The following is a 55784-nucleotide window of genomic DNA, read 5'->3' on the forward strand; positions in this document are numbered from 1 at the left end:
CAGGTGGAGGGGCGCGGCTTCGCCCGGCGCGAGGGCATGCAGTTGGTGCTCACCGAGAAGGGCGCGGAGGCCGTGGTCAAGCTCTCGCACGCCCGCGAGGAGTCCCTGGCCGAGCTCCTGGGCGACTGGTGGGGCCCCGAGCGGCCCACCGACCTGATCCGGCTGGTGACCGAGCTGTCGTCCGAGGTGAGCGGGTCGAGCAAGGAGCGGCCACACATGCCCGAACCGCGCCGCGACCACTCGGTGGGCTGACGGACGGAGGGACTCAGAGCTCCTTGGCGAGCCAGTGCTCCGCGTAGGGGCCCTGGTTGAACGCCGGGATCTCCGCGTAACCGTGCTTCGCGTACAGCCCGCGCGCCTCCACCAGGTCGTTACGGGTGTCGAGACGGATCCGCCGCACCCCGTACGCCCGCGCGGCGCTCTCGATGCCCGCGAGCAGCAGGCCGCCACCGCCCGTCGAGCGGAAGGCGGGCCGGACGTACACCCGGGTCAGCTCCGCCGTCGCGGCGTCGACCAGCCGCAGGCCCGCGCAGCTCCCCGGTTTGCCGTCGTACCTGCCCACCAGGAACTCCCCGGTGGGCGGGGCGAGCCGGTCGACGCCGTCGTCCCTCAGCCCGTCGTCGATCTCCGCCGTGGTCGCCGGACGGCCCCAGTAACGGCTCGCCACCTCGTCGTAGTAGTCCCGCCGCAGCAGGCTCGCCTCGGGGCTGCCGAAGTGTTCGGGGGTCACGGTCCATGTCATTCGTACATTCTGTCCAGGGTGTGACGGGATGACGAACCATTAATAGGTGCAGGGGGCAGTGAACATGCGGGACACGGCCAGGACGGCAGCCGTCCAGCGGCTCGGGGAGCAGTGGACACAGGAGTTGGCGCGGCCCGGCGGGGGCGGCTTCCTGTGCTCGCCCGCCGGCCTGTGGCTGGCCCTGACGGCCCTCGCCGCGGGCGCCCGTACGGAGACGGCCGCCGAGCTGCGCACCCTGCTCGGTGTGGCGGGCCCGGAGGCCGCGGCCGTGGTCACGGAGGCGGCGCGGGACTGGGAGCGCACCGAGGCGCTGAATGCGGCGACCCGGGTATGGAACGGCGTGCCGCTCCACCCGGAGTACGAACAGTCGCTGCCCGACGTCGCGTTCGGCCCGGTCGACGCCGCGGAGATCGACGCATGGGTCCGCGAACGGACGGGCGGCCTGATCGCGCGGCTGCCGCTGGACGTCGGCGGCGAAGCCGCGCTGGTCCTGGTCAACGTGCTGGCCCTGAAGGCGTTCTGGGAGACGCCGTTCGACAGGTCCCGCACCCGTGACGTCGCCTTCACCGACGCGGCGGGTACGAGCAGGCCCGTGCCGACGATGCACGCGCCGGTCCTGCGCGGGGACGCGTGGACGACGTCGGGCGCGTACGTCGTCGAGCTGCGCTGCTCCTCGGAGCCGGGCGGTGCGGCACCGGCGCGGGTCAGGTTCGTCCTCGGGGCACCGGGCGAGGGCGCCGCCCGGGTGCTGCCCCTGGCGTGGGCACCCGAGGAATCGCGGCACCCGGTGCACGCGGACGCGGACGCGGTGACCTGGGCCCTGCCGCGCTTCACCCTGCGGACAAGGATCGGAATCACCGCTCAGCTGCCGGCGCTCGGCGTGCGCCTCGCGACCGACGCCGCCGCGGCGGACTTCTCCGGCCTGTCACCCGTGCGCCTCCACATCTCCGAGGCGGTCCAGGAAGCGGTGGTGAAGATCGCCGAGAAGGGCGTGGAGGCCGCGGCGGTCACGGTCGTGGCAACGCGGGCCGCCGCCCCGAGGCCGCGGGTGGTGCGGCACATCGCCTTCGACCGGCCCTTCGGGATCGTCGTCCTGGACGGCTCCTCGGACGTCCCCCTCTTCGCGGGCTGGCAGGCGGACATCCCCGCGTACGAGGCCTGACCCCGACCCAGGACGGGCGTCGCCCGAGGGGCGCCCAGTCGTATTCGGGCATTCTTTCGGCAAATCAGTGGTGACGGTCAGGCTAAGTGGGGGTTGATGGTGTCTACCTCATAGGGCAATGCGAGGCTTCATCCGCACATACCCGGGCCGAGGGGACAGTGCATGAAAACGGGAGGGTCGGCGCAGCGTGACAGATGTGGAGCGCAGTGTGCGGGGGGACGCGGCGGCGGATCCGGGGGCGAGAGCCGCTACGGCGAGAGCCGTCCTCTGGCTGCTCGTCGGTGTCCTGGCGATACGGCAGGTGGCGGTGGTGCTCCGGCGGCCGCCCGGTGAACGCCTCACCGATCTGGAGACCTGGACCGGCGCGACCGGGGTCCTGCACATCGCGGGGTCCCTGTACGACCCGGGCCGGTTCACCGGGACGCCGTTCGCCGGACTGGTGCTGAAGCCGCTGACGGTCTCCGCCCAGCAGGCCCTCGGTGTCGTGTGGACCTTCGGTTCGCTGCTGCTCGTCGTGGGACTGGGCTTCGTCGCCGTCCGCGCCCTGCCAGCGCCGGTGAGCAGGCGTACCGCGTTCCTGGCGGCGCCCGTCGCGATCACCCTGCTGATGGTGTCGCTGCCCGTCCGCACCACCCTGCATCTGGGCCAGACCAGCATCCTGCCGGTCCTGCTGGTGCTCCTCGCCTGTTTCGCCGTACGCGGTGAGCGCCTCCCCGGCGTGCTGACCGGTGTCGCCGCGGCCCTCCAGCCCGCCGTCCTGCTCTTCGCCGTGCTGTTCTGGCTCACCGGCAGACGCAGGGCCGCCGCGACCGGCGGTGCCACCTTCGCCGTCTGCACCGCGCTGGCCTGGGCGGTGATGCCGCGTGACTCATGGGCGTACTGGGTGCACCATCTCGCGGGGGCCGGACTCGGGGACCGCCCCGACAGCCTGGCGAACCAGTCCCTGCACGGCGCGCTGCTGCGGTTCGGGCTCCAGGGCCCGCTCGAGATCGCCCTGTTCCTCGTCCTCGCCGCCGCCGTCATCTTCCTCGGACTGCGCCGCGCGGCGCACTACGCCCGGGACGGGCAGCTGCTCCTGGCCGTCGCGATCACCGGATGCGTGGCCGTCGCCGTCTCTCCCACCGCCTGGCAGCACCAGCTTCTCTGGGTGCTGCTCGCCGTCGTCGGCCGGGCCGGCACCCGGGCCTCGGACCGGCTGGTGTGGCCGGCGGTCGTGGTGCTCGTCCTCACCCTGCCGGGGAAGATGCTGCTGCCCAACGTCGGCGTGGTCCTCCCCGTGCGCGACAACGTGCTGCTCGTCGCCGCGCTCGGCGCGGCCTGCGCCGTGCCGTTCCTGTCCCGCACCTCGCCCTACTGGCAGCACCCGATCCCCACGGACTACGCGAAGCCGGTCCCGGCGCGTCACGCGTGGGTGCCGCTGCTGCCGTTCTGGCGGCGCGTGCTCAGCCGCCCCAACCTGCTGCTGGAACTCCTGCTCATCAGGGTCGTCTACTCCGCCTACGCGAAGGTCCGGCTGGCGGCCACCGCCGGGCGCTCGACCGCCGAGGAGCACGGGCGGCAGATCCACTCGGCGGAGCAGTGGCTGCACATCGACATCGAGCACTGGGCCAATCACACCGTCGTCGGCATCCCCTGGCTGCGGGACTTCTTCGACTACTACTACTCGACGTTCCACTTCATCGTGCCGCTCGCGATCCTCGGGGTGCTGTACGTCCGGCGGCCCACGGACTACCGCTGGGCACGCAGCACCATCGGCTTCGCCACGGTCCTCGCCCTCGTCGGCTTCTGGCTCTACCCCCTGGCACCGCCGCGTCTGATGCCGGGGCTCGGCTTCATCGACACGGTCCACGGTGTGCAGGACCTCGACAGCCCCGATTTCGGGGCGCTGACCGCGATGACCAACCAGTACGCGGCGATGCCGTCCCTGCACTTCGGCTGGTCGCTGTGGTGCGGTGTGGTCATCGCCCTGCTCGCGCCGAAGGCGTGGATGAAGGTCCTGGGGCTGCTGCATCCGCTGTTCACGGTCTCCGCGATCATCGCGACGGGCAATCACTGGGTGCTGGACGCGGCCGGCGGTGCGGCGGTGGTGGCCGCGGGCTTCGGGCTGACGTACGCCCTGTCGGGGCCGCGCAGGCTCCAGGCCGCCCCCGGTGCGGACGGGCGGCCGGACCGCGCGGCCGGATCCGCGGCCGGGGAGCCGGCCCCCGAACCGGCGGGCAGCAAGGCATAGGGCGGACGCAGGCCGAAGGGGTGCGGGGCGGCCCTCCCGAGCCGGCCCCGCACCCCTTCGCCATGGATCGTCGCGTCCACCCAGGGTCCGCCCGCGGCGGCGGGTCCGCCACTCGAAAGGGCCGGCGGCGGGGCGGTGCCGTGCGGGGGATCAGGCCTTGACCGACACTCCGGGCTCCGTGGCGACGGTGCCGCCGCGCTCCCCGAGCTGTTCCGTGTCCACGTGGGCCGTCTCGCGGGCGGAGAACGCCGCGACGACCGGCGGCAGGCAGAGCGCGGCGGCGAAGACGGCGACCCCGGCCCAGTTGTCGCCGTCGGGTCCGGCGATCTGCGAGGCGAAGGCCACGGCGAAGCCGGCGATGGCGAAACCGGTCTGGGTGCCGATCGCCATGCCCGAGAGCCTGACCCGGGTGGGGAACATCTCGGCGTAGAAGGCGGGCCAGATGCCGTTGGCCGCGCTGTAGACGACGCCGAAGACCAGCACCCCCAGGATCAGCACCAGCGGATAGCTGCCCGTGGAGATCGCCCACAGGTACAGGGGCATCACCACCGCGCTGCCCACGGCGCCGACGAGGAAGACCGGCCGGCGTCCGATGCGGTCGGAGAGCCGTGCCCAGAGCGGGATGGTGAACAGGGCGACCACGTTGGCCAGCGCGCCCACCCACAGCATGCCGGTGCGGCCCAGGCCGACGGCGTCGCTGGTGGCGTACGACAGCGCCCAGACGGTGAAGACCGTGCTGACCGTGGCGATGACGGAGGCCGCGACGACCCGCAGCACGTCGGCCCAGTGGTCGCGCAGCAGCACGGCCAGCGGCATCTTCGCCACGCCCTCGGTCGCCGCCTGCTTGGTGAAGACCGGGGTCTCCTCCAGGGTGCGCCGGATGACGTAACCGGTGACCGCGACGGCGACGCTCAGCCAGAACGGGATGCGCCAGCCCCAGGAGAGGAGCTGCTCCTCGGGCAGGGCGGCGACCGGGATGAACGCCAGGGTCGCGATCAGCTGCCCGGCCTGCGTCCCGTTGATGGTGAAGCTGGTGAAGTAGCCGCGCCGGTGCTGGGGCGCGTGTTCCAGGCTCATCGAGTTGGCGCTGGCCTGTTCACCCGCCGCGGAGATGCCCTGAAGGATCCGCAGGAGGACGAGCAGGACGGGTGCCGCCCCGCCGATCTGGTCCCGGGTGGGGAGACAGCCGATGAGGAACGTCGAGAGGCCCATCAGCATCAGCGTGAAGACCATGATCTTCTTGCGGCCGAGCCGGTCCCCGATGTGCCCGAGGAAGAGCGCGCCGACCGGACGGGCCGCGTAGGCGACACCGAAGGTGGCCAGGGACATCAGGGTCGCGTTCGCCGGATCGGACTCGTCGAAGAAGACCTCGGGGAAGATCAGCGCCGCCGCGCTCCCGTAGATGAAGAAGTCGTAGTACTCCAGCGCGCTGCCGATCCAGGCGGCGAGCGCTGCTTTACGGGGCTGGGCCTGCGACTGGGGCGGGGGACCGGCGGAAGGGTCGTGAGCGGTCACGTCGGGCTCCTTCGGGGGACGTTCCGTGCGGGGGAGAGGCGAGCGGACCCGGCTAATTAACGCACTAGGTAGTTAGTTGCGGATGGCTACGGATGTTGCGAGCAGTTGTCGCCGCTGTCAAGAGTTCGCACGGAATCCAGGTCCCGGTTCGCGCGAAATCCGGCCCTTCCTCCCTGAAAGGTCCGGGTCCTACTCCGCCCGGTCTGCCGTGAGGTACGCGATGATCATGTCGCCCAGCATGGTCCGGTAGTGCTCGCGCCGGCCGGTGTCCACGAGGTCGCGGCCGAAGAGCGCGCCGAAGGTGTGTCTGTTCGCGATCCTGAAGAAGCAGAACGAGCTGATCATCGCGTGCAGATCCACGGCGTCGACATCCGCCGTGAACAGCCCCGACGCGCGCCCCGTGTCGAGGATGCGCCGCAGGACCTCGATCGCCGGGGAGCTGATACGGCTCAACTCGGCCGAGGCCGCGATGTGTTCGGCCTCGTGGATGTTCTCGATGCTGACCAGCCGGATGAAGTCCGGGTGGTCCTCGTGGTGGTCGAAGGTCACCTCGGCCAGCCGGCGCACCGCCGCCACGGGGTCGAGGTGCTCGACGTCGAGCAGCTGTTCCGCCTCCCGGATCCTGGTGTACGCCCGCTCCAGGACCGCGGTGAACAGCTGCTCCTTGCCGCCGAAGTAGTAATAGATCATCCGCTTCGTGGTGCGGGTGCGGGCGGCGATCTCGTCGACCCGGGCGCCCGCGTAGCCGATGCGGGCGAACTCCCGCGTCGCCACGGTGAGGATCTCGTCCTTGGTGCGCGCCGCGTCACGGGTCCGCACGACGGGCTGGGCGGGTCCTTCGGTGCTTGTCATCCGGATCCTTCGCGGCAGGTGGTGCGTGCTCGCGATTCTAGAGCGGGTGCCCGGGGAGGCTGATTCGGCCCGGGGTCTTCCCTGGGCGGCCATCTTTCGGTATGACTAACTAACCAGTCCGTACATTACGTCGACACAGCCACAGGAAGTGAACGATGCCGAACACCCCGGCCCCGCCCCCTGGCGTCCCGGTCCTCGTGCTGAACGGCCCCAATCTCAATCTGCTGGGCCTGCGCGAGCCGGAGGTCTACGGCAAGGACACCCTGGCCGGCATCGACGAGCTCTGCCGGAACACGGCGGCGGCCCTCGGTCTGCGCGCCGACTGCCGGCAGAGCAACCACGAGGGGGTGCTCATCGACGCCATCCACGAAGCCCGCACCGCGTACCGGGGCATCGTGATCAACCCCGCCGGGTACAGCCACACCTCGGTGGCCGTCCGTGACGCGCTCGCCGCCGTGGAGCTGCCGGTCGTGGAGGTCCACCTCTCGAACGTCCACCGGCGGGAGGCCTTCCGCCACCACAGTCACGTCTCGGCCGTCGCCGACACCGTCATCTGCGGGGCGGGTGCCCACGGATACGCCCTGGCGCTCACCCACCTCGCCCAGCTACTGGAGGAGAACCGGTGAGCCCGGACTCGTATCTCGTCGGCCTCATCGGCTCCGGCATCGGCCCCTCGCTCAGCCCCGCGCTCCACGAACGCGAAGCGGACCGGCAGGGGCTGCGCTATCTCTACCGCCTGATTGACATCGGCACCCTCGGTGTACCGCCGGAGAGGACCGGTGAACTCGTCCGCTCCGCACGCGACATGGGCTACGACGGCCTCAACGTCACCCATCCCTGCAAGCAGCAGGTGCTCGCCCACCTCGACGCGCTCTCGCCGCAGGCCGAGGCGCTCGGCGCGGTCAACACCGTGGTCTTCGACGGTGACCTCGCGATCGGTCACAACACCGACGCGACCGGCTTCGCCGCCTCCTTCGCGCGCGGTCTGCCCGACGCGCCGCTGGAGCGGGTCGTGCAGCTCGGAGCGGGCGGGGCCGGAGCCGCTGTCGCCCACGCCCTCCTCGCCCTCGGCGCCGGCCGGCTCACCGTCCTGGACGCCCTGCCCGACCGTGCCGCCGCGCTCGCGGCCTCCCTGAACCGCCACTTCGGCCCCGGCCGGGCAGCGGCGGCGGACCTCCTGGACATCGCGGCACGGACGGCAGGCGCCGACGGCCTGGTCAACGCCACACCCATCGGCATGGCCGCCCACCCCGGGCTCCCGCTCCCCGAGGAACTGCTGCACCCCGGCCTGTGGGTCGCCGAGGTCGTCTACCGGCCGCTGGAGACCACGCTCGTACGCACGGCCCGCGCGATCGGCTGCCCGACCCTCGACGGCGGGGGCATGGCCGCCTACCAGGCCGCCGACGCCTTCCGGCTCTTCACCGGCCGCGAACCCGACACCGCCCGCATGCTCGCGGACATCGCCGACCTCACGTCCACCCACTGAACTCGCAGGAAGCCCGCAGGAGGACCGACATGCGCACGTCCATCGCCACCGTCTCGCTCAGCGGCACGCTCACCGAGAAGCTCACCGCGGCGGCACGCGCCGGCTTCGACGGCGTGGAGATCTTCGAGAACGACCTGATCGGGAGCCCGCTGAGCCCCGAGGAGATCAGGGACCGGGCGGCCGACCTCGGTCTGACGATCGACCTCTTCCAGCCGATGCGCGACATCGAGGCCGTCCCCGCCGACGAGTTCGCCCGCAACCTGCGGCGCGCCGAGCACAAGTTCCGGCTCATGCGGCGGCTCGGCGCCGACACCGTCCTGGTCTGCTCCAGCGTGTCGCCCCACGCCGTGGACGACGACGCCCTCGCCGCCGAGCAGCTACGCCGGCTGGCGGACCTCGCGCAGGAGTCGGGCATCCGCGTCGCGTACGAGGCGCTGGCGTGGGGCCGTCATGTCAGCACGTACGAGCACGCCTGGCGCATCGTCGAGGCCGCGGACCACCCCGCCCTCGGGGTCTGCCTGGACAGCTTCCACATCCTGGCCCGGGGCTCCGACGTCGCGGGGATCGAGGCCATCCCCGGCGACAAGATCTTCTTTCTGCAGCTCGCCGACGCCCCGCAGATGTCGCTCGACGTGCTGCAGTGGAGCCGCCACCACCGCTGCTTCCCGGGCCAGGGCGACCTCGACGTCACCGGTCTGGTGCGGGCCGCCGTCCGCGCCGGATACGACGGGCCCCTCTCCCTGGAGGTGTTCAACGACGTCTTCCGCCAGGCGGACGCGGGCCGCACCGCGGTGGACGCCCTGCGCTCGCTGACACTGCTCCAGGAGTCGGCCGGACTGACCGCGCCTCCGGCGCCGGTCGTCCCCACCGGGTTCGCCTTCGTCGAGATCGCCACGGCCGACACGGCCAGGATCGCGCCCCTGCTGACGGCGCTGGGCTTCTCCCGTACGGCCAGGCACTCCGGGAAGCCGGTGGACCTCTGGGAACAGGGCGAGGCCCGCATCCTGCTCAACACCGACACCGGCAGCCACCGGCCGGAGCCCTCGCTCACCGCGGTGGGCCTGGAGAGCCCCGACCCGTCGGGTGCCTCAGCGCGGGCCGAGTCGCTGCTCGCCCCCGTCCTGCCCCGGCGCCGCGCCCCCGGTGACGCCCCGCTGGACGCGGTGGCCGCGCCCGACGGCACCGAGTTCTTCTTCTGCGTCACCGACCGTCCACAGGACACGGAAGAGGGCACCGCCCGAGCCGGCTGGACCGGTGACTTCGCGCCCACCCCGCACACCCCCGGCCCGGTCGGGATCACCCGCGTCGACCATGTGGCGCTGACCCAGCCCTGGCACCACTTCGACGAGGCGACCCTCTTCCACCGCGGGGTGCTCGGTCTCCAGCCGCACGCGAGCGTCGACCTCGCCGACCCGTACGGCCTGCTCCGCAGCCGCGCCGTCAGCAACGAGGACGGCACCGTGCGCATCGCCCTCGGCGTGGGGGCGTCCCCCACCCAGGACCCGGCCCGGGGAGGACGCCCCCAGCACGTGGCCCTGGCCACCGACGACCTCGTCACCGCCGTCCGCCGCGCCCTCGCGGCCGGCGCCCGGATGCTGCCCGTGCCCGCCAACTACTACGACGACCTGGCGGCGCACTACGACTTCGCCCCGGGCGAGCTGGAGACCTACCGCGAACTCGGCATCCTCTACGACCGGGACGGGAAGGGGGAGTTCCGGCACTGCTACACCGTGACGACCGGCCGCGTCTTCTTCGAACTCGTCGAACGCGTCGGCGGATACGACGGGTACGGCGCCAGGAACGCCCCCGTCAGGCTCGCCGCGCAGCACGCACTGGCCGACTGATCAGTCCGGGAGCGCCTCGAAGTCCGCCCGCGCGTCGAAGTCCGCCCGCGCGTCGAACGCGGCGCGGCGGGTGGCCCGGCGCAGGGCTCTCAGCAGCGTGGGGCCGATGGCCACCGTCAGGGCGACCGTGAGGACGGCGCGGCCCAGGTCCCAGCCGATCGAGGTGGCGGTGCAGTAGGCGAGGAAGCGGACCAGGTTCTCGGTGAGCGGGTCGCCCGGGACGAAGGAGATGCCCGAGCCGAGCCCCGGCACGATCGTCCAGCCGTACAGATTCATCACGGTGCCGTACGCGAACGCCGCCGCGAAGCCGTACCCCGCCAGCATCAGCAGCTCGCCCCGGCCGCGCAGCCGGTCCGGGCCCGGCAGCAGGCCCGCGCCCATGGTGAACCAGCCCATCGACAGCATCTGGAACGGCATCCACGGCCCGACCCCGCCCGTGAGCAGCGCCGAGGCGAACATCGTGACCGAGCCGAGCACGAAGCCGAAGCCCGGGCCCAGCACCCGGCCGCTCAGCACCATCAGGAAGAACATGGGCTCCAGGCCGGCCGTTCCCGCGCCCAGCGGACGCAGTGCCGCACCCACCGCGGCGAGGACGCCCAGCATCGCGACGGCCTTCGCGTCCAGACCGGAGTCCGCGATCGTCGCGAGGACCACCCCGACGAGCAGCACCAGCAGGACGGCGAAGAGCCACGGCGCGTCCTGCGCGTGGGCGAGACCGGAGTCCGCCCCCGCCAGCAGCGGCCAGCCGAAGGCGACCAGCCCGACGGCGCTGATCAGGACGAGGGCGGCGACGGCGTGCGGACCGAGCCTGACCGGGCGAGTGGACCGGGCCGTCACGCGAGAGCCTCCAGAGCCCTGCGCACCTGCGACACGGTCAGCCACTCCCGTGGCGCCAGGATCTTCGAGATCTGCGGGGCGAACGCGGGCGAGGAGACCACGACCTGCCGGGTCGGGCCGTCGGCGACGGCCTCACCGTCCGCCAGGATCACGACCCGGTCGGCCAGCTCCGCCGCCAGCTCCACATCGTGCGTGGCCAGGATGATCGCGTGGCCCTCGGCGGCCAGCCGGCGCAGTACGCCGACGAGCCGCCCCTTCGCCGCGTAGTCCAGCCCCCGCGTCGGCTCGTCCAGGAGGAGGAGCGGGGGCCGGGCGGTGAGCACCAGGGCGAGGGCCAGCGCGAGCCGCTGGCCCTCCGAGAGATCACGGGGGTGGATGTCGTCGGGCACCCCGGGCAGCAGCTCGGAGACCAGGGCCCGGCAGCTGCCCCCGGGCGCGCCCGCGTCGGAGTCGGCGGCCGCGCACTCGGCGGCGACCGTGTCCGCGTACAGCAGGTCGCGCGGCTCCTGCGGCACGAGCCCGACCCGGCGCACCATGTCGCGCGGCGGCGTACGGGACGGGTGCAGGCCGCCGACCAGGACGGATCCCGTGGTCGGCTCGGTCATCCCGACGAGGGTCGTCAGCAGCGTCGACTTCCCCGCGCCGTTACGGCCCATCAGGGCCACGGTCTCGCCCGGCGCGACGGACAGCGTCACCCCGCGCAGCGCCTGGACCCGCCCGTGCCGGACCCCGAGCCCCTCGACCCGGGTGACCGCGTCGAGGACCGGGGGGATCGCGGGCGCCGCGGCCGGGCGGCGGCCGAGCAGCCGGCCCAGCAGGCCGGGGCGGACGGAGGGGGGAGCGGGGAGCGGAGCCACCGCGGCGGCCGCCGGGGTCTCGCGCGCCGGCGGTTCCACATCCGCGAGACGCTCCCGCAGGTCCACCGCACGGCGCCGGGCGTCGCGCACCGACAGCGGCAGCGGGTCCCAGCCCACGAGCCGGCCCAGCGCCACCACCGGCGGCCGGACGGGCGAGAGGGCCATGATGTCGGCGGGCGCGCCCATCACCGGGGCGGCGCCGGGCGCGGGCAGCAGGAGGACCTGGTCGGCGTACTGCACCACACGCTCCAGGCGGTGCTCGGCCATCAGCACCGTCGTGCCCAGGTCGTGCACCAGCCGCTGGAGGACCGCCAGGACGTCCTCGGCCGCCGCCGGGTCCAGGGCGGACGTCGGCTCGTCGAGAACGAGGACCCTGGGGTGCGGGGTGAGGACCGAGCCGATCGCGACCCGCTGCCGCTGGCCCCCGGAGAGCGTGGCGATCGGCCGGTCGCGGAGCTCCGCCAGCCCCAGCAGATCCAGCGTCTCCTCGACACGGCGGCGCATCACGTCCGGGGCGAGGCCCAGCGACTCCATGCCGTACGCCAGCTCGTCCTCCACGGTGTCCGTCACGAAGTGGGCGAGCGGATCCTGGCCCACCGTGCCCACCAGGTCGGCGAGTTCACGCGGCTTGTGGGTCCGGGTGTCCCGGCCGCCGACGGTGACCCGGCCGGTCAGCACCCCGCCCGTGAAGTGCGGCACGAGACCGGACACGGCACCCAGCAGAGTCGACTTGCCGACACCGGACGGGCCGACGGCCAGCACCAGTTCGCCCTCGGGGATCGTGAGGTCGACCCCGGACAGGGTGGGGCGCTCCGCGCCCTCGTACCGCACCGAGACGTTCTCGAACCGGATCATGAGCGCTCCTTGGAGTCCGAGGGGGAAGGCGGCAGCGGGGCCACCACGGCGGGCAGCAGCCCGATCAGCACGGCGGCGGCCGGCCACAGCGGCAGGACGGGGGCGGTGAGCGGGACGACGCCCGGACGCAGGGCGTCCGGGGAGGCGGCGCCCGCCCAGATCATCGCAGCCGCGACGGCCGCACCCGAGGCGGCGACGAGCCAGGCGCGTACGCCCCAGCGGTCCGGCCGGTAGCGGGTACGCACCGAGCGGCGCCCGCCGAGCCTGAGCCCGGCCAGCGCCGCGAGCAGCCCGGCCAGCAGCAACGGCAGCCCGTGCGCGGCGCCCTGTGCGGCCAGCAGCCCGTACGTCCCCGCGCACACACCCAGCAGCCCGCCGAGCGTCAGCACATGGGTGGTGCGGCGGACGGCGGGCGGGACCTGCGCGGTGCGCCCGTACCCCCGCGCGTCCATCGACGCCGCGACGGCCACCGACCGCTCCAGCGCGCCCTCCAGCACCGGCAGCCCGATCTGGAGCACGGCTCCGACCCCGCCGGTCGGGCGGCCGCGCAGCCTGCGGGCCGTCCGCAGCCGCGCCACGTCGGCGACCATGTTCGGCGCGAAGGTCATCGCGACGACGACGGCGACGCCCACCTCGTAGAGGGCGCCGGGCAGCGACTTCAGCAGGCGGGCCGGGTTGGCCAGCGAGTTCGCGGCCCCGACGCAGATCAGCAGGGTGGCCAGCTTCGCGCCCTCGTACAGTGCGAACACCACCTGCTCCGCCGTGACCCGGCCGCCGATCCTGATCCCCTGCGCCCAGTCGGGCAAGGGCACCCCGGGCATCGTGAACAGGGCATGCGTGCCGGGGACCGAGGAGCCGAGGACGACGGAGAACACCAGCCGTACGCCGACGACGACCAGCCCGAGCTTGATGAACGCCCCGTACGAACGGGCCCACGGGGCGTCCGTGCGGCGCGCCGCCACCACATAGCCGGCCACGCCCACCAGCAGCCCGAGCAGCAGCGGGTTGGTCGTACGGGACGCGGCGGTCGCCAGCCCGAGCGCCCACAGCCACCAGGCCCCGGCCGGCAGCGCGTTGCCCCGGGTGGCCCCGGGGGCGCGCAGGGCAGGGCGGAGCCGGGCCGGGCCGGTGGAGCGGGTCATCGGCGGCGGCGGGCCTGCAGCACAGCGGCGACACCCAGGACGAGCACCGCGCCGACGCCGGTGAGCACACCCACCGACGGGCCGCCGCCGTCGGAACCACCGGCCGTCGCACCGCCGGCGCCGGAGGCGGACGCGGTGGCCGGAACGCTGGACTCCGGCCCGCCGGAGCGCCCGTCGACCTGTTCACCGCAGCCCGACCGCGGATAGCCCGAGATCGCGCAGAGCATCGCGGCGCTGTCGTACCGCAGGGGCTTCGCCACCGAGGCGAGCGCCTCGGCGGTGCTCGCGTCCGGTGCGACCTGGGCGCAGGCGGTACGCGGCGCGGGCGGCTTCTCGCCGTCCGGTGCGTCCTCGGCCGTCCCCGGATCGATGACCAGCGCGACCCGCTTCAGGCCGTCCTTCGCCGGGGTGTCCGCGCAGACGGCCCCGAAGCCGGGTGCGCGACGCGGCTGCGCCGAGTCCTGGGAATCCGCGCTCACCGAGAAGCGGAAACCCTGCACCGCGCCGTCGTCCGGCCGGACGACGGAAGGCCCCTGGGTGGCGTACGTCCAGCTCTTCCCGCCGTCACTGTCCCAGAACGACCAGTAGCGGTAACCGGCCGCCTGCGCGCTCCCCGCGCCCAGCACGGCCAGGACGGCGCCGACGAGGAGGAGCACCGCCGCCGTCCGCAGCGGGCGCCTCACAGCTGCTGGTTCTTCCGGCGTCCGCTGAGCAGGAAGCCGATGCCGGCGCCGAAGGCGAGACCGATGCCGATGATCCACCAGAGGCCGAGCCCCTCGTCGTCACTGCTCGTGTCCGCGGGCTTCTCCGGCGCCGTCGCGGTCGGCGAGGGAACGGCGGTCGCGGCGGGCGCGGGGCCCGTCGTGTTGAGCTGCTTCACGAGGTCGACGCCGCCGAAGTCACGTGCGTCGGTGCCGGTCGCGTGCGCGGCGAGCACCAGTTGGGCGGTGGCGGCGGGGCCGCCCTCCTTCGCCCAGCCCTGGGCGTGCTTCTCCAGATACGCGACCGCTCCGGCCGCCTTGTCCTTGTGGCCGGCCGCCGCCAGCGCCACGACCGCGTCGGCCGTGTTGCCGAAGTCCGGCCGCGGCGCCGACTCCTCGGCGCCCGGCATGGGCGGCAGTTCCAGATGACCCGACCCGGCGAGGGTCTTCGCCAGGTAGTAGGCGCCGTTCTGCGCGGACTGCTCGGGGGTGAGACCGGAACCCCCGGCGCAGACGGGCGCCTTGGCCGCGTTGTAGTTCCCCGAGGCCATGCCCTTGCCCATCGCGCCGAGGACCGCGGCCGCCGTGGCGTCCGCGTTGGCGGTGAGCTCGCCCTTCTTGTCCGGCTGGTAGGCGAACGCCCCGCCGTCCTTGCCCCCGCAGGGCAGCGCGAAGGTCTGCAGCGCCGTGTACGGCGTCCTGCCACCCTTCCTGGTGACCTCGGCGAGCGGCACACCGGCCCGCGCCAGTGCCCCGGCCACGACGCCGGTGGAGTTGGCGTCGCTCGGGCTGCCCGGGTTGTAGCCCCAGCCGCCGTCCTCGTTCTGTACGGACTTCAGCCAGCTGACGCCGTTGTCCACGACCTCACGGTGCACGGCCAGCTCGACCATGGCCTGGACAGCCGCCGCGGTGGCGTTGGTGTCAGCCACCGTCTTCGCGTCGCAGGGCTTGGAGGCGTCGCGGTAGGAGGGGAAGGCCCCGCTGTCGCACTGCTGGCCGACGAGCCAGTCCACCGACTGCGTGGCGGGCGTGACCAGCTCGATCTTCTGGGCGAGGAAGGCGAGCGACTGGCGCCACACCCCGTCGTACGTCGGGTCCTCGGTGCCGTACAGCCCGGCCGGGAGTTCAGGCGTGGACGGGGTCGGACTCGGCGCGGCGACCGCCACCGGGGCGGCCGCTCCACAGAGCACGGCGGTGATCGCGAGCGCTGCCGCGCGGCGGCGTACGGACATGGCGGACTGGGCCTCTCGAATGGGGTTTCTCCCCTGCTCGAGCTGGCCGAGCGCTCGGGGAAGGGTCGGCGCCGGATTCGCACCGGCTTCCCCCTGTACGGGCATGATGACGATCCGCCCACTCTACCGGGGCGCTTTCGAACCCCTCCGGGCGGACAGCCGCACTCCCTGGGCGAAGGGCCTTCCCAGCAGGTCAGACCCCATGCGAGACTCCGGCGGGGGGTCACACGGGCGCGTGCCCGTGGGGTTGGGACGACCGGTGGGAAGCACCAGTGCGCAGACGAAGGACGGCGGCCGTCACCGCCGTGGCGGCCGGATTCATGACGGTGACCACGGGCTGCGGCCTCATCAGTGACAGCGAGAGCGCACCACCCCCTTCCCCGGCCCCCACCCCGCCTTTCACCACACGGACGGTCGCCGACGAGATAGCCGGCTTCGCCGAGGCCGCGGGCCTGCCGCCCGGCGACACCTCCACGGCCCGGCTGCCGGAGGGCGACTGGAACGGCTGCGTCGCGCCCTGGACGGGCTACGCGCCGGCGGCGGACGCCGCCGGCGCCTTCGAGGCGACGGTGATGCGGCTGCGGCAGCACGACTGGGAGATCGTCTCCAGCCATGCCGAGCAGGACGTCACCTACCGCACCCTCGCCAAGCGGGGCTGGAAGCTGTACGCCCGGTACTACGCGGTGGAGAACGCCGGACGGACCGTGTCCCTCACCGCCGTCGAGGACGGCTGCCGCCTTCCGGGGAAGGTCAGGGACGACTACGAGGACCCGGCCTGACAGCCGGAGTCGGCGATCACGAAGTGGCCCGCGGGCGACTCCCTGAGGGTGTGGGTGACGAAGACGTTGTACAGCCCCATGTCCTGCTCCGAACCGTTCGCGTAGGCGTGGCCGCCCGAGGTGTGGGCCCGGCCCGCCGTCACATGGGCGTAGTTCGTCGCCGTGAAGCAGCGCGCCGGGTCCGTACCGCCGGACGTGGTCGCGGTCACGGCGGACGAGGCCGCCCCGGCGGCCCCCGAGGAGTCGGTCGCGGTCACGGTGTAGCGGTAGGAGGTGCCCGCGGTCAGCCCGGTGTCCGTGAAGGACGTCGACGCGGTCGTGGTCACCTTCGCGCCGTCGCGGTACACCGCGTAGGAGGCCGCGCCCTGGACCGTGTTCCACGCCAGTGAGGCACTGCTGTCCGTGACCCCGGTGACCTTCAGACCGGCGGGGGCCGGCAGCCCGTCCCCACCGCCCGGTGCGTCCTTGTCGAGCCCCCAGAACACGCCCGTGTGGTACGCCGAGCAGATGGTGTTCAGGAAGTAGGCGGCCGTCGACCCGCACTGCTCGGCGCCCGACCCCGGGCTCACCGGCAGGCCGTGTCCCATGCCGGACACGGAGTACGTCTCCACGGCGGGCTGCCCCGACGCGTCCTCGTAGACGCTCCGGGTGGTGTTGCCGGGCAGGCTCTGGGTGCCCGACGGGGTCTGGCCGATGCCCCAGACATCGGTCCACTGGTCGCGCAGCGCCGTGGCGTTGGCCGGGTAGACCGTGTAGTCGGAGGTGCCCTGCCAGATCGCGACCCGGGGCCAGGGGCCGGTCCAGCCCGGGTAGGAGTTGCGCACCTTGTCGCCCCACTGGGCGGGGGAGAGCTTCTGCGGGCCCGTCTGGCAGCCCGACGCGGCGGCCTGGCTGGTCGCGCACTGCGCGGGCAGCCCGGAGGCCACGGACCCGCCCGCGAAGACGTCCGGGTAGGCGGCCAGCAGATCGGCGGTCATCCCGCCGCCCGCCGAGAGCCCGGTGACGTAGACCCGGCGGCCGTCCGAGCCGTACGTCTGCTTCGCGTACTCGACCATCTGCACGACGGACGCCGCCTCGCCCCGGCCCCGGGTGCTCTCGGCCTGGTCGAACCAGCCGAAGCACGACAGGGCGTTGTTCGCCGAGGTGGTCTGCGGGAACACGACGTCGAAGCCCCACAGGTCGGCGTACTTGGTCCAGCCCGAGTTGGTGTAGTACGCGTTGGCCGACTGGGTGCAGCCGTGCAGCGCGACCACCAGGGGCGCGCCCGCGGCGACGTTGCCGGGGGTGTAGGCGAACATCTGCAGGTTGCCGGGGTTCGAGCCGAAGCCCGTGACCTGCTGGAGACCGGCGGCCGCCGGGGCCGCGGGCGCCGCGACGGCGGACACCGGGTGCGCGGCGAGCAGGGTCAGGGCGGCGACGGAGGCGACGCGGCGGAGCAGGCGTCGCAGGATCGGTGGGCGCACGGTGGGGCCTCCTCGTCGGACGTGCGGTCGGACGTGCGGACTGCTGCCGGAACCTATGAGCAGGGGGACCGGCCGCCCATGTGGCAGGCGGACACCGGCCGCGTACCGCTGTGTGCGGCGCTCCTCTTGCGCACGCGTCCCGGACCGCCGGTTCGCGCGGGGCCGCCGGCCCGCACCATGTACTCCGCCACCATGCGGCCGCACCGGGGTGTGTGCACCGACCCCGTGTGATGCGGACCGCGACGTCCTTACGGTGACGCCCATGCAGACTTCCCTGACCTCCCGGCACGACCCCCTCGCCCCCTCCGCTCTCGCCGGACGCACCGCCCTGGTCACCGGGGCCGCGAGCGGCATCGGACTGGCCTGCGCGGAGGCACTCGCCGCAGCCGGAGCCCATGTGCACGTGGTGGACAAGGCGGGCGACGCCGCCAAGAGCCTGGCCGAACGGATCGGCGGTACGCCCTGGGTGGCCGACCTCTCCGTGGCCGATGCGGTGGACGGACTGCCCGCCGACGCGGACATCGTGGTCAACAACGCGGGGCTGCAGCACGTGGCGCCCGTGCACGAGTTCCCGCCGGACACCTTCGCGCTGATCCACCGCGTCATGGTGGAAGCACCGTTCCGCATCTTGCGCCGCACGCTCCCCGGCATGTACGAACGCGGCTGGGGCCGCGTGGTCAACATCTCGTCCGTGCACGGACTGCGCGCCAGCCCCTACAAGTCGGCCTACGTCTCGGCCAAGCACGCACTGGAGGGGCTCAGCAAAGTGGTCGCACTCGAAGCGGCGCCGCACGGCGTGACGAGCAACTGCGTCAGCCCCGGTTACGTCCGCACTCCCCTGGTCGAGGACCAGATCGCGGACCAGGCGCGCAGCCACGGCATCTCCGAACAGGAGGTGGTGGGCCGGGTGCTGCTGGAACGCAGCGCCCTCAAGTCGCTGATCGAGCCCGGCGACGTGGCCGGTGCCGTCCTGTGGCTGTGCGGCCCCGGCACGGCGCACATCACCGGAAGCTCCCTCACGATGGATGGCGGCTGGACCGCCAACTGACGCCCGAACGCCCACGGAAGCCGGAAGAACGATGGCCGCCCATGTCTGAACCGTCCCCCTCCGCCGCGCCCCTCCTGGCACGCCTCCTCGACCTGCTGGCCGACGACGCGCCCGCCGAGGAGCTCGGCGCCGTCGCCTCGGAGGCGAGGGCCGCCGGTGTGCCCGCGGCCGACCTGGCCGAGGTGGAGCGGGCGGCCGCCACCGCCCTGCGGATCAGGGGCGCCCTGCGCCAGCACCGGCGCCGGGAGCTCCAGCTCACCGCCCTCTTCGACACGGCCGGCGACCTCGCGGCCTCCCGGGACCTGGACGATGTGCTGAAGGCGATCGTGCGGCGGGCCAGGATGCTGCTCGGCACCGACACCGCCTATCTCACGCTCCCCGACGAGGAGGCCGGGGACACCTACATGCGGGTCACCGACGGATCGGTGTCCGTGCTCTTCCAGCGGCTCCGGCTCGAACTGGGCGAAGGGCTCGGCGGCCTGGTGGCGCAGACCGCCAGCCCGTACGCGACCCCCGACTACCGCACCGACGAGCGCTTCCACCACACCCGCAACATCAACGCCGGTGTGCTGGACGAAGGTCTCGTCGCGATCCTCGGTGTCCCCCTGCTCCTCGGCTCCAGCCGGGGCGGCACGGGAAAGGTCATCGGGGTGCTCTTCGCGGCGGACCGGGCCGCGCGGGTCTTCAGCCCCGACGAGGTGGCCCTGCTCTGCTCGCTCGCCGCGCACGCCGCGATCGCGATCGACACGGCCCGGGCCCTGGACGACACCCGGACCGCCCTCGCGGAACTCGCCGGCGCCAACGCGGAACTGGCCGAGGCCAACGCCGCCGTACGCGCGCACTCGGCCGCCATGCAGCGCGCCGAGGAGGCCCACGACCGGCTCACCGACCTGGTGCTGCGCGGTGGCGACGTGAAGGACGTCGCCGTGTCCGTCGCCGGACTGCTCGACAGCCCGCTCACCATCCACGACCCCGGCGGGCGCCCGCTGGCCGCCGTACGACCCGACGGGACCGGATTCGCCGCCGACAGCATGGACGCCGGGTGGCTCGCCGGCACCGCGGACGAGTCCCGTCACGGGGCGCGCGCCGTGCACCGCGACGGCCGGTGGATCTGCGCCGTGCTCGCCGGCCAGGAGCTCCTCGCCAGCCTGGTGCTGCACCGGCCGGACCGGCTCGACGACTCCGACCGGCGGCTCTTCGAACGCGCCGCCGTCGTCACCGGCCTGCTCCTGCTGCTGCGGCGCACGGTCGCCGAGACCGAGAACCGCATACGGGGCGAGCTGATCAGCGACCTGCTCGGCGACCCGGAGCGCGATCCGGCCGGGCTGGCCGAGCGGGGCCGGAGACTCGGCATCGACCTGGACCGGCCGCATCTGGTGCTGGTCGCCGAGGCGTCCGCCAGGGAGAGGCTCGGCGGCGCCGCGATGAGGTATCTGTTCGGCGGCGACATCCACGGGGTGAGCGCCGAACACGCGGGCACCGTCGTGCTGCTGATCGACTGCGACGCCGACGGCACGCCGGCGGGCGCCGCCGCACGCGCGGCGGCCACGCAGCTCGGCCACCTCGTCCAGGAGCCCGTCACCGTCGCCGGTACGGGCCCGGCGCGCGGGGCCCGCGAACTCGCCGCCGCCTACGCGGAAGCCGCCCGCTGTCTGCGCGCCATGCGGGTGCTGGGACGCGGCGGCGAGGGGGCCGGCGTCGGCGAACTCGGCTTCCTGGGCGTCGTCCTGGGCAACGCGAAGGACGTGGACGGCTTCGTGACAGCGGTGCTGGGCCCGCTGCTGCGCTACGACGAACGGCGCGGCACCCATCTCGTACGGACGCTGCGGGCGTACTTCGGCGCGGGCGGCAGCCTGATCCGGGCCAAGGACGAGCTGCACGTCCATGTGAACACGGTGGTGCAGCGTCTCGACCGGATCCAGGTGCTGCTGGGCCGCGACTGGAACGAGCCCGACCGTGCGCTTGAGCTCCAACTCGCCCTGCGGCTGCACCTCCTGTCGGGCGGCCGGGAGGGCTGAGTGCCCGGCCGCCCGCCGCCTTCAGTGCGGGAGCGCCGCCCGCAGCAGGGCGTCGACGATCCGGCCGGCCCCCTTCTCGCCCGTCAGTACCGTGTAGTGGTTGACGTCCTCGACGCACACCGCCCTGACCTCCGTGCCCGGCTGGCCCGCCGCCCTGAGCCGGGACTCGTCGTACAGCCCCTGTTCCTCGTTCATCAGTCCGCGCTGGGCCCACAACAGGGTCGCGGGCCCGGGGAGTTCGTGCACGGCCGCGAGCACCTCGTCCTGGAACAGGCCCCCGCCGTCCGTGCGCACAGCCTCCAGCCGGCAGCCCGACCGCAGTGCCGGCTCCTCGCCCTTCAGGTCCCGCTGGATGTAGGCGTCCACCTCCGGCGACCAGTCCCCGTCCCCGAACGCGGGGTGGGCACGCCAGAACGAGCGGTACGCGTCCCGGTCGGCGAAGGTCATCGAGAGCCGGTCCATGGCCGGCCCGATCACGGCCGTCAGCAGTTCGTCCGCCGAGAGATGTGTGGGCGCGGGGAAGCCGAACCCGCCGTCGACGAGCACCAGGGGGCCGAAGCGCCCCGGATGACGTACGGCCGCGAGCGCGGCGACGAACGCGCCCATCGAATGACCCGCCAGCACCACCCGCTCCCGGCCCAGCGCCCCGGCCAGGGCGGCCGCGTCGTCCGCGTGGGCGGCGATGCCGTACGGGCCGGGCAGCCCGGCGCTGCCGGCCCGGCCCCGCAGGTCGGGGGCGACCAGCGTGGCCCGGCCGGCGAGCACGCGGGCCACCGCTCCCCAGGAGAGCGCGTTGGCCGTGATGCCGTGCAGGGCCACGACCACGGGTGCGTCCGGATCGGGGGAGGGCCAGCGCAGGGCGGCCAGTTCACCGCCGGTGACGGGGACGTGTATCTCCTCGTACGGGATCATCGGTGCTCCTCACGGGTCCTGCGCAGACGGGACGGGAGACGGGCCAGGCCGCCGGGCAGCAGGTGTACCACGGCCACGAACAGCACCCCGAGCAGGAACAGCGGCTGGGAGAGCGGTACGCGCAGGACCGCGGGCAGATCGGCGACCGCGCCCGAGCCGGCGAGGTCGCCGAGCCGGTGGTCGGCCCAGGTGTAGAGGATGCCGCCGACCATGGGGCCCCAGCGGGTGCCCGAGCCGCCCAGCACCACCATCACCAGGAGCGACAGGGTGAAGTCCGAGGTCGTCGTCTGGGGCGTCGATCCGCCGGTCAGCAGCAGATGGACGAGCCCGCCCACCGCCGCCAGCGCCCCGGCCAGGACGAACGCCGTCAGCTTGAATCCGTACGGCTTCAGGCCCAGCACCTCCACCCGGCGCTCGTTCTCCTTGATGCCCTCCCAGACCCGGCCGGTGGGGGAGCGCACGGCCCATCGGACGACCCCGAGGGTGAGGACGAGGTAGGCGAGCGCGATCCAGTACAGATTCGCGGTGTGGTCGATGCCGACCAGCCACGACGGCAGAAGCTCCGCCGGGGCGGCCCGGCCCTCCTCGCCCCCGGTGAGGCCGCCCGGGTTGCGGGACACGAGGATCGAGCCGGCCTGTGCGAAGGCGAGCGTCACCATGGAGAAGCCGATGCCGGTGACCCGCAGGGACACCGAGCCCAGCACCAGGGCGAGCGCGGTGCCGGAGCACAGTCCGAGGACCGCGGCGACGGCGAACGGGAGGCCCGCCTCCAGCAGGAACATGTTCGTGGCGTAGCTGCCCGCCGCGAAGTACAGCGCGTGCCCGAAGGAGAGCAGCCCCGTACGGCCGAGCAGCAGGTCGTAGCCGGTGGCGAGTGCGCCGAACAGCAGGCAGGTGGCCAGCAGTTGCAGACTGCCCGGGCTGCCGAGCGGGCCGTCCAGCAGACCGGGGACGGGCAGGGCGCTGTACGGCGCGACGACCAGGAGCACGAGGACGGCGACCGGCCACCAGCGCAGCAGCCGGGGCCTGTTCCGCCCGGGCGCCGTGGTCACGGCGGCGGGTGCGGGTGTGGTGGCGGTGCTCACGCGAGCCTCCCGGTCAGTCCGCGCGGCCGGACGAGCAGCAGCGCGGCGAGCAGGACGACGACCGCCAAGTCGCCGAGGCCCGCTGCGGTGTAGTAGTTGGCGAACTGCTGGACCAGGCCGATGACGACGGCGGCCACGGCCGCACCGGTCACCGAGCCCATGCCGCCCGTGACCACGACGACGAACGCGAAGATCAGCAGCGAGGTGCCCTGCCGGGGGTCGACCGAGCCGAAGTACAGCCCGCCGAGCGCACCGCCCAGCGCGGCGGCGCAGCCACCGATCGCGAAGACCAGCGTGAACGCCTTGCGGACGTCGATGCCGAGCGCCGTCACCATCGCCCGGTCCTCGACCCCGGCGCGCACGACCAGGCCGTGCCGGGTCCGGCCGAGGAACAGCCGCAGCGCGGCCAGGACGACGACGGCCGCCGCGACGAGCACCAGCCGGTCGACCGGCACGTCCGCGCCCAGCAGCCCGAAGGTGCCGGACAGGGCCTCGGGCCCGGGGAAGGTCCGGGCGTCCGAACCCCAGATGCCCGACAGCAGGGCGGGCACCGCCAGCCCCACCCCGACCGTCGCGAGCACCTGCTCCCGGGGCCGGGTGTAGAGGGGGCGTACGACGGCCAGTTCGAGCAGCACGGCGGCGATCGTGCCCACCGCGGTGCCGAACAGGACCGCCAGGGCGAAGCCCCAGCCGCCCGGGCCGGCGCCGGGCAGATTCCCGGACGCCGCCCACCAGGTGCCGTACGCCCCGATGGAGAGCAGCGCCCCGTGGGCGAAGTTGAGCACGTCCATCAGGCCGAAGATCAGCGAGAGGCCCGACGCGACGAGGAAGTAGAGCGCCCCCAGACCGAGTCCGGTCATGGTGAGCAGCACGATGGTGGACATCAGGAATCCGCCTCCGCGGTGGTCGGGGTGAGCGGGCCCTTGCCGACGCCGAGCAGTCTGCGGGTGGCCTCCGCGTCGCCCAGGAGTGCGGCGGCCTCGCCCTGGTGGGCCGTCCGCCCGTCGGCGAGCACCGCACAGTGTGCGGCGAGCCTGCGGACGACGGCGAGATTCTGCTCGACCAGGAGCACCGGCACCGCCTCGGCGGCGCGTTCCAGCACCTGGGCGACCTCGGTGACGACCTTGGGGGCCAGGCCCTTGGTGGGCTCGTCGGCGATGATCAGCCGGTTGCCGCCCAGCAGGGTGCGGCCGATGGCCACCATCTGCTGCTGACCGCCTGAGAGTGTCCCCGCCAACTGTCGCTCGCGGAGCTTCAGTTCGGGGAAGAGCTCATGGACCAGGCCGTACGCGGGCCCGTCGGCGCCCCGGCGTTCGGCCAGCCGCAGGTTCTCGGCGACGGTGAGCCCCGCGAAGACTCCCCGGTCCTCGGGGGCGTAACCGATGCCCCGGCGGACCAAAGTGTGGGTGGGCAGGCCCACGGTCTCCTCGCCGTCGAGGAGCACGCTGCCGAAGCGCGGCACCAGGCCGAGTACGCCGCGGACGGTCGTGGTCTTGCCGGCGCCGTTGCGGCCGAGGAGCGCCGTCACGCCGTGGCGTGCCACGTCCAGGTCGACGCCGTGCAGGATGTGCCGGCCGCCGATGAGCACGCGCAGGTCCCGTACCCGGAGCAGTGCGGGCGGTGTCACAGTCCCTCCCCGAGATAGGCCTGCTGGACGACCGGGTCGGCGGTCACCGCACCCGGGGTGTCCAGGGCGAGCAGGCGGCCGTGGTGCATCACGGCCAGCCGGTCCGCGAGTCCCAGCAGGACGTCCATGTGGTGCTCGACCATGAGCACGGTGCGGCCCTCGTCGCGGTGCAGCGTCCGGATCAGTTCCGTGAGGGCCGGGACCTCCTCGGCGCTCACCCCGGCCATCGGCTCGTCGAGCAGCATCAGCCGGGGTTCGCCCACCAGCAGCACCGCGAGCTCCAGCTTGCGTTTCTCGCCGTGGGAGAGCTCGGCCGCCGTGGCCCCGGCGCGGTGGCCGAGGCCGGTGCGCTCCAGCACGCCGTTCACCTCGGCGGTGTACGGGGAAGCGCGCCGCCAGAGCCGGTGCGAACCGCCCTTCCTGGCCTGCGCCGCCAGCCGGACGTGCTCGGCCACGGTCATCTGCGGCCAGAGGCTGGACGTCTGGAACGTCCGCCCGATCCCGCGCCGCGCACGGGTGTGGACGGGCAGTCCGGTGAGGTCCGCGCCGTCCAGCGCGAGGGTGCCCGTGGTGGGCGGGAGGATTCCGCTGATCAGGTTGAACAGGGAGGTCTTGCCTGCCCCGTTGGGCCCGATGAAGGCGAGGAACTCACCCTCCCGGACGTCCAGCGTGACGTCCTCGACGATGGCCGCCCCGCCGACGCGCCACCCCAGTCCGTCCAGCCGGAGCACCGGAGCGCCCGTACGCGCCCCCTCGTCCCGCGCGGTGGCGGTGCCGGATACGGTCACGGGTCAGCCCGCCGAGGGCTTCGCGGGCGGGGCCACCTCGTCCATCGGCCGGGTGCTCACCAGTTCGGGTTCGGCGGCGGCTCCGGTGCCGTTGAGCTTCGCCACGAACATCGGCTGCACCAGCGCGTGGTCCTCGGCGCGGATCTGCTGCCTGCCCTTCACCCCGTCGAAGCTCCAGCCCTCCAGGGCCTTCACCATGGCGGCGGTGTCGGTGGCACTGCCCTCCTCGACGGCCCGCACGATCATCTGGGCCGCGGTGAAGCCGTCGGTGCTGAACAGGTCGGGGGTGCCGCCCGCCTTCTCGACGCCGTCGAGCATGGCCTTCTCCACGGCGTTGCCGCCCCCCGCGCCGGGGAAGTAGTGGGCGAGGAAGGAGACCTTGGCGCCGGCCGCGCCGAAGACCGGGTACGACGCCGTCCCGGCCAGCCCGGTGACGACCTTGCCGGCGCTCAGTACGCCCTGCTGGTCCAGCGCGGTCCACAGGGCGGGGGCGGTCGCGCCGGCCCAGGCGACGAAGACCAGGTCGGGACCGCCCGCCTTCACCTGCCGGGCGAAGGGCGTGAGGTCCGTGGCGCTGGGCGGGGCGAGCACGGAGCCCACCTTCGCCCCCTCGGCGCCCAGGACCGCCTTGACGGCGGCGACGTTGGCCTGGCCGAAGGTCGAGTCCTGCGCGAGGACGGTGACCTTCTTGCCCTTCGGGTCTCCGAGCATGGTGCCCGCGGTGAGGATGTCCTGGTAGGACTGCCGGCCGGAGCGGAAGGTGTACGCGTTGATCCCGGTCACCGCGTCCGTGGCGGCCGGGCCGTTGACGTACAGCACCTTGTTCTGGGCGGCCAGCGGGGCCATCTGGAGCGCGACGCCGGAGTCGGTGGTGCCGGCCAGCACCTTGTAGCCCTTGCCGATCAGATTCTTCGCCGCGGAGACGGCCTTGCCGGGGTCGCCCGCGTCGTCCTGCTCGGTGACCTCGATCGGGTGGCCGCCCGCCTTGCCGGTGCCCTTCGTCGCGTGGTCGAGGCCCGCCATGAACCCGTCGCGGTACTGCTTCCCGTACGCGGCGAGCAGTCCCGTACGGGAGTAGACGAGGCCCACCTTCACGGCCTCGTCCCCGCCCTTGCCGGACCCGGACCCGCTGCCCGCCTGCCCGGCGGCGGTGCATCCCACCAGGAGCAGGCCGGCGGCGCCGAGAGCGGTCGCGGTCAGGGTTCTTCTCTGCATGGTGCCTACGGCTCTGCGACGCATGGGGACCGGCTCCTCGGCGTGGTTCGGGTGATGTCGGCCGAACCGTACGAACACCGTGGCGCCGTCGACATGGTGCAGGGAACCTCACCTGGGTGGGTGCCGGTGTGGGTGCCGCACATGGGCACCTATCGGCGGGTGTCCGCCGGGAGGTCGATCAGCCCGCACACCGTCTCGATGTCCCGCCTCACCTGTGCGATCGACTCCCGCCCCGACAGCCAGGTGATCAGCGCCGAGTGCCAGGTGTGCTCGATGACGCGGACCACGGAGAGCTGCTCCTGCGTGGGGTCCTCGACCCCCATCGCGTCCAGGACGATCGCCGTCGTCAGCCGGGACACGGCGTCCACCTCCGGGCTCACCCCGCGATCGGCGAAGGTCAGCGCCCGCACCATGGCGTCCGCCAGATGGGGCTCGCGCTGGAGTGCCCGGAAGGCCAGCATCAGGGTCGCCGCGACCCGCTCGGCGGCGTCGTCCCCGGCGGGCGGCTGTCTGCGGAGCGTGACGTGCAGATGCCGGAGCTGGTCCTGCATGAGCGCCACCAGCAGATGGACCTTGGACGGGAAGTAGCGGTACAGCGTGCCCAGGGCGACCCCGGCGGCGTCCGCCACCTCACGCATCTGCACGGCCTCGAAACCGCCGCGCCCCGCGAGCTGGGCACCGGCCTGCAGAATGCTCCGGCGGCGGGCCTCCTGGCGTTCCGTCAGGGGAGGCTCCCCAGGCCTGGCTTCCGCTGTCATCTGTCGTCCCCATCCAAAAAGGGAGAACCGGTTCCCTGTCCGGCCGGGCGTCTGTTTCCGGGCGCGCACAGCATGCCAGTGTGGCCGCCGTGGCGCGAATCACCTGATGCGGCCGTCACGCCGACGCTACCTGCCGGTAGATTCGGTGCGGGTTGAACCACCCAGTCTGAAACTTGTTCTAGATTAGCGCGACCGGTTACGCTCCGGCGAACGTAGTGAGAAGGGGGCCGAGTGTGACCGCTGAGGCCATAGAGACGGGCCCCTTCGCGGGCGGCGACACGGCGGGCACCGACGGTGACCGGCGTCTGCGCATCGCGCTCCTGACCTACAAGGGCAACCCCTTCTGCGGCGGCCAGGGCGTCTACGTCCGCCACCTCGGCCGCGAGCTGGCCCGGCTCGGCCACAGCGTCGAAGTGATCGGTGCCCAGCCCTATCCGGTGCTCGACGAGGGCGTCCCGCTCACCGAGCTGCCGAGCCTCGACCTCTACCGCCAGCCCGACCCGTTCCGCACCCCGGGACGCGGCGAGTACCGCGACTGGATCGACTTCGCCGAGGTCGCCACCATGTGGACCGGCGGCTTCCCCGAGCCGCTCACCTTCAGCCTGCGGGCGCGCCGTCATCTCCTCGCCAGGCGCGGTGACTTCGACGTCGTGCACGACAACCAGACACTCGGTTACGGCCTTCTCGGCGACATCGGCGCACCCCTCGTCACGACGATCCACCACCCGATCACCGTCGACCGCCGGCTGGACCTGGACGCCGCAGGATCGGCGCGCCGCCGGCTCGCCGTGCGCCGCTGGTACGGCTTCACCCGCATGCAGAAGCGCGTCGCCCGCCGCCTGCCGTCCGTCCTCACCGTCTCCGGCTCGTCGCAGCAGGAGATCGTCGAGCACCTCGGGGTGCGCCGGGACCGTATCCAGGTCGTGCACATCGGGGCCGACACCGACCTCTGGTCGCCCGACCCCTCGGTCGCCGAGGTCCCCGGACGGATCGTCACCACCTCCAGCGCCGACGTCCCGCTCAAGGGCCTCGTCCACCTGGTGGAGGCCCTCGCCAAGCTCCGCACCGAGAACCCGAATGCGCACCTCGTGGTCGTCGGCAAGCGGGCCGAACGCGGCCCCGTCGCCCGGGCCATCGCGCGCCACGGGCTCCAGGACGCCGTCGAGTTCGTCAAGGGCATCAGCGACGCCGAACTCGTCGACCTGGTCCGCAGCGCCCAGATCTCCTGCGTCCCCTCCCTGTACGAGGGCTTCTCGCTGCCCGCCGCCGAGGCCATGGCCACGGGGACCCCGCTGGTGGCCACCACCGGCGGCGCCATCCCGGAGGTCACCGGGCCCGACGGGGAGACCTGCCTCGCCGTGCCGCCCGGCGACGCGGGGGCACTGGCCGCCGCTCTCGGCCGGCTCCTCGGCGACCGCGAGCTGCGCGCCCGCCTCGGCGAGGCCGGCCGCGCCCGGGTGCTGGCCAACTTCACCTGGGCCAAGGCGGCCCTCGGCACCGTCGAGCTGTACCGTCAGTCGATCGCAGCCCGGGGGGCCCGCAGGTGACGACCCCCGTGGCTCCCGGAATCCGTACCTCCGACCTCGAAGGCAGGCCCCCGTGCTGACCGTCGACTTCACCCGCTTCCCGCTCGCCGCCGGCGACCGGGTGCTCGATCTGGGCTGCGGCGCCGGCCGGCACGCCTTCGAGTGCTACCGGCGCGGCGCCCAGGTGGTGGCCCTCGACCAGAACGGCGAGGAGATCCGCGAGGTCGCGAAGTGGTTCGCCGCGATGAAGGAGGCCGGTGAGGCACCCGCGGGCGCGACCGCCACCGCGATGGAGGGAGACGCGCTCAACCTGCCTTTCCCCGACGCCTCCTTCGACGTCGTCATCATCTCCGAGGTGATGGAGCACATCCCCGACGACAAGGGCGTCCTCGCCGAGATGGTCCGGGTGCTGAAGCCCGGCGGCCGGATCGCGATCACCGTGCCCCGCTACGGCCCCGAGAAGGTCTGCTGGACGCTCTCCGACGCGTACCACGAGGTCGAGGGCGGACACATCCGCATCTACAAGGCCGACGAACTGCTCGGCAGGATCCGCGAGGCCGGACTCAAGCCCTACGGCACCCACCACGCGCACGCGCTGCACAGCCCCTACTGGTGGCTGAAGTGCGCCTTCGGCGTGGACAACGAGAAGGCGCTGCCGGTGCGCGCGTACCACAAGCTGCTGGTCTGGGACATCATGAAGAAGCCCCTGGCCACCCGGGTCGCCGAGCAGCTGCTCAACCCGGTCGTCGGCAAGAGCTTCGTCGCCTACGCGACCAAGCCGCACCTGCCGAAGGCCGAGGCGTGAGCACGCCGGAGCAGACCGAACACCTCGTCCTGCCGGGCGTCCTCACCGCCGAACAGGCCGCAGAGACCGTGGCCGCGCTGCTCGCCGTGCAGCGCGAGGACGGGGCGCTGCCCTGGTTCCGCGGCCACCACCTCGACCCGTGGGACCACACCGAGGCCGCGATGGCGCTGGACGCGGCCGGCGAGCACGAGGCCGCCGCCCGCGCCTACGCGTGGCTGGCCCGCCACCAGAACGAGGACGGCTCCTGGTACGCCGCGTACCACGACGGTGATCCCGACAGGCCGACCGACCTGGGGCGCGAGACCAACTTCTGCGCCTACGTGGCCGTCGGCGTCTGGCACCACTACCTCGCCACCGGCGACGACGCGTTCGTCGACCGGATGTGGCCGACGGTCTTCGCCGCGGTCGAGTTCGTGCTGCGGCTCCAGCAGCCCGGCGGGGAGATCGGCTGGAAGCGGGAGGCCGACGGCACACCCGTCGGCGACGCCCTGCTGACCGGCTCCTCCTCCGTGTACCAGGCGCTGCGCTGCGCGCTGGCACTGGCGGAGCAGCGTGAGGAGGCCCAGCCGGACTGGGAGCTGGCGGCCGGGGCCCTGGGTCACGCGATCCGCAGCCACCCCGAGCGCTTCCTGGACAAGAGCCGCTACTCGATGGACTGGTACTACCCGGTCCTCGGTGGCGCGGTCTCCGGCGCCGCCGCGACCCGGCGGATCGAGGACGGCTGGGACGCCTTCGTCGTCCCCGGACTCGGTGTGCGCTGCGTGCTCCCCAACCCGTGGGTGACGGGCGGCGAGAGCTGCGAACTGGCCCTGGCGCTCTGGGTGACGGGGGAGTCGGACCGCGCCCTGGAGATCCTGCAGTCCATCCAGCACCTGCGGGCCGAGGGCGGCCTCTACTGGACGGGGTACGTCTTCGAGGGCGAGCGGGCCATATGGCCCGAGGAACTCACCACCTGGACGGCCGGATCACTGCTGCTCGCGGTGGCCGCGCTCGGGGGGGACGAGGCGACCACCGCGGTCTTCAGCGGCGAACGGCTGCCGGCGGGGCTGGAACCGGACTGCTGCCGGGTGGGTTAGGGCCTCTCGTCCGGACGGAAGACCCTGGAAGACGAAAGACCCTGGAAGACGAAGGACCCTAGAAGCGGCGGACCCGGCCCGCCACGGCGTGACCGATGAACAGGTAGACGACGGCGGCCAGTCCGTAGCCCGTGACGACGCGCGCCCACGCCTCGTCGAAGGTGAACAGGTCGTACGACCAGCCGGCCAGCCAGCGGGCCGAGTCCTGGACGAACTGAACCAGGTCGTTACCCCGGTTGGCGTCGAGCAGGTACATCAGGATCCACAGAATGATGATGAAGGCCATGATGTCCGCGACGACGGCTATGACGCGTGCTGCGGTGCTGCTTCCTGTGCCTGTTCTGGGAGACATGGTCTCCGGATTGCCGCTTTACGTCGGGTGAAACCCGTACGGCGTGCGCCAGGTGGCGGCCCGCGCCCGCACGGGTGAGCCTGGCGGCGAGTGCCGGCCCGCGTCACTCACCGTGATGACCCTGGTCAGGAGGCCCGCCGTGCCCCGTTCCGTACCGCTCCGCCGGCTCGTCGTGGCGCTGATGCTGTCCTGCACCCTCCTGGTGGGGACCACCGCCTGCGGGGACGACGACGGCGCTACCCGGACCGCCAGCAGTTCCGCGAGCCCGAGCCCCACGACGTCGGCGCAGAAGCAGAAGTACGCCAAGGCGCGTTTCGTGGCCAACGCGGGCCTGGCGGCAGGGGCGGCGTACCAGTGGATCGTGAAGCCGTACCGGGCGGGGAAGTTCAAGAAGGGCGCGGACGGGCGCACCTTCGCCATGGTCAAGGCGGGGGTGGCGGGCGCCTTCGCGTACAACCGGCTCGACGCCGCGGCGGAGAACGCCAAGGGCGACCCGCTCCTGTCGAAGGCCGTCGCGCCGCTGACCGCCGGGATCGCCTCGCTCAAGGACGTGGCCACCAGGATGGGCAAGGGCGAGGCGGGCGCCGGGGACGTGGGGGCCTTCGAGAGCGTCATCAACAGCGTCAAGGACGCCGGGAAGAGCGCGGGCGCCGAGGTGAAGAACAAGGTCCCGTCGACCTCGCAGCTGACCGGCTGACCTTCCTGCGCCGGATACGGCAGTGGCCCCCACCCTTTCGGGCGGGGGCCACTCGCGTCCGACGGCTCAGCCGCGCTGGATGCCCGTGGTGTCCTGGAGGACGCCACGACGGCCGTCCTGCGTCTGGGCGATGAGCCCGGGGCCACGCTGCTCCACCGCGAGGTACCACGTACCCGGAGCGAGCTCCGCGATCGGGTTGGGGGCGCCGTCCTCGCCGTACAGCGGGCGGGCCACCGGGACCGCGAACCAGAACGGGGTGAAGTCACCGGCCGGTGCCCCACCGCCCTGCGGAGCCTGCTGCGCGGCCTGCTGCTGGTGCTCCGGCTGACCCTGCTGGCCGGGCTGGCCCGGCTGGGCGCCGTACGGCTGGGGCTGGCCCGGCTGCGCGCCGAACGGCTGCTGGCCACCGGGGTAGCCGTAGCCCTGGCCGGGCTGCTGGCCGTATGCCGGCTGCACGGCCTGCGCCGGGCGCGGTGCGCCGAGGAGCGGGGCCTTGAGCGCGGGGACCAGCGGAGCGGCCACCGCGGCGCCGGCCAGCACGATGGCAGCCAGCAGTCCGAGGATCAGGCCGGCGCCCGCGTCACCCGCGTCGATGATGGTCCAGAACATGGTCCACAGGGAGAACACGGTGAACGCGGCGCCGAACTGGCCGAGTTCGAAGCCGGCCACCTTGCGGCCCGGCATCGCGCGGCTGACGATCAGCAGCGCGGCGCCGATGATGCCGGCCAGGTAGATGCCCATCAGGACGGAGAGCGAGTCCCAGGCGTTCGCGCTGTAGCCCGAGCAGTCCACGCCCGAGGGGCAGTCGTAGCCGGAGAGGTCGAGGAAAGAGGCGACGAACAGCACGACCGCTGCTCCGATCACCACGCCGTCGCCTCGAGTGAGGGAGCGGATATTCACGTGAAGGTCCTTAGTCGGTCGTCTCGTCGGGGCGGTCGTCGATGCCGCCCGATCGGCGGGTTACGGCGCGAAGCTCGGGGGCGGCTCCCCATCGTACGGATGAATGTATCGTCTGCCCGGGCGGGTTGTGATGCTGCCCGGACCGCGGACGGGCTATCCCCCCAATGTCGCCACTATCACCGCAGAACTACCTCTTCAGATAGCTGCCGATGCCCTCGGCGATACCGAGAGCGGCTTTCTGTCGCCAGCCCGAACTGGTGAGCAGGGCGGCGTCCTTCGGATCACGCATATTGCCGCATTCGATGAACACTTTGGGCACGGTCGACAGATTCAGGCCGCCGAGATCGTCCCGGGTGTCCAGCCCCGTGTTGTCGCCGATGTAATTGGAAGGCGCGCTTCCGGTAACGCGTACGAAATTCCCGGCAATCCGTACTCCCAGTTCACGCGAAGGGGCAACGATCTTCGCGGTGTCCGCGCCGTCCCCGTTCACCGCTGCGGGGAGAATGACGTGGAATCCACGGTTCCCGGTTGCGGAACCGTCCGCGTGGACCGAGACGACCGCGTCGGCCCGCTCCTTGTTGCCGATCCGCGCACGCTCGTCGACGCACGGGCCGTAGGGGCGGTCGCCGTCCTGGGTGAGGACGACCTTCGCGCCCTGTTCCTCCAGCAGCGTGCGCAGCCGGCGGGAGACGTCGAGGGTGAACTCGGCCTCCGCGTAACCCGCGTCGGTCGCCGTGCCCGTGGTGTCGCACTCCTTGTGCCCGGTGCCGATGTCCACCTGGCTGTTGATCTCCCGGGTGTGGTCGCGGTTGCCCGGGTTGTGCCCGGGGTCGATCACCACGGTCCGGCCCGTGAGCGGGCCCCGGGGGGCGGGCTTGGCCGAGGTGGGCCCGGGGGACGGGGTCGCGGCCGGGGCGGACGACTGCCGGGGCGAGGAGGTGGACGCGGCGGACCGGGACGCGCTCTCAGGCCCGGCCCCGGGGCCCTGCCCGCCGTCGCCCGCACACCCGGCGGCGGTCAGACAGACGCCGGCCAGCACCGCGGCGGCCAGCACGGGCCCGCGGCGGGGCGTGGGGGGAGGGAAGTCTTCGTGACGCACGTCCGCGATGCTATCCGTGCCCTCAGAGCCCCGTCCCCGTATGCCGCAGGACGCGCAGCGAGTCCGTGACCGAGATCTCGGTGAACGCCCCAGAAGCCAGGGCGCGTTGGTGGACACGGTAGGGGGCCTGGCCGCCGTCCGCCGGGTCCGGGAACACGTCGTGGATGACCAGGAGACCGCCGTCGGCGACCTTCGGGGCCCAGCCCTCGTAGTCGCCGTTCGCGTGCTCGTCGGTGTGCCCGCCGTCGATGAAGACCAGGCCGAGCGCCCCGCCCCAGACGGCCGCGACCTGGGGGGACCGTCCGACGAGGGCGACCACGTGCTCCTCCAGGCCCGCGCGGTGCAGGGTGCGCCGGAAGGTGGGCAGCGTGTCCATCAGGCCGATCTCCGGGTCCACCACCGACGCGTCGTGGTACTCCCATCCGGGCTGCTGTTCCTCGCTGCCCCGGTGGTGGTCGACGGTGAGCGCCGTCAGCCCGGCGGCGCGGGCGGCGTCGGCCAGCAGGATCGTGGACCGCCCGCAGTAGGTGCCGACCTCCAGGAGCGGGAGCCCGAGCGCGGCGGCCTCGACGGCGGCGGCGTACAGGGCGAGCCCTTCGTGGACCGGCATGAACCCCTTGGCCGCCTCGAAGGCGGCGAGCACCTCCGGGGCGGGACGGGCGGGCGACTCGGCGGCCACGGGGTTCCTCCTGGTGGGGCGGTGGATCGGACGGCGTCCCATCGTGCCGTACGCCCCCGGCGCGGCGAGCGGCGGGGGCGTACGGGTGGGGTGGGCCCGGGTCGGGGCCCCTGGCAGGGCTGCCGGTTCAGGTCAGCAGCTCTGCCAGAGCCGGGTCATGACCCGGACGCCGAAGCGCAGGCCCTCCAGCGGGACGCGCTCGTCCACGCCGTGGAAGAGCCGGCCGTAGTCCAGGTCGTGCGGGAGCTTCAGCCCCTTGAAGCCGAAGCAGCGGATGCCCAGGTGGGTGAAGGCCTTGGCGTCGGTGCCGCCGGGGTTGCAGTACGGGACGGGATAGCCGTCCGGGTCCTCCGCGCGGACCGCGTCACACATCGCCTCGACCAGCGGCCCGTCGAACGTCGTCTCCATCGCGATGTCGTGGTTGACCCACTCGCGGCTGACGGAGGGCAGCAGCAGCCGGTCGATGGTGTCGATCAGCTCCTGTTCGTGGCCCGGCAGGAAGCGGCCGTCGACGCGGGCGGTCGCCTTCCCGGGGATCACGTTGGTCTGGTAACCCGCGTCGAACATGGTGGGGTTGGCGCTGTTGCGCAGCACCACCTGCATGAAGTCCGCGACCGGCCCCAGCCGGGACAGGGTGCCCTCGATGTCGTCCTCGTCGAACTCCGCACCGTAGAGGCGCGCGGCCTCCTCCAGCAGGGCGCGGACCGGTTCGATCAGCCGGATCGGGAAGGTCTCGCGGCCGATCCGGGTGAGGGACTCGGCGAGGTCGGTGACCGCGTTCTCGTCGTTGGGGGAGGAGCCGTGGCCGGCCCGGCCGGTGGCGGTGAGCTCCATCCACGCCATGCCGCGCTGGGCGTTCTCGATCGGGTACAGCCGCCGGGTGTCGTCGATCGCGAAGGAGAAGCCGCCTCCTTCGCCGATCGCCTCGGTGGCCCCGGAGAAGAGCTCGGGGCGGTGCTCGACCAGCCAGTGCGCCCCGAACTTCCCGCCGGCCTCCTCGTCGGCGAGGAAGGCGAGGACCAGATCGCGGGCAGGCCGCGTGCCGGTCCTGGCGAAGTGCCGCGCGGTGGCCAGCATGACCGCGACCGTGTCCTTCATGTCGATCGCGCCGCGCCCCCAGAGATAGCCGTCGCGGATCTCCCCGGAGAACGGCGGCACCTGCCACTCGGAGGCGTCGGCGGGTACGACGTCGAGGTGGCCGTGCACGAGCAGGGCGCCCCGTGACGGGTCGGCGCCCGCGACGCGCGCGATGACGTTGGCCCGGCCGGGAGCGGACTCGACCAGCACGGATTCGATGCCCACCTCGGCGAGCCGGGCCACCACCCAGTCCGCCGCGGCGCGTTCGTCGCTGGTCGGGTTGGAGGTGTCGAAGCGGATCAGTTCGGCGCAGAGACCGACGACCTCCTCCTGGGCCTGCTCGGACGCGGGGACGATGCTCATGCTGCTCCTGTCGGGGTGGTGACGTGGGCGGCGGCGGGCGCGGGGGTGTGCGCGTCGTCGTCCAGGGCGGAGGTGCCGTACGGCCTGACCCAGCCCAGCAGGCCGAGCACGCAGTACAGGAGGAAGGCGGTGGCCAGCGAGTTGAGGGCGGGGATGCCGCCGTCGTAGAACTTGCCGACGCAGAACGCGGCGAGCCAGATGGCCAGGGACATCGGCACCCAGGTGGGAGAGGTCGCGGGGAGGGTCTGCGCCTCGCGGGTCTCGTCCAGCGGCCGCCGCATCCGCTTCACGACCCAGTACTCCGCGACGACGATGCCGCCGATCGGCGGGATCATCACGCCCAGCAGGGAGAGGAACTCCGTGAAGTGGGTCATGATGCCGACCGCGGAGAGGAGGGTGCCCGCGACTCCGAGGGCGACGGTGACGACGCCGCGGTGCAGCCGCTTGCCGAAGACGACCTGGAAGAAGTTGACGACGCCGAGCGAGGAGCCGTACAGGTTCCAGTCGTTGATCTTGGCGGTGGACATCAGGACCACGATCACGCCGAACGCGCCCGAGGTGGAGAGCACGATGTGCGAGACCTCGCTGGACTTCACCAGGTGGCCGAGGAGCACACCGACCATGCCGACGATGTACTCGGAGAGGATCATCGAGGAGGCGCTCTGCACGAAGACGTGCGAGCCCTTCCTGTTGTAGCGGGTCATCTCGGGCGAGACGATGGCGCCGGTCATGTAGCCGCCGGCGATCGCGGTGGCGGCGACCGCCAGCGGGATGGTCTCACCGGGCGGCGGCGAGCTGACCAGGTCGCCGAGCGAGTGGTCGTTCAGCGTGGTGATCACCGACCAGGCGACCATGCCGAAGAAGAGCGGGGTGACGATCTTCGCGAACAGGGCCATGTAGCGGAAGCCGAAGATCACCAGGGTGGTGATGGCGACGCCCGCGATGACGCACCACATCCAGGACGGGCCGCCGAGGAGCGCCGAGACGCTGTCGCCGAAGATCGTGTTCTGGACACCGAACCAGCCCACCAGGCTGACCGCGATGACGAAACTCACCAGCGCGGAACCGTTGCGGCCGAAGCCCACCCAGCGGGTCAGCATGGGAGTGGCCAGGCCCTCGCGCATCCCGGCCAGGCCGATCGCGAAGATCACGATCTCCAGGATCACCGCGCCGAGCGTGAAGGCGAGGAAGGCGTCCCCGAAGGTCATGCCCACACCGATGGTGGCGCCGAGCGTGAACTGGGAGATGGACCCGGACTGGGCGAGCCACTGCAGAAGCATCGACCAGAAGCCGAAGCGCTTGTCGCGCGGCACCCGGGAGAGCGAGTAGTCGTCGCTGCCGATGCTCTTGGCCTCGGGGGCCGTGGCGGCGCCCCGGCTGTCGGATGCCATCAGGACTCCTGGGTGGTGCGGCCGAAGGTCTGCAGATGAGCCAGCGACCCGTAGCGGTTGACGAGGTTGTCGAACTCCACCGCGTCGTGGAAGTCCAGGGTTCCGGCGCCGAAGGCCTTGGCGACCTCGACGGCGTACCGGGCGGCGGACGCGATGTCCGTCTCGTGACTCGCGCCCGTCTGGCAGCCCGGCACCGCGGCGGCCGAGGTGACCGCCAGACCGACGACCGGAGCAGCGGTCGCGGTGGAGGGCTGGAGAATCGAATTGATGTGGTGCGCACCGTTACCGTACGGGGTGATGTCCTGCGTGGTCACGGGGTACGTGACCAACGGCTCACCGGTCACCACGGCGAGCAGCTCGCCGAGCTGCTCGGACACCCGGAGCACCCAGCCCTCCTTGACGGTGGGCGAGAGGGCCAGGCCCTTGTGGTTGATGATCCGGTTGCCCTTGGTGGTGTCGATGGAGAGCACGGCCTCCATCTCGCCGGTGACCTCGTGCCGGTTCATCGTGGCGATGTCCACCGGGGACCCCATGAACGGAACCGGGTCGTGCGGCTCGGTCGGGGCGTTCGGGCAGATGTGCGTGGCGACGATCACGTCGCCGGGCAGGGCGTCACCCCGGCGCCGCATGTCCAGCAGCTTGGCTGCCGTGGCGAGCGCCGAGGCCGCGCCGTCGGCGTCGGACACGAGCCCGGTCACCTCCGGCCGGGCGCCGACGCCGCCGAGCCGGCCGACCACACCGAGGGTCCGGGCGCTGCCGCCCGAGGTGCGCCCGTGGGTGCCCGGGACGCGGACGAGTACGAAGTCCGTCGCCCCCCGGTCGCCGGTGACCGTCGTGACCTCGGCCGCCGAGCCCGCGGCCCCGGCGACGGAGTCGAGGTACTTGACGACGGACTTGCCGCTGACCTGCGGGTCGTCCAGCAGCTCGACGATGTCCAGTACGTACTTGAGCATGGGGGGCCTTTCTCCGGAGCGGGACACCCGCCCGGCGCTCCTACGGGGAAGCGCGGGGCGGGGTGCTGGAGCAACATTCGGGATCCGCTACCGTGGAACGCAATGCTTTCCCGTTATCTGCAATTCAGGTCTGAATGGTGAGATGCTGCTGATGGCCGACTTCGATCCGGACCGCCGGACCCCCGCCGGGGCGCTGCAGACCGTCGACCGGGCCCTCCTGGTGCTGCTCGCCTTCGAGCGCACCCGGCCCGACTGGGGCGTCACCGAGGTCGCCGAGGAGTTCGGCTGGGACACCTCGGTCGCCCAGCGCCTGCTGGCCACGCTCGCGGGCCGCGGCTTCCTGGTGTCCGACCCGGTCACCCGCCGCTACCGCATCGGCCCCGCAGTGCTGCGGCTCGGCCGGCTCTGGGAGCGCTCGGGGTCACTGGAGCTGCTGGCCGGCCCGGTGCTGGAGGAGCTCCGCCGGACCACCGGCGACACCGTCCTGTTCTGTCTCCCGGACAACTTCCACATGCGGTGCGTGGCCGCCGAGGAGGGCGAGACCGGGCCGCTGCGCTACTACCCGCTGGTCGGGGAGCTCTATCCGGCGCACGCCGGGGCCACCAGCAAGTCCTTCTACGCCTACCTGCCCGACGACCAGCGCCACCGGCTCTTCCGGGGCCGCCCCATGGCGCGGTTCACCGACCGGACCGTCACCGACCCGGATCTGCTGGAGAAGGAGTTCATGAAGGTCCGGGCCCAGGGGTTCGCCTGGACGGTCGGCGAGTACGACACCGGCATCGCCACCGTCGCCGTGCCGGTGTTCCTCCGGCGCGAGCCCTACGGCAGCCTCAGCCTCGGCGGAGGCGAGGACCGCTTCCGGGGTGCCCCCGAGGACCGGCTCGACGCCCTGCGCTACGCCGCCCACCTGCTGGAGCAGCGGCTCACCCACCCGCCCCAGCGGCCGAAGTCCCGCGCGGGACGGCCCCGTACCGCCTGAGCCCTGTCCGATCGCCGATCCCGCCCCTACGCACGAGGAACACCCGTGAATCTGCTGCTGCTCTCCAACTCCACCCAGTACGGCTGCGGTTACCTGGAACACGCCCTGGACACCGTCACGGCGTTCCTTCCGGCGAACGCGCGACTGGCCTTCGTGCCCTACGCGCTGGCCGACCACGACGCGTACACCGCACGGGTCCGCGCGGCGCTGGAGCCGTCCGGGATCCGCGTGCGCGGCGTCCACGAGGGCGCCGACCCGCTCGCCGAACTCGCCGCGTCGGACGCCGTGTTCATCGGCGGAGGCAACTCCTTCCGGCTCCTCGACGCCCTGTACCGCACCGGCCTGCGCGAGGCGGTGCGGGACGCCGCACGGGGCGGGCTGCCCTATATGGGCGCCAGCGCGGGCACCAACATGGCGGCGCCCACCCTCCGGACCTCCAACGACATGCCCATCGTGCAGCCGCCGTCCTTCGACGCACTGGGCCTGGTCCCGTTCCAGATCAACCCGCACTACCTGGACCCGGACCCGGACAGCACCCACAAGGGCGAGACCCGCGAGGAGCGGCTCACCGAATTCCTCGAGGAGAACGACGTCCCCGTGCTCGGGCTGCGCGAGGGCTCCTGGCTCCGCGTCGAGGAGGGGACGGCGACGGTCCAGGGCGCGCGGCCCGCACGGCTGTTCACGCGTGGTGTCCGGCCGCAGGAGCTCGCGGCCGGAACCGATGTGTCCCGGCTGCTGGCTACGGAGCCGAGGTTCGACGCTCCGGCGCGCTGACCGGCGCCGCCACGGGGGCGGGCTCGGCCGCGGCGAGCGCGTCGCCGGCGCTGCTGGCCAGCAGCACCGGGTGCGCCTTCCGCTGCGCCGGCAGGAACGCCGCCAGCACGAGGCCGATCAGCACCGCCCCCGTGGCGATCATGAACGAGGTCCGGAAGCCCTCCATGGTGGGGACGTCCACCGCGCCCATCCGCACCGAGGTGTTCGCCAGCACCATGCCGATCACCGCACTCGACAGCGAGGTGCCGATCGACCGCATCAGCGTGTTCAGGCCGTTGGCCGCACCCGTCTCCGACGCGTCGACCGCGCCGATGATCAGGGCGGGCAGCGAGGAGTACGCGAGCCCGATCCCCGCGCCGAGCACGACCGCGATGACCACCGTCTGCCAGGCGGCGCTCATCAGGCCGAGCCCCGCCCCGTAACCGACGGCGATGACCAGCATGCCAAGGATCAGCGTGGTCTTGGGCCCGCGGCGGGCGGAGAGCCGTGCGTACAGCGGGGCGACGAACATCATGGTCAGACCCAGCGGCGCCACGCAGAGCCCCGCCACCACCATGGACTGCCCCAGGCCGTAACCCGTCGAGGCGGGCAGCTGGAGCAGCTGCGGCAGGACCAGGGAGACGGCGTAGAAGGCGACCCCGACCATGATCGAGACGAGGTTGGTGAGCAGTACCTCACGGCGTGCGCTGGTGCGGAGATCGACCAGCGGTGCCGGGGAGCGCAGCTCGAACAGGCCCCACAGCAACAGGATCACCAGGGACGCGGCGACCAGACCGAGCGTCAGCGGAGAGGTCCAGCCCCAGTCGCCGCCCTTGGTCACGGGCAGCAGCAGGCAGACCAGGCCCAGGGCGAGCCCCAGCGCCCCGACGAGGTCGAAGCGGCCCGGTGCGCGCAGCGGAGGCTCCGGCACGACGAGGACGGTCAGTCCCATGGCCAGCACCCCGAGCCCGGCCGAGGCCAGGAAGAGCGCGTGCCAGTCGGCGTGCTGAGCGACGATCGCGGCGGCGGGCAGCGCGAGTCCGCCGCCCACCCCTATGGAAGAGCTCATCAGGGCCATCGCGGAGCCGAGCTTCTCGCGCGGCAGCACGTCGCGCATGATGCCGATCCCCAGCGGGATGGCACCCATGGCGAAGCCCTGGAGGGCCCGGCCGACGATCATGATCACGAGGTTGTCGGTGGACGCGCAGATCAGTGAGCCCACCACCATCACGGCGAGGCTGGCCAGCAGCATCCGCCGTTTGCCGTACAGATCGCCGAGCCGCCCCATGATCGGGGTCGCGACGGCCCCGGCGAGCAGGGTGGCCGTCATCACCCAGGTCGCGTTCGCCGGGTCGGTGCCGAGCAGGGACGGCAGGTCCTTGATCACGGGGACGAGCAGGGTCTGCATCACCGCGACGGTGATCCCCGCGAACGCGAGTACGGGTACGACGCCGCCGCCCTTGCCCCCGCGCGGGCCGGGGAGCGCCGCGCGCGAGCCCTGCTGTCCGTTCGTCGTCCGTTGCATACGTGTGGCCTCCGGGCAGGGGAAGAAGCAGAAGATCGAGCTGGGGTGGAGCATGCGGCAGCGCGCCGACGGGCAGCGCCGGCCGCCAAGTGTGTGCATGTTGAACACTTCCCTGTGCCTGCGATATTCCGGTGAACGCGGCGTAAAAACGGGGAAGTCGGCGCAGGACCTACGCCAGGAGGCGGAGAGGTGATGAGACCGAAGGGGGCCCGGAAACCGATGTACGGGGCACGGGACGCCTGCGAGTATGACACCCATGGTTGACGTCTCCCCGCCCGCACGGCCGGCCGCACGATCGAGAACCCGTACATGGGCCGTGGTCGCGGCCGCCTGTGCCGGGCAGTTCCTGGTCGTCCTCGACGTGTCCGTCGTCAATGTGGCGCTGCCGTCCATGCGCACCGACCTCGGCCTGAGCGGGCCCGGACTCCAGTGGGTCGTCAACGCCTACTCGATCGCCTTCGCCGGCTTCATGCTGCTCGGGGGCCGGGCCGCGGACATATACGGCCGTAAGAGGATGTTCCTGACCGGGCTCGCCCTCTTCACCGCGGCCTCCCTGGCCGGCGGGCTCGCGCAGGAGGGCTGGCAGCTCCTCGCCGCCCGCGCCGGGCAGGGACTCGGCGCCGCCGTACTGTCCCCGGCGACCCTCACGATCCTCACCGCCGCCGTCCCCGAGGGCCCCGCACGGTCCAGGGCTATCGGCACCTGGATGGCCGTCGGCGCGGGCGGGGGAGCGGCCGGCGGACTGATCGGCGGGGTGCTCACCGACCTCCTCTCCTGGCGGTGGGTGCTGCTCATCAACGTGCCGGTCGGCGCCCTCGTGATCGCCGGCGCGGCGGTGTGGCTGGCCGAGGGCAGGGCGGGCGACCGCCGCCGAGTCGACCTGCTCGGCGCGGTGCTCGTCACGGCGGGCCTGGCGACGACGGCGTACGGCATCGTGCAGACCGAAGCCGCCGGCTGGACCGCCGCCGCCACCCTGGTGCCCCTCCTGGGCGGCCTGGCCCTGCTCGGCGTCTTCGTCCTCGTGGAGGCCAGGACGGCCGCGCCGCTGATGCCGCTACGGGTGCTCGGGGTGCGCGCCGTCTCGGCGGCGAACGTGTCGATGCTGCTGCTGGGCTCGGCGACGTTCGGCATGTGGTACTTCATGACCGTCTACGCCCAGAACGTCCTGGGCTACACGCCGCTGGAAGCCGGATTCGCGCTCGTACCGAGCTCCGCCGCCGTCTTCATCGGGGCGAAGGCAGCCCCCGCGATCATGGCGCGGACCGGTGCCAAGCCCCTGGCCGTGGCCGGTGCCCTGACCGCCGCCGCCGGCTTCGGCTGGCAGTCCACGATGGGGGTGCACGGCTCCTACCTCACCGCGGTCTGTCTCCCCGGGATCCTGATGATGGCCGGCTCCGGACTGGCCTCCACCCCGCTGGCCACGCTCGCCACCTCCGGTGCGGCACCCGGCGACGCCGGACTCGTCTCCGGGCTGATCAACACCTCCCGCACCATGGGCGGCGCGCTGGGCCTCGCCGTGCTCTCCACGGTCGCGGCGGCCCGTACGGCGGGCTCGACGGGGGCGGCGGAGATCACGGACGGATACGCGCTGGCCTTCCGCACGTCCGCCGTGGTGCTGGTGTGCGGGGCGGCGATGATGCTGCTCTGGCTGCCGGGCCGCCGGGACGGGACCACCGCCGGACGCCCGGACACGCGGGCCGGGGGCCGCCCGGGGAAGGAACCCACGCCGGCGGCGCTGCACTCCCCGGAAGGCTAGAGCCAGCCCTCCTGGCGTGCCGCGCGCATCGCCTCCATGCGGTTACGGGTGCCCGTCTTGCCGATCGCCGAGGAGAGGTAGTTCCGGACCGTGGACTCCGACAGGCTCAGCTTCGCGGCGATGTCGGCGACCGTCGCCCCGTCCACCGAGGCGTTCAGAGCGTCCCGCTCCCGTGGGGTCAGCGGGCTCGGGCCCGCGCCCAGCGCTGCGGCGGCCAGCGCCGGATCGATCACGGTCTCACCGCCCAGCACCTGCCGGATCGCCTTCGCCAGCTCCCCGACGGGGCCGTCCTTGACCAGGAAGCCGGAGGCTCCGGCCTCCATGGCACGCCGCAGGTAGCCCGGCCTGCCGAACGTCGTCAGGATCATCACCCGGCAGTCCGGCACCTCCGTACGCAGATCGGCGGCCGCGTCCAGGCCGCTGCGGCCCGGGAGCTCGATGTCCAGCAACGCCACGTCCGGGCGTGACAGGAGCGCCTCGTCCACGATCCTGTCCCCGGCGGCCACCTGGGCGACCACCTCGAAGTCCGGCTCCATCCCGAGCAGCAGGGCGAGCGCGCTGCGCATCATGCCCTGGTCCTCGGCGAGCAGGATGCGTACCGACCCCGTGGGGCGGTGGTCCTGCGGCATCTCGTTCACGGGCTCAGAGTAGGCCGCCGGGGCGGCGGCGGAGGCTCGACGCCACCACCTCGCCCGGTGGCGCGCCCTTCAGCCGCAGTCCCGCTCCCCGGGGCCGTGCGGTGCCTCGGCCGGCAGCTCCGCGGTCACGACGAAGCCGCCGTCAGGGCCCGGGCCCGCCTCCAGGGAGCCGCCCGCGGCGGACAGCCGTTCGGCCAGTCCCCTCAGGCCCGTACCGCCGGCCGCGCCCACGGGCCGTCCGGGGCCGGCGCCGTCGTCCGTCACCGTCAGCCGGACCCGTTCGGATGTGGAGTCGAGGACGAACTCGCAGCGGGTCGCGCCGCTGTGGCGTACGGCGTTGGTGACGGCCTCCCGCGCCACCCAGCCCAGCAGCGCGTCGGTCCGCGGGGCGGGCGGCGGGCCCGAGCGGTGGACGGCCTGCTCGATCCCGGCGGCGGCCAGTACCGGACCGGCCCGGTCCAGCTCGGTGGCCAGGCTGCCCTGGCGGTAACCCGTCACCGCCTCACGGATCTCGGTGAGGGCCTCGCGGCCCACGCACTCGATGTCGGAGACCTGGGCGAGCGCGGCGTCGAGGTCGTGCGGAGCGAGCCTACGGGCCGCCTCGGACTTGACGACGACCACGGACAGGGTGTGGCCGAGCAGATCGTGCAGGTCGCGCGAGAAGCGCAGCCGCTCCCGCTCGACGGCGCTCCGTGCCAGCTCCTGCCGGGTCGCGCGCAGCTCCACCACGGTCTCGGACAGGGTGAGGATCGCGGCGGTCACACCCCCGGAGATGAAGGTGCCGTAACCGATCGTCCAAGGTTCCGACACGTGGTCGCCGCGCCACACGGCCACCGCGCACGCACACCCGGCCAGGGCGATCAGGCAGATGCCCAGCCGCCGGCCGCGCAGGATCGTCCCGCAGGCCAGGGAGAACAAGGGGAAGAACAGCAGCCAGTTGCCGCCGTACGTGATCGCGAGACCGAACGTGAGGGCGCCCATCGCCGTCAGCAGCGCGTAGGACGTGGCGCTCTCCCGCCTCCTCCTGTCGAAACCCCGGAACACCACCGAGATGTAGAGGGAGTTGAAGGCCAGCAGCCCGATACCGCCGATCCAGGGGTTCGACGTCTCGCCCTGCAGAAGGTTGGAGAACGCGCCGAGCCCCATCAGCAGCGTGGGCAGCAGGGCGTACGGTCCGGGCGGGCCGGGCCGCCTGTTCCTCTTCTTCGTCTTCCTGTTCTTCGTCTTCCTGGACACGGTCACTCCACTCACACGGTCCTCGCCGACCGACGGTAGGACATCACGGCGTAACCGCCGAACAGCAGCAGCCACCCGCCCAGTACGGCCACGGACCCGGCCCCCGGGGCGTGCCCGGCGATCGTCGACCAGCCCAGGTCGGCGAACCCGTGCGCGGGGGTGAACCCGCCGACGGCGCGCAGCCATCCGGGGAACACGCCGAGTGGGAACCACAGCCCGCCGACGAGTGCGAAGCCCATCAGACAGGCCACGTTGACCACGCCGGTGCCCTGCGGGGTGAGCCGGTACCCGTTGCCGACGCCGAGCAGGGTGAACGGCAGCGCGCCGATCCACAGCAACAGCGCCAGCGCGACCCACTGCCAGGCCGCCAGCCGCACCCCGTTGACGAGCGCCCCGGCCAGCAGCACGGTCAGGACGGTCGGCAGGACCGTCACCGAACCGCTGATCGCGCGGCCCGTCACCGCGCGCCACGGGTCCAGCGGTGTGATCCTCAACTGCTGCAGCCAGCCCAGGGACTTGTCCGACGCGATGCCCGTCCCGATCGCCATGGCGGAGCCGAGCGCCCCGTACGCCGCCATGCCGACCATCGACGCGGCCTTCCAGTCGTCGTAGGTGCCGCTGCCGCCGAGATTGGTGAAGAGCAGATACATCATCACCGGCATGCCCGTCCCGAAGATCAGGAACGTGGGGTCACGCAGGGTCCGCCGGATCTCGAGTGCGATGTAGGGAAACATCACGCGGCCTCCTTCACCTGGTCGGCCACAGGAGCGGTGAGGGAGAGGAACGCGTCCTCCAGGGTGGCCCTGCCGACCTGGAGACCGTGTACCGCGCCGATCCGCGCCAGCTCGACGACGGTGGCGTCCGAGTCGTCCGTACGCAGCAGGGCCCGGCCCCCGCGCACCTCGACGCCCACCACACCGGGGAGCGATCCGAGTCCCGCGGCGGAACGGCCCGGCAGGTCGATGGAGACCAGACCGCCGCCCGCCGACCGCTTGATCTTCTCGCCGCTGCCGTCCGCGACGACCCTGCCTCCGTGCAGGACCACGATCCGGTCGGCGTTCCCGTCGGCCTCCTCCAGGTGGTGTGTCGAGAACAGGACGGTGGTGCCGCGTTCCGCGAAGGACCGGATCGAGACCCAGAACGCGCGCCGCGCCTCCACGTCCAGTGCGGCCGTCGGCTCGTCCAGCACGACCAGTTCGGGGTCGCCGGCCAGCGCGACGGCGAAGCGGACGCGCTGGATCTGGCCCCCGGACAGCTTGTCCACGCGCCGGTCCGCGTACTCCGTCACCCCCGCGAGGGCGAGCGCCTCGGCCACGGGCAGCGGGCGTGGGTAGAGGGAGGCGACGAAGCGGACCAGCTCACCCACCGTCACCCGGGGGATCGGCCGGCCGTCCTGGAGCATCGCACCGACCAGCCCCGCTCGGACCGTCCGGTCGGGAGTGCGGCCCAGAAGGCGCACCGTGCCGGAGTCCGGGTCGTTCAGGCCCAGCAGCAGGCTGATGGCCGTGGACTTTCCCGCGCCGTTACGGCCCAGCAGGGCGACGGTCTCGCCCCGCCCGACCGAGAGATCGATCCCGTCGACGGCCCGGACGGTGCGCCCCGCCCTCCCGAACGTCTTGACCGCCGCGGTGAACTCCACCGCCGGCCCGGTCCTCGTGGTCCCCGTTGTCTGCGTCATGACGACGACGCTACGGATCTGGGACTCCCCGCGGCAGGGGCGGGTGTACGGAGTCCGCGATGACAAATGTCCTTGGTCCGCGGGATGTTGGGGCCGGGATGTGGCGGTGACGCGGGAGGCGCCGCAGCCGGGCGGCTGCGACGGCTCCCGCGTGCCGTACGGGCGGTTCAGGCCGCCGCGCTGCCACCCCCTTCGGAGGGGCGGCGGTGACGGCCGTGCGGCTGCGCGGTCACGCTCTCCGCGGATGCGCCTCCTCGGTGCTTTCCGTAGCCGCCGGCTTCGGCCCGTTCCGCGTCCGCCTCGGGCGGACGCGTCTGGGTCGTGTCGGTTCGGGCTTCAGACATGTGGGAAGTCTCCCCGTTGCAATCGCTTACGTGTGTGTCGCAGCCCGCCGCCACCCCGGCACGGTCACCGTCGCTTCCGCGCGGAACGGCTGCGTAGCCCGGAGGCGAGTTTATCCAGGTGCCTTACGCCCGGTGAGAGGCGCCTGCCCCAGGGGAACGGGCGTGCACACCCCGCGGGCCGGGGTGGCGTCGGACGTGTTCGTCGCGAACGCGGCGGCCGGGTGAGGCTCGTCCACCGGAGCCTCCAGCAACGCCACGGCACAGGGGGTGCCCTCCTGCGAGTACGGCAGGTGCAGCACCCCTTCCCGGGTCCAGAAACCGGATCCGGTCAGCCACCCGCCGGGCGCCGCGAACTGGTGCAGCCGGCGTCCCGCCGGACGCCACAGCCCCACCCAGCTGCCCGCCGCCCCGTCGATCCGCAGGGCCACCGCGCAGCTCTCCGGCATCAGCATCTGGCCGGGCTGCACGGCGAACGGTGTCAGCGTCCCGACCGGTGTGCGCAGGCACTCCGGGAAACGCATGGGGAGACAGCTGCCGAGCACGCCCCAGCCGAGCCGGTCGTGGCCCGGAGCGTCCGACCGGACCAGCAGCAGGCCGCTGTCCGCGTCGGCCATCAACAGGCGGTCGTTGCTCTCCGGCGCGATCTGCAGGAGCGGGGTCACTTCCCCGCCACGCTCCAGGTCCACGACGACCGCCTTCACGGGGCCGCCGCCCGGCATCTGCCGGTCCAGCGCCAGCAGCCGGCCCTCGCGGTCGAGCCAGACGCCGCCCGAACAGCGTCCCGGGACATCGGCGACACGCTCGGGACCGAACGCGCCGCCCGCCACGAGCCAGACGCCGGTGGAGCGTTCACCGGGGAGCAGGGCGCAGGCGCTCATGCCGTCCGGGGACGGGGGGAGGAGCGCGAGTTCCGGGCAGTCGAGGGCGCCCAGCGAGACCTCGCCCGTGCCCGGCCCGGTCGGGTAGAGGAGGGAGAACGTGTGCGTGCCGGGTTCCACCTCCCGCCGGATCAGGACCCGCCCGTCCGAGAGCGGCAGTACGTCGGAGGAGGCGTCCTCCGGCTGGTCCAGGGGGAGGGGCACGGCGTAGGGCTCCGGGCCGTCGAGCGTCCAGCGCTCGGGGTACCAGCCCGGCCCTTCGGCATCCCCGGCCGCGGTGAGCCGCGCCGCGTACGCGTGGTCGGCGGCGAGGGTGAGCGCGGGCGGCACGAGGCGCGACGGCGTCCGGGGGCGGGACGTTTCGGCATGGTCCACACGGGGCGCGGCTTGCGCGGGTGGTGCCGACGGGGCGGGGGGAGCGGGCGGCTCGGACGGGACCGGTGGTCCGGAGGGAACAGGCGGTACGGAAGCGTCGCGCGGGCCCGTACCGGCGGAGGCGATCGTGCCGTGCGGCCCGGATCCGGCGGGTGCCGCAGCCCCATCGGGGCCGGTCCGCGCCCGGCCCGGATCGGCGTCCCCGTCCGGCGTACCCGCTCCGGCCGGGTCCGTGCCCTCGTCCGGGGCGCCCGCGCCGAGGGGTTTCACGGGCTCGGCCGGCCCGTCGGGCTCCGTGGCCTCGGGTGTGGGGCCGGTCGCCGCGGTGGTCCTCGCGGCTCCGGCGGTCTCGTCCTCGATGGCACAGGCAGTCATGGTCCGGTCACCTCCGGCAACCGAAGCTAGGTTTCGCACTCCCCACCGGACAACACGAGCCACGCCACTTCACACATAAGGGTGCCGATGTCCCTGTTCGCCTGCGAAGCGGGGGGCAGCTGTGCTGCTGGTTCCGTGCGGGCTAAGGTTCGCCTTCCCTAAGAATTTCCTGTGTATGTCCCGAACTGGAGCAGAACATGTCCTTCAGGCGCCGCGGCACCGCCGCGATCGGTCTCGCGGTGGCGGCCGCCCTCTCCCTCTCGGCGTGCGGCGGCGACGACACGGCCGGCGGGGCGGCGGGCGGCGACACGGGCGGCGACAAGAAGGCGGCCGTCGCCACGGGCGGCAAGGACTTCGCCGACGCGGCGAAGAAGACGGCGGCGTACGGGACCGACGCCGAAGCCGGTGAGTTCCCCCGGACGCTCACCCACGCCATGGGCAGCACGAAGCTCGAAGCCGCGCCGAAGCGCGTGGTCGTGCTGGACGTCGGCGAGTTCGACAACGTCGTCTCGCTCGGCGTGAAGCCCGTCGGCTACGCCCCGTCCGAGGGCGACGACGCCATCCCGTCGTACCTGAAGAAGGAGGCGGGGAACCCGGAGAGCGTCGGGACGATCAACAGCCTCAACCTGGAGGCGATCGCCGGTCTGAAGCCGGACCTGATCCTCGGCAGCCAGCTGCGCGCGGCGGACAAGTACGACGAGCTCTCGAAGATCGCGCCGACCGTCTTCTCCATCCGCCCGGGATTCACCTGGAAGGAGAACTACCTCCTGAACGCCGCCGCGCTCGACAGGACCGCGAAGGCGGAGTCCGAGCTCGCGGCCTACGAGGCGAAGGCGAAGAAGCTCGGCGCGGACATCGGCCCGGACAAGCCGACCGTCTCCATGGTCCGCTACATGCCGGACAAGATCCGGCTCTACGCCAAGGCCTCCTTCATCGGCACGATCCTTCAGGACGTGGGCCTGCCGCGGCCGAAGAACCAGCAGATCGACGACCTCGCCGCGGAGATCAGCTCCGAGAACATGGACCAGGCGGACGCCGACTGGATCTTCACCGGTGTGTACGGCGACGCGAAGGCCACCGAGCGCGACACCGCCCGCGCCAACCCGCTGTGGAAGAACCTCGCCGCGGTGAAGGCCGGCCAGGCCGAGGACGTCCCGGACGAGACCTGGTACCTGGGCCTCGGAGTCACCTCCGCGAACCTGGTCCTCGACGACCTCCGCGCCGACCTCGTCAAGTGACGGCGAACGGCCTCGCCCTGTAACGATTCGCCCCTGGCCGCCGGTCCCGCTGCACGGGCCCCGGCGGCCAGGGGCGCCGGGCCACGGCGGACAGGTAGCCTTTCCTACGTGCCCCGTCTGTCTGAAGTCATCGCCGAGCTCGACGCCCTCTGGCCTCCCGAGCGGGCCGAAGGATGGGACGCCGTCGGCACGGTCTGCGGTGATCCCGGAGCGGAGATCGACCGGGTCCTCTTCGCCGTCGACCCCGTCGAGCAGATCGCCGACGAGGCCCGCACCCTCGGCGCCCAGCTGATCGTCACGCACCACCCGCTCTATCTGCGGGGCACGACGACGGTCGCGGCCTCCACCTTCAAGGGCCGGGTCGTGCACGGGCTCATCAAGCACGACATCGCCCTGCATGTCGCGCACACCAACGCCGACACCGCCGATCCCGGGGTCTCCGACGCCCTCGCGGGCGCCCTTGACCTGCGGGTCACGGGCCCCCTCGTGCCGGACCCCACCGACGCCGAAGGGCGCCGCGGGCTCGGCCGGATCTGCGAGCTCGACCACCCCGAGACCCTCCGAGACTTCGCCGCCCGCGCGGCCGCCAGGCTGCCCGCCACCGCGCAGGGCGTCCGGCTGGCCGGCGACCCCGACGCACCCGTGCGCCGGGTCGCGGTGAGCGGCGGCTCCGGCGACAGCCTCTTCGACGCCGTACGCGCCTCCGGTGTGGACGCCTTCCTCACCGCGGACCTGCGCCACCACCCGGCCTCCGAGGCCGTCCAGCACTCGCCGCTCGGCCTCGTCGACGCCGCACACTGGGCCACCGAATGGCCATGGTGCGAGCAGGCCGCCGCGCAGCTCGACGCTATTTCCGACCGCCACGGATGGGACCTGCGGGTCCATGTCTCGAAGCAGGTCACCGACCCCTGGACCACCCACCACTCTTCTGGAGCCCCCAACTGAACGCCGCGCCCGCCGACCAGATCCGACTCCTCGAAGTCCAGGCACTCGACGTACGTCTGTCGCAGCTCTCCCACAAGCGCACCTCGCTGCCCGAGCACGCCGAGCTGGAGTCGCTCAACAGCGACCTCGCCCAGCTCCGCGACCTGCTCGTCGCCTCGCAGACCGAGGAGAGCGACACCACCCGCGAGCAGACCAAGGCGGAGCAGGACGTCGACCAGGTGCGCCAGCGCGCCGTCCGCGACCAGCAGCGGCTCGACTCCGGCGCGGTCTCCTCGTCGAAGGACCTGGAGAGCCTCCAGCGTGAGATCACCTCGCTGGCCAAGCGCCAGGGCGACCTGGAGGACGTCGTCCTCGAGATCATGGAGCGCCGCGAGTCCGCCCAGGAGCGCGTCGCCGAACTGACCGAGCGCGTGAGCGCGGTCCAGGCCAAGGTGGACGACGCGACCGCCCGCCGGGAGGCGGCCTCCCAGGAGCTCGACGCCGAGGCCGCCACCGTGGCCAAGGACCGCGAGGTCGTCGCGGGTGCCGTCCCCGCCGACCTGCTCAAGCTGTACGACAAGCTGCGCGCCCAGCAGGGCGGCGTCGGCGCCGCACGGCTCTACCAGCGCCGCTGCGAGGGCTGCCGCCTGGAGCTGAACATCACCGAGGTCAACGACGTGAAGGCCGCGTCCCCCGACACCGTGCTGCGCTGCGAGAACTGCCACCGCATCCTCGTACGCACCTCGGAGTCGGGCCTGTAATGTCCGCTCCCCGCCAGCTGGTCGTCGAGGCCGACGGGGGCTCCCGGGGCAACCCGGGACCCGCGGGTTACGGCGCTGTCGTCGTGGACCCGGCCGACGGCCACACCCTCGCCGAGAAGGCCGAATACATCGGCGTCGCGACGAACAACGTCGCCGAGTACAAGGGCCTGATCGCCGGCCTGAAGGCGGTGAAGGAGCTCTTCCCGGACACGGACGTGCAGGTCCGTGTCCGGATGGACTCCAAGCTGGTGGTCGAGCAGATGTCGGGCCGCTGGAAGATCAAGCACCCCGACATGAAGCCGCTCGCCGCCGAGGCCGGGCGTGTCCTGCCCGCCTCCTCGGTCACCTACGAGTGGATCCCGCGCGCGGAGAACAAGCACGCCGACCGGCTCGCCAACGAGGCGATGGACGCGGGCAGGCGGGGTGAGCAGTGGGACCCGGCGGCCTCGACGGCCGACGTGGAGACGGTGCGCACGCTGGTCGTCCCGGATCCGCCGCCGCGGTCAGGACCGCCCGGCGACGCGGCGGCCGGCGCTGCGAAGGTCCGCGCCGCCATGGCGGCCGCCCGCCCCTCGGAGGCCGCCCCGCAGAGTGCGTCAGCGACCCCGCAGGTGGGCTGGGGGAGCGCACCCGACATGGGCGCGCCCGCCACCTTCATCCTGCTCCGGCACGGCGAGACGGCCCTCACGCCCGAGAAGCGGTTCTCGGGGAGCGGCGGCAGCGATCCGGAGCTCTCGGAGACCGGCCGCCACCAGGCCGCGTGCGCGGCGGAGGCGTTCGCGGCCCGGGGCACGGTCCAGGAGGTCGTGAGCTCCCCGATGCGGCGCTGCCGTGAGACGGCGGAAGCCGTGGCGGCCAGGCTCGGCCTTCAGGTCCGTATCGAGGAAGGCCTGCGCGAGACGGACTTCGGGGTCTGGGAAGGGCTCACCTTCGGCGAGGTGCGGGAGCGTCACGGCGCCGACCTCACCACCTGGCTGGCGTCCCCCGACGCGGCGCCCACGGGCGGCGGCGAGAGCTTCGCCGAGGTGGCGGAGCGGGTGTCGGTGACGCGCGACCGGCTGATCGCCCGTTACGCGGGCCGCACGGTGCTGCTGGTCACGCACGTCACCCCGATCAAGACCCTGGTCCGGCTCGCCCTGGGCGCACCGCCCGAGTCGCTGTTCCGGATGGAGCTCTCGCCCGCGTCCGTCTCGACGGTGGCGTACTACTCGGACGGGAACCCGTCGCTGAGGCTCCTCAACGACACCTCACACCTGCAGTAGCGGCTCAGCGGCCGCCGAGTGCGGACGCCTCCGCGGCCAGCCGCTCCACGCGCGCCCAGTCCTTCGCCGCCACCGCGTCGCCCGGAACCATCCAACTGCCGCCCACGCATCCCACGTTGGGCAGTGCCAGGTACGACGGCGCGGAGGCGAGCGAGACGCCGCCCGTCGGGCAGAACCGGGCCTGGGGGAGCGGGGACGCCAGCGCCTTCAGATAGGCGGTGCCGCCCGCGGCCTCGGCGGGGAAGAACTTCATCTCCGTGACCCCGCGCTCCAGCAGCGCGACCACCTCGGACGTCGTCGAGACGCCCGGCAGGAAGGGCACGCCCGACGCCTTCATCGCGTCCAGCAGGGCGTCCGTCCAGCCGGGGCTGACCAGGAAGCGCGCTCCGGCCGCGACGGTCTCGGTCACGTGCGCCGGGGAGATCACCGTGCCGGCGCCGACCACGGCGTCGGGGACCTCCGCGGCGATCGCCCGGATCGAGTCGAGCGCGGCGGCCGTCCGCAACGTGACCTCGATCGCGGGCAGTCCGCCCGCCACGAGCGCGCGGGCCAGCGGCACCGCGTCGGCCGCGTCCTCCAGCACGACGACGGGGACGACGGGGGCGAGGTCCAGGACGGAGGCGGACACGGCGGCGGGCGCGGAGGAGGTCATGGGGCCATCCTGCCGCGAGAACCGCACACTGCGCAACGCGCGTTGCGTATGGTGCAACGCGACCGCGGTGGGCCGACGGTGGATCAGTGAATCTCGGTGACCACCACATCGAGCGCCCACGGCCGCCCCGCACGCTCCGGGGCCTGCGCCTCCACCACGTATCCGAGGTCGCGCACCGCCTCCACCAGCTCCGCCGGGCCCTTCGGGCGGACCCCGGCCAGGAGCAGATCGCGGACCATCCGGCCCTTCGTCGCCTTGTTGAAGTGGCTGACCACGGACCGCTTCTCCACCCCGTCCACCATCTGCGACTGGAGCACCCGCACGCTCGCCGTGCGCTCCGCGACCTCGCCCGAGGGCTTCCACGCCGTGGCGTACGCGGACGAGCGCAGATCCAGGACCAGCCCATCCCCGGCCACCTCCGGCATGACCGACGCCATCGGGGCGCGCCAGTACGCGTTCAGCGCTCCCAGACCCGGCAGCTTCACCCCCATCGAGCAGCGGTACGAGGGGATCCGGTCACCCACCCGCACCGCACCCCACAGCCCGGAGAAGACCAGCAGTGACTTCCCGGCACGCCGCTTGGCCGCCGCGTCCAGCGAGGCCAGGCCGAGGGCGTCGTACAGCACCCCCGTGTAGATCTCCCCGGCGGGCCGCGTCCCGGCCGTGCGCAGCTCAGCGTTCTTCGCGATCTCGCCGCGCAGCCCCTCGCTCAGGCCCAGCACCTCGCGGGCCTTCTCCTCGTCCGCCATCGACAGCTCGACCAGCTCGTCGAGTACCTCGGCCCGGGCGTCGGCGAGGCCCGGCAGGGACAGGGACTCCGGCTTCAGCGGTGCCCCGCGCCCCGAAGCGGCCTTACCTTCGGAGGGCGGCAACAGCACGAGCACGGGGTTCTCCTTCACACGCGGCACAGGGCTCCGCGGCGCGTGGGAGCCCCCGGCAAGGGTACGGGCCGGCCCACCCGAGCCCGCCCCGGAGACCGGGATGCCGACCCCACCGCTCCGGCCTACGCTCGGTGGCATGCCCCGCCGCCACCTCCACATGACCGGCGCAGACGGCACCCCGCTGCGGGCGGCCCTGCGTGCACTGCGCACCGGACTGGGCCTGGCCGACGGCTTCCCGCCCGGTGTCCTCGCCGAGGCCGCGGAGGCGGCGAGGGCCCCTGACGTCTCCGGCCACCTGGACGCCACGGACCTGCCGTTCTTCACCATCGACCCGCCGGACTCCACGGACCTCGACCAGGCGATGCATCTGGAGCGGCGCCCGCACGGCTTCCGCGTGCACTACGCGATCGCCGACGTCGCCGCCTTCGTCCGGCCCGGCGGAGCACTGGACGGCGAGGCCCACCGGCGGGTGACGACCCTGTACTTCCCCGACGGCAAGGTTCCCCTGCACCCCCCGGTGCTCTCCGAGGGAGCCGCCAGCCTCCTCCCCGGCGAGACCCGCCCCGCCGCACTCTGGCGGATCGACCTCGACACCGAGGGCCGTACGGTCGCCACCGACGTGCGCCGGGCCCTCGTGCGCAGCCGCGCGAAGCTCGACTACGCGGGCGTCCAGCGGCAGATCGACGCGGGAACGGCCGAGGAGCCCCTCGCCCTGCTCAAGGAGATCGGTCTGTTGCGCGAACAGCAGGAGATCGCCCGGGGCGGCATCTCGCTCGACGTGCCCGAGCAGGAGATCGTCGAACGCGACGGCGGCTACGACCTCGACTACCGCGTGCCCGTGCCCGCCGACGGCTGGAACGCCCAGATCTCCCTGCTCACCGGCATGGCGGCCGCCGGGCTCATGCGGGACTCGGGCACCGGCATCCTCCGTACGCTGCCGGTCGCCCCCGACGGCGCCGTCGCCCGGCTCAGGCGCTCCGCCGAGGCCCTGCACATCGACTGGCCGCACCACGTGCCGTACGCCGAAGTGGTGCGCTCCCTCGACCCCTCGAAGGGCAGCCACGCGGCCTTCCTCCAGGAGTGCACCACGCTCCTGCGCGGCGCCGGCTACTCCGTCTTCGAACACGGGGACCTCCCCACCCCCGCCGTGCACGCCGCCGTCGCCGAGCTCTACACGCACTGCACCGCACCGCTGCGCCGCCTCGTCGACCGCTACGCCGCCGAGCTGTGCCTCGCCGCGGTCGCCGGACGGCAGCCGCCGGAATGGGTGCTCCGGGCGCTGCCCGGGCTCCCGAAGGAGATGGCCGAGGGCACCCGCCGCGCGAACACCGTGGAGCGCGAGTGCGTCGACCTCGTCGAGGCGGCGCTGCTCGGTGACAAGGTCGGCGAGGTCTTCGACGGCTACGTGACCGACGTCAAGGACAACGAACCGGCCGTCGGCACCGTCCACATCGAGGACCCCG

General features: G+C 72.9%; 53 protein-coding genes (2 of these 53 only partly in view). 21 read left to right on the forward strand and 32 right to left on the reverse strand.

Features of this window, described 5'->3' with window-relative positions; genetic code table 11:
- Positions 1–252, forward strand: the 3' end of a protein-coding gene (locus ACIQM3_RS15790) for a DHA2 family efflux MFS transporter permease subunit (RefSeq protein ID WP_401624367.1). The gene continues 1800 nt to the left of window position 1, outside the view; 252 of the gene's 2052 nt are visible here — the last part of the coding sequence; its start codon lies beyond the left edge, outside the window; it ends in the stop codon at positions 250–252.
- A 13-nt stretch (positions 253–265) separates the two neighbouring features.
- Here ACIQM3_RS15790 and ACIQM3_RS15795 read toward each other — a convergent pair whose 3' ends face one another.
- Positions 266–742 carry a GNAT family N-acetyltransferase gene (locus tag ACIQM3_RS15795; RefSeq protein ID WP_401624080.1) on the reverse strand — a complete coding sequence of 159 codons (477 nt, stop codon included), beginning with the start codon at positions 740–742 and terminating at the stop codon, positions 266–268.
- Positions 743–806: 64 nt separating this feature from the next.
- On the opposite strand from ACIQM3_RS15795, the gene ACIQM3_RS15800 reads away from it, so the two are divergent.
- Together ACIQM3_RS15800 and ACIQM3_RS15805 are read left to right on the forward strand one after the other, a co-directional pair.
- Positions 807–1904, forward strand: coding sequence for a serpin family protein (locus ACIQM3_RS15800; RefSeq protein WP_401624369.1), 1098 nt, complete (start codon positions 807–809; stop codon positions 1902–1904).
- Positions 1905–2091: 187 nt separating this feature from the next.
- Positions 2092–4134, forward strand: coding sequence for a bifunctional glycosyltransferase 87/phosphatase PAP2 family protein (locus ACIQM3_RS15805; protein WP_401624082.1), 2043 nt, complete (start codon positions 2092–2094; stop codon positions 4132–4134).
- 150 nt (positions 4135–4284) lie between these two features.
- Here the strand turns inward: ACIQM3_RS15805 and ACIQM3_RS15810 are convergent, their stop codons facing one another.
- Both ACIQM3_RS15810 and ACIQM3_RS15815 read right to left on the reverse strand, forming a co-directional pair.
- The gene (locus ACIQM3_RS15810; RefSeq protein WP_401624084.1) at positions 4285–5649 is read right to left on the reverse strand and encodes an MFS transporter; all 1365 of its coding nucleotides are present in this window, start codon (positions 5647–5649) and stop codon (positions 4285–4287) included.
- Positions 5650–5838: 189 nt separating this feature from the next.
- Complete coding sequence (locus tag ACIQM3_RS15815; RefSeq protein WP_401624086.1) at positions 5839–6501, reverse strand: TetR/AcrR family transcriptional regulator; 663 nt, start codon at positions 6499–6501, stop codon at positions 5839–5841.
- A 155-nt stretch (positions 6502–6656) separates the two neighbouring features.
- Between ACIQM3_RS15815 and aroQ the strand changes: the two genes are divergently transcribed.
- The 3 genes from aroQ to ACIQM3_RS15830 are packed head-to-tail and all read left to right on the forward strand — an operon-like array spanning position 6657 to position 9831.
- Positions 6657–7127: a type II 3-dehydroquinate dehydratase gene (gene aroQ / locus ACIQM3_RS15820; RefSeq protein WP_401624088.1), complete on the forward strand. Its 471-nt coding sequence runs from the start codon at positions 6657–6659 to the stop codon at positions 7125–7127.
- Positions 7124–7987 (forward strand): shikimate dehydrogenase, encoded by an 864-nt coding sequence (locus ACIQM3_RS15825; RefSeq protein WP_401624089.1) that lies wholly within the window; start codon positions 7124–7126, stop codon positions 7985–7987. The genes aroQ and ACIQM3_RS15825 overlap by 4 nt, the downstream gene beginning before the upstream one ends.
- Before the next feature lie 29 nt (positions 7988–8016).
- A complete protein-coding gene (locus ACIQM3_RS15830) occupies positions 8017–9831 on the forward strand; it encodes a bifunctional sugar phosphate isomerase/epimerase/4-hydroxyphenylpyruvate dioxygenase family protein (protein ID WP_401624091.1) in 1815 nt (604 codons plus the stop codon).
- Here ACIQM3_RS15830 and ACIQM3_RS15835 read toward each other — a convergent pair whose 3' ends face one another.
- Genes ACIQM3_RS15835 through ACIQM3_RS15855 form a run of 5 tightly spaced genes read right to left on the reverse strand, consistent with a single transcriptional unit; the run spans position 9832 to position 15455 of the window.
- Complete coding sequence (locus ACIQM3_RS15835) at positions 9832–10668, reverse strand: ECF transporter S component (RefSeq protein ID WP_401624093.1); 837 nt, start codon at positions 10666–10668, stop codon at positions 9832–9834. It lies immediately after the preceding gene.
- Complete coding sequence (locus ACIQM3_RS15840; RefSeq protein WP_401624095.1) at positions 10665–12380, reverse strand: ABC transporter ATP-binding protein; 1716 nt, start codon at positions 12378–12380, stop codon at positions 10665–10667. Before ACIQM3_RS15840 ends, ACIQM3_RS15835 begins: the two co-directional genes overlap by 4 nt.
- Positions 12377–13522: an energy-coupling factor transporter transmembrane protein EcfT gene (locus ACIQM3_RS15845; RefSeq protein ID WP_401624097.1), complete on the reverse strand. Its 1146-nt coding sequence runs from the start codon at positions 13520–13522 to the stop codon at positions 12377–12379. Before ACIQM3_RS15845 ends, ACIQM3_RS15840 begins: the two co-directional genes overlap by 4 nt.
- Positions 13519–14205: an SCO2322 family protein gene (locus ACIQM3_RS15850; RefSeq protein WP_401624099.1), complete on the reverse strand. Its 687-nt coding sequence runs from the start codon at positions 14203–14205 to the stop codon at positions 13519–13521. Before ACIQM3_RS15850 ends, ACIQM3_RS15845 begins: the two co-directional genes overlap by 4 nt.
- The gene (locus ACIQM3_RS15855; protein ID WP_401624100.1) at positions 14202–15455 is read right to left on the reverse strand and encodes a prenyltransferase/squalene oxidase repeat-containing protein; all 1254 of its coding nucleotides are present in this window, start codon (positions 15453–15455) and stop codon (positions 14202–14204) included. The genes ACIQM3_RS15850 and ACIQM3_RS15855 overlap by 4 nt, the downstream gene beginning before the upstream one ends.
- A gap of 272 nt (positions 15456–15727) precedes the next feature.
- On the opposite strand from ACIQM3_RS15855, the gene ACIQM3_RS15860 reads away from it, so the two are divergent.
- Positions 15728–16234: a hypothetical protein gene (locus tag ACIQM3_RS15860; RefSeq protein WP_401624102.1), complete on the forward strand. Its 507-nt coding sequence runs from the start codon at positions 15728–15730 to the stop codon at positions 16232–16234.
- Here ACIQM3_RS15860 and ACIQM3_RS15865 read toward each other — a convergent pair.
- Positions 16216–17697 (reverse strand): PHB depolymerase family esterase, encoded by a 1482-nt coding sequence (locus tag ACIQM3_RS15865; RefSeq protein ID WP_401624104.1) that lies wholly within the window; start codon positions 17695–17697, stop codon positions 16216–16218. The genes ACIQM3_RS15860 and ACIQM3_RS15865 overlap by 19 nt on opposite strands.
- A gap of 262 nt (positions 17698–17959) precedes the next feature.
- Here ACIQM3_RS15865 and ACIQM3_RS15870 point away from each other — a divergent pair, with 262 nt between their 5' ends.
- Together ACIQM3_RS15870 and ACIQM3_RS15875 are read left to right on the forward strand one after the other, a co-directional pair.
- Positions 17960–18745 carry a 3-hydroxybutyrate dehydrogenase gene (locus tag ACIQM3_RS15870; protein WP_401624106.1) on the forward strand — a complete coding sequence of 262 codons (786 nt, stop codon included), beginning with the start codon at positions 17960–17962 and terminating at the stop codon, positions 18743–18745.
- 41 nt (positions 18746–18786) lie between these two features.
- Complete coding sequence (locus ACIQM3_RS15875; RefSeq protein WP_401624108.1) at positions 18787–20763, forward strand: helix-turn-helix domain-containing protein; 1977 nt, start codon at positions 18787–18789, stop codon at positions 20761–20763.
- A gap of 21 nt (positions 20764–20784) precedes the next feature.
- Here ACIQM3_RS15875 and ACIQM3_RS15880 read toward each other — a convergent pair whose 3' ends face one another.
- The 7 genes from ACIQM3_RS15880 to ACIQM3_RS15910 form a co-directional block, all read right to left on the reverse strand.
- Complete coding sequence (locus tag ACIQM3_RS15880; protein WP_401624110.1) at positions 20785–21675, reverse strand: alpha/beta fold hydrolase; 891 nt, start codon at positions 21673–21675, stop codon at positions 20785–20787.
- Positions 21672–22760 (reverse strand): branched-chain amino acid ABC transporter permease, encoded by a 1089-nt coding sequence (locus tag ACIQM3_RS15885; protein ID WP_401624112.1) that lies wholly within the window; start codon positions 22758–22760, stop codon positions 21672–21674. The genes ACIQM3_RS15880 and ACIQM3_RS15885 overlap by 4 nt, the downstream gene beginning before the upstream one ends.
- A complete protein-coding gene (locus ACIQM3_RS15890; RefSeq protein ID WP_401624114.1) occupies positions 22757–23644 on the reverse strand; it encodes a branched-chain amino acid ABC transporter permease in 888 nt (295 codons plus the stop codon). The genes ACIQM3_RS15885 and ACIQM3_RS15890 overlap by 4 nt, the downstream gene beginning before the upstream one ends.
- The gene (locus ACIQM3_RS15895) at positions 23644–24387 is read right to left on the reverse strand and encodes an ABC transporter ATP-binding protein (RefSeq protein WP_401624116.1); all 744 of its coding nucleotides are present in this window, start codon (positions 24385–24387) and stop codon (positions 23644–23646) included. Before ACIQM3_RS15895 ends, ACIQM3_RS15890 begins: the two co-directional genes overlap by 1 nt.
- Positions 24384–25175 carry an ABC transporter ATP-binding protein gene (locus ACIQM3_RS15900; protein WP_401624118.1) on the reverse strand — a complete coding sequence of 264 codons (792 nt, stop codon included), beginning with the start codon at positions 25173–25175 and terminating at the stop codon, positions 24384–24386. The genes ACIQM3_RS15895 and ACIQM3_RS15900 overlap by 4 nt, the downstream gene beginning before the upstream one ends.
- A 3-nt stretch (positions 25176–25178) precedes the next feature.
- Positions 25179–26414 (reverse strand): substrate-binding domain-containing protein, encoded by a 1236-nt coding sequence (locus tag ACIQM3_RS15905; RefSeq protein ID WP_401624120.1) that lies wholly within the window; start codon positions 26412–26414, stop codon positions 25179–25181.
- A 125-nt stretch (positions 26415–26539) separates the two neighbouring features.
- Positions 26540–27148 (reverse strand): TetR family transcriptional regulator, encoded by a 609-nt coding sequence (locus ACIQM3_RS15910; RefSeq protein ID WP_401624121.1) that lies wholly within the window; start codon positions 27146–27148, stop codon positions 26540–26542.
- Positions 27149–27381: 233 nt separating this feature from the next.
- Between ACIQM3_RS15910 and ACIQM3_RS15915 the strand changes: the two genes are divergently transcribed.
- The 3 genes from ACIQM3_RS15915 to ACIQM3_RS15925 are packed head-to-tail and all read left to right on the forward strand — an operon-like array spanning position 27382 to position 30555.
- Positions 27382–28695, forward strand: coding sequence for a glycosyltransferase family 4 protein (locus ACIQM3_RS15915; protein ID WP_401624123.1), 1314 nt, complete (start codon positions 27382–27384; stop codon positions 28693–28695).
- Positions 28696–28747: 52 nt separating this feature from the next.
- Positions 28748–29479 (forward strand): class I SAM-dependent methyltransferase, encoded by a 732-nt coding sequence (locus ACIQM3_RS15920; protein WP_250287468.1) that lies wholly within the window; start codon positions 28748–28750, stop codon positions 29477–29479.
- Positions 29476–30555, forward strand: a complete 1080-nt coding sequence (locus tag ACIQM3_RS15925) for a prenyltransferase (RefSeq protein WP_401624125.1) — start codon at positions 29476–29478, stop codon at positions 30553–30555. The genes ACIQM3_RS15920 and ACIQM3_RS15925 overlap by 4 nt, the downstream gene beginning before the upstream one ends.
- 58 nt (positions 30556–30613) lie before the next feature.
- Here ACIQM3_RS15925 and ACIQM3_RS15930 read toward each other — a convergent pair whose 3' ends face one another.
- Positions 30614–30907: a hypothetical protein gene (locus tag ACIQM3_RS15930; protein WP_104785126.1), complete on the reverse strand. Its 294-nt coding sequence runs from the start codon at positions 30905–30907 to the stop codon at positions 30614–30616.
- 139 nt (positions 30908–31046) lie between these two features.
- Here ACIQM3_RS15930 and ACIQM3_RS15935 point away from each other — a divergent pair, with 139 nt between their 5' ends.
- The gene (locus ACIQM3_RS15935; RefSeq protein ID WP_401624128.1) at positions 31047–31604 is read left to right on the forward strand and encodes a hypothetical protein; all 558 of its coding nucleotides are present in this window, start codon (positions 31047–31049) and stop codon (positions 31602–31604) included.
- A 66-nt stretch (positions 31605–31670) separates the two neighbouring features.
- On the opposite strand, the gene ACIQM3_RS15940 is transcribed toward ACIQM3_RS15935, so the two are convergent.
- The 6 genes from ACIQM3_RS15940 to ACIQM3_RS15965 all read right to left on the reverse strand — a co-directional run bounded on the left by ACIQM3_RS15940 (position 31671) and on the right by ACIQM3_RS15965 (position 38066).
- The gene (locus tag ACIQM3_RS15940) at positions 31671–32504 is read right to left on the reverse strand and encodes a hypothetical protein (protein ID WP_401624130.1); all 834 of its coding nucleotides are present in this window, start codon (positions 32502–32504) and stop codon (positions 31671–31673) included.
- Positions 32505–32691: 187 nt separating this feature from the next.
- Positions 32692–33603: an N-acetylmuramoyl-L-alanine amidase gene (locus ACIQM3_RS15945; RefSeq protein ID WP_401624132.1), complete on the reverse strand. Its 912-nt coding sequence runs from the start codon at positions 33601–33603 to the stop codon at positions 32692–32694.
- 22 nt (positions 33604–33625) lie between these two features.
- Complete coding sequence (locus ACIQM3_RS15950) at positions 33626–34282, reverse strand: class I SAM-dependent methyltransferase (RefSeq protein ID WP_401624134.1); 657 nt, start codon at positions 34280–34282, stop codon at positions 33626–33628.
- A 132-nt stretch (positions 34283–34414) separates the two neighbouring features.
- Positions 34415–35722, reverse strand: a complete 1308-nt coding sequence (locus ACIQM3_RS15955) for a M20/M25/M40 family metallo-hydrolase (RefSeq protein ID WP_401624136.1) — start codon at positions 35720–35722, stop codon at positions 34415–34417.
- On the reverse strand, positions 35719–37113 hold the full coding sequence (locus ACIQM3_RS15960; protein WP_401624138.1) for a cytosine permease: 1395 nt from the start codon (positions 37111–37113) through the stop codon (positions 35719–35721). The genes ACIQM3_RS15955 and ACIQM3_RS15960 overlap by 4 nt, the downstream gene beginning before the upstream one ends.
- The gene (locus ACIQM3_RS15965; protein ID WP_401624140.1) at positions 37113–38066 is read right to left on the reverse strand and encodes a DUF1177 domain-containing protein; all 954 of its coding nucleotides are present in this window, start codon (positions 38064–38066) and stop codon (positions 37113–37115) included. The genes ACIQM3_RS15960 and ACIQM3_RS15965 overlap by 1 nt, the downstream gene beginning before the upstream one ends.
- 151 nt (positions 38067–38217) lie before the next feature.
- Between ACIQM3_RS15965 and ACIQM3_RS15970 the strand changes: the two genes are divergently transcribed.
- The gene (locus tag ACIQM3_RS15970) at positions 38218–39045 is read left to right on the forward strand and encodes an IclR family transcriptional regulator (protein WP_401624142.1); all 828 of its coding nucleotides are present in this window, start codon (positions 38218–38220) and stop codon (positions 39043–39045) included.
- 45 nt (positions 39046–39090) lie between these two features.
- Positions 39091–39819 (forward strand): dipeptidase PepE, encoded by a 729-nt coding sequence (gene pepE, locus ACIQM3_RS15975; RefSeq protein ID WP_401624144.1) that lies wholly within the window; start codon positions 39091–39093, stop codon positions 39817–39819.
- On the opposite strand, the gene ACIQM3_RS15980 is transcribed toward pepE, so the two are convergent.
- Positions 39785–41323 carry an MFS transporter gene (locus ACIQM3_RS15980; RefSeq protein WP_401624146.1) on the reverse strand — a complete coding sequence of 513 codons (1539 nt, stop codon included), beginning with the start codon at positions 41321–41323 and terminating at the stop codon, positions 39785–39787. The genes pepE and ACIQM3_RS15980 overlap by 35 nt on opposite strands.
- A gap of 256 nt (positions 41324–41579) precedes the next feature.
- Between ACIQM3_RS15980 and ACIQM3_RS15985 the strand changes: the two genes are divergently transcribed.
- Positions 41580–43079 (forward strand): MFS transporter, encoded by a 1500-nt coding sequence (locus tag ACIQM3_RS15985; protein ID WP_401624148.1) that lies wholly within the window; start codon positions 41580–41582, stop codon positions 43077–43079.
- Here the strand turns inward: ACIQM3_RS15985 and ACIQM3_RS15990 are convergent.
- The 6 genes from ACIQM3_RS15990 to ACIQM3_RS16015 form a co-directional block, all read right to left on the reverse strand.
- The gene (locus ACIQM3_RS15990; RefSeq protein ID WP_401624371.1) at positions 43076–43708 is read right to left on the reverse strand and encodes a response regulator; all 633 of its coding nucleotides are present in this window, start codon (positions 43706–43708) and stop codon (positions 43076–43078) included. The genes ACIQM3_RS15985 and ACIQM3_RS15990 overlap by 4 nt on opposite strands.
- Positions 43709–43786: 78 nt before the next feature.
- A complete protein-coding gene (locus tag ACIQM3_RS15995) occupies positions 43787–44953 on the reverse strand; it encodes a sensor histidine kinase (protein ID WP_401624150.1) in 1167 nt (388 codons plus the stop codon).
- A gap of 11 nt (positions 44954–44964) precedes the next feature.
- The gene (locus ACIQM3_RS16000; protein WP_401624152.1) at positions 44965–45687 is read right to left on the reverse strand and encodes an ABC transporter permease; all 723 of its coding nucleotides are present in this window, start codon (positions 45685–45687) and stop codon (positions 44965–44967) included.
- Positions 45687–46631 carry an ABC transporter ATP-binding protein gene (locus ACIQM3_RS16005; protein ID WP_401624154.1) on the reverse strand — a complete coding sequence of 315 codons (945 nt, stop codon included), beginning with the start codon at positions 46629–46631 and terminating at the stop codon, positions 45687–45689. Before ACIQM3_RS16005 ends, ACIQM3_RS16000 begins: the two co-directional genes overlap by 1 nt.
- A gap of 167 nt (positions 46632–46798) precedes the next feature.
- Positions 46799–46975 carry a hypothetical protein gene (locus ACIQM3_RS16010; protein WP_401624156.1) on the reverse strand — a complete coding sequence of 59 codons (177 nt, stop codon included), beginning with the start codon at positions 46973–46975 and terminating at the stop codon, positions 46799–46801.
- 110 nt (positions 46976–47085) lie between these two features.
- A complete protein-coding gene (locus ACIQM3_RS16015; protein ID WP_401624158.1) occupies positions 47086–48603 on the reverse strand; it encodes a hypothetical protein in 1518 nt (505 codons plus the stop codon).
- Positions 48604–48800: 197 nt separating this feature from the next.
- On the opposite strand from ACIQM3_RS16015, the gene ACIQM3_RS16020 reads away from it, so the two are divergent.
- The 4 genes from ACIQM3_RS16020 to ACIQM3_RS16035 all read left to right on the forward strand — a co-directional run bounded on the left by ACIQM3_RS16020 (position 48801) and on the right by ACIQM3_RS16035 (position 52788).
- Positions 48801–49841 carry an ABC transporter substrate-binding protein gene (locus ACIQM3_RS16020; RefSeq protein ID WP_401624160.1) on the forward strand — a complete coding sequence of 347 codons (1041 nt, stop codon included), beginning with the start codon at positions 48801–48803 and terminating at the stop codon, positions 49839–49841.
- Between the two features lie 108 nt (positions 49842–49949).
- A complete protein-coding gene (locus ACIQM3_RS16025; RefSeq protein ID WP_401624162.1) occupies positions 49950–50786 on the forward strand; it encodes a Nif3-like dinuclear metal center hexameric protein in 837 nt (278 codons plus the stop codon).
- Positions 50783–51526, forward strand: a complete 744-nt coding sequence (locus ACIQM3_RS16030) for a zinc ribbon domain-containing protein (protein ID WP_401624373.1) — start codon at positions 50783–50785, stop codon at positions 51524–51526. The genes ACIQM3_RS16025 and ACIQM3_RS16030 overlap by 4 nt, the downstream gene beginning before the upstream one ends.
- Positions 51526–52788 carry a bifunctional RNase H/acid phosphatase gene (locus tag ACIQM3_RS16035; RefSeq protein WP_401624164.1) on the forward strand — a complete coding sequence of 421 codons (1263 nt, stop codon included), beginning with the start codon at positions 51526–51528 and terminating at the stop codon, positions 52786–52788. Before ACIQM3_RS16030 ends, ACIQM3_RS16035 begins: the two co-directional genes overlap by 1 nt.
- Positions 52789–52792: 4 nt before the next feature.
- On the opposite strand, the gene eda is transcribed toward ACIQM3_RS16035, so the two are convergent.
- Together eda and yaaA are read right to left on the reverse strand one after the other, a co-directional pair.
- A complete protein-coding gene (eda, locus tag ACIQM3_RS16040) occupies positions 52793–53440 on the reverse strand; it encodes a bifunctional 4-hydroxy-2-oxoglutarate aldolase/2-dehydro-3-deoxy-phosphogluconate aldolase (RefSeq protein WP_401624166.1) in 648 nt (215 codons plus the stop codon).
- An 83-nt stretch (positions 53441–53523) separates the two neighbouring features.
- A complete protein-coding gene (gene yaaA / locus ACIQM3_RS16045) occupies positions 53524–54324 on the reverse strand; it encodes a peroxide stress protein YaaA (protein WP_401624168.1) in 801 nt (266 codons plus the stop codon).
- Between the two features lie 154 nt (positions 54325–54478).
- Here yaaA and ACIQM3_RS16050 point away from each other — a divergent pair, with 154 nt between their 5' ends.
- A protein-coding gene (locus tag ACIQM3_RS16050) for an RNB domain-containing ribonuclease (protein ID WP_401624375.1) crosses the window boundary here: on the forward strand, positions 54479–55784 show its 5' portion. The gene runs 113 nt beyond the window's last position; only the first 1306 of its 1419 coding nucleotides appear in the window; the start codon lies at positions 54479–54481; the stop codon falls past the right edge of the window.

The sequence above is a fragment of the Streptomyces sp. NPDC091271 genome (assembly GCF_044757505.1).
In the GTDB taxonomy this organism is placed as follows: Bacteria; Actinomycetota; Actinomycetes; order Streptomycetales; family Streptomycetaceae; genus Streptomyces.

Excerpts from the sequence above, each read along its gene's own strand:
- ACIQM3_RS15795 (WP_401624080.1), bottom strand. The coding sequence starts at position 742 with ATGACATGGACCGTGACCCCCGAACACTTCGGCAGCCCCGAGGCGAGC.
- ACIQM3_RS15800 (WP_401624369.1), top strand. The coding sequence starts at position 807 with ATGCGGGACACGGCCAGGACGGCAGCCGTCCAGCGGCTCGGGGAGCAG.
- ACIQM3_RS15815 (WP_401624086.1), bottom strand. The coding sequence starts at position 6,501 with ATGACAAGCACCGAAGGACCCGCCCAGCCCGTCGTGCGGACCCGTGAC.
- aroQ (WP_401624088.1), top strand. The coding sequence starts at position 6,657 with ATGCCGAACACCCCGGCCCCGCCCCCTGGCGTCCCGGTCCTCGTGCTG.
- ACIQM3_RS15830 (WP_401624091.1), top strand. The coding sequence starts at position 8,017 with ATGCGCACGTCCATCGCCACCGTCTCGCTCAGCGGCACGCTCACCGAG.
- ACIQM3_RS15840 (WP_401624095.1), bottom strand. The coding sequence starts at position 12,380 with ATGATCCGGTTCGAGAACGTCTCGGTGCGGTACGAGGGCGCGGAGCGC.
- ACIQM3_RS15845 (WP_401624097.1), bottom strand. The coding sequence starts at position 13,522 with ATGACCCGCTCCACCGGCCCGGCCCGGCTCCGCCCTGCCCTGCGCGCC.
- ACIQM3_RS15855 (WP_401624100.1), bottom strand. The coding sequence starts at position 15,455 with ATGTCCGTACGCCGCCGCGCGGCAGCGCTCGCGATCACCGCCGTGCTC.
- ACIQM3_RS15870 (WP_401624106.1), top strand. The coding sequence starts at position 17,960 with ATGCAGACTTCCCTGACCTCCCGGCACGACCCCCTCGCCCCCTCCGCT.
- ACIQM3_RS15875 (WP_401624108.1), top strand. The coding sequence starts at position 18,787 with ATGTCTGAACCGTCCCCCTCCGCCGCGCCCCTCCTGGCACGCCTCCTC.
- ACIQM3_RS15880 (WP_401624110.1), bottom strand. The coding sequence starts at position 21,675 with ATGATCCCGTACGAGGAGATACACGTCCCCGTCACCGGCGGTGAACTG.
- ACIQM3_RS15890 (WP_401624114.1), bottom strand. The coding sequence starts at position 23,644 with ATGTCCACCATCGTGCTGCTCACCATGACCGGACTCGGTCTGGGGGCG.
- ACIQM3_RS15905 (WP_401624120.1), bottom strand. The coding sequence starts at position 26,414 with ATGCGTCGCAGAGCCGTAGGCACCATGCAGAGAAGAACCCTGACCGCG.
- ACIQM3_RS15910 (WP_401624121.1), bottom strand. The coding sequence starts at position 27,148 with ATGACAGCGGAAGCCAGGCCTGGGGAGCCTCCCCTGACGGAACGCCAG.
- ACIQM3_RS15930 (WP_104785126.1), bottom strand. The coding sequence starts at position 30,907 with ATGTCTCCCAGAACAGGCACAGGAAGCAGCACCGCAGCACGCGTCATA.
- ACIQM3_RS15955 (WP_401624136.1), bottom strand. The coding sequence starts at position 35,722 with ATGAGCATCGTCCCCGCGTCCGAGCAGGCCCAGGAGGAGGTCGTCGGT.
- ACIQM3_RS15960 (WP_401624138.1), bottom strand. The coding sequence starts at position 37,113 with ATGGCATCCGACAGCCGGGGCGCCGCCACGGCCCCCGAGGCCAAGAGC.
- ACIQM3_RS15965 (WP_401624140.1), bottom strand. The coding sequence starts at position 38,066 with ATGCTCAAGTACGTACTGGACATCGTCGAGCTGCTGGACGACCCGCAG.
- ACIQM3_RS15970 (WP_401624142.1), top strand. The coding sequence starts at position 38,218 with ATGGCCGACTTCGATCCGGACCGCCGGACCCCCGCCGGGGCGCTGCAG.
- ACIQM3_RS15980 (WP_401624146.1), bottom strand. The coding sequence starts at position 41,323 with ATGCAACGGACGACGAACGGACAGCAGGGCTCGCGCGCGGCGCTCCCC.
- ACIQM3_RS15985 (WP_401624148.1), top strand. The coding sequence starts at position 41,580 with ATGGTTGACGTCTCCCCGCCCGCACGGCCGGCCGCACGATCGAGAACC.
- ACIQM3_RS15990 (WP_401624371.1), bottom strand. The coding sequence starts at position 43,708 with ATGCCGCAGGACCACCGCCCCACGGGGTCGGTACGCATCCTGCTCGCC.
- ACIQM3_RS16000 (WP_401624152.1), bottom strand. The coding sequence starts at position 45,687 with ATGTTTCCCTACATCGCACTCGAGATCCGGCGGACCCTGCGTGACCCC.
- ACIQM3_RS16005 (WP_401624154.1), bottom strand. The coding sequence starts at position 46,631 with ATGACGCAGACAACGGGGACCACGAGGACCGGGCCGGCGGTGGAGTTC.
- ACIQM3_RS16010 (WP_401624156.1), bottom strand. The coding sequence starts at position 46,975 with ATGTCTGAAGCCCGAACCGACACGACCCAGACGCGTCCGCCCGAGGCG.
- ACIQM3_RS16015 (WP_401624158.1), bottom strand. The coding sequence starts at position 48,603 with ATGACTGCCTGTGCCATCGAGGACGAGACCGCCGGAGCCGCGAGGACC.
- ACIQM3_RS16020 (WP_401624160.1), top strand. The coding sequence starts at position 48,801 with ATGTCCTTCAGGCGCCGCGGCACCGCCGCGATCGGTCTCGCGGTGGCG.
- ACIQM3_RS16035 (WP_401624164.1), top strand. The coding sequence starts at position 51,526 with ATGTCCGCTCCCCGCCAGCTGGTCGTCGAGGCCGACGGGGGCTCCCGG.
- eda (WP_401624166.1), bottom strand. The coding sequence starts at position 53,440 with ATGACCTCCTCCGCGCCCGCCGCCGTGTCCGCCTCCGTCCTGGACCTC.